At 37.5% G+C, this 57671-nt stretch carries 45 protein-coding genes and 2 pseudogenes (2 of these 47 only partly in view); 36 read left to right on the top strand and 11 right to left on the bottom strand.

Annotated elements, in window-relative coordinates; all coding sequences use genetic code 11:
* Window positions 1–422, top strand: partial view of an endolytic transglycosylase MltG gene (gene mltG / locus R3E32_25225; protein ID MEZ4888054.1) — the final stretch only. It extends 658 nt beyond the left edge of the window; 422 of the gene's 1080 nt are visible here — the last part of the coding sequence; the start codon falls outside the window, past its left edge; it ends in the stop codon at window positions 420–422.
* A gap of 106 nt (window positions 423–528) precedes the next feature.
* Complete coding sequence (locus R3E32_25220) at window positions 529–1074, top strand: DinB family protein (protein ID MEZ4888053.1); 546 nt, start codon at window positions 529–531, stop codon at window positions 1072–1074.
* An 89-nt stretch (window positions 1075–1163) separates the two neighbouring features.
* Here R3E32_25220 and R3E32_25215 read toward each other — a convergent pair whose 3' ends face one another.
* The 4 genes from R3E32_25215 to R3E32_25200 form a co-directional block, all read right to left on the bottom strand.
* Entirely contained in the window at window positions 1164–1655 is a 492-nt protein-coding gene (locus R3E32_25215) for a hypothetical protein (GenBank protein ID MEZ4888052.1), read from the bottom strand.
* A gap of 292 nt (window positions 1656–1947) precedes the next feature.
* Window positions 1948–3555, bottom strand: coding sequence for a bifunctional phosphoribosylaminoimidazolecarboxamide formyltransferase/IMP cyclohydrolase (gene purH / locus R3E32_25210; GenBank protein MEZ4888051.1), 1608 nt, complete (start codon window positions 3553–3555; stop codon window positions 1948–1950).
* A gap of 119 nt (window positions 3556–3674) precedes the next feature.
* A complete protein-coding gene (locus R3E32_25205) occupies window positions 3675–5024 on the bottom strand; it encodes a cytochrome c peroxidase (GenBank protein MEZ4888050.1) in 1350 nt (449 codons plus the stop codon).
* 263 nt (window positions 5025–5287) lie between these two features.
* Window positions 5288–8215, bottom strand: a complete 2928-nt coding sequence (locus R3E32_25200; protein ID MEZ4888049.1) for a PA14 domain-containing protein — start codon at window positions 8213–8215, stop codon at window positions 5288–5290.
* A 247-nt stretch (window positions 8216–8462) separates the two neighbouring features.
* Between R3E32_25200 and R3E32_25195 the strand changes: the two genes are divergently transcribed.
* On the top strand, window positions 8463–9968 hold the full coding sequence (locus R3E32_25195) for a TlpA disulfide reductase family protein (GenBank protein MEZ4888048.1): 1506 nt from the start codon (window positions 8463–8465) through the stop codon (window positions 9966–9968).
* Window positions 9969–10025: 57 nt separating this feature from the next.
* Here the strand turns inward: R3E32_25195 and R3E32_25190 are convergent, their stop codons facing one another.
* Entirely contained in the window at window positions 10026–10472 is a 447-nt protein-coding gene (locus R3E32_25190; GenBank protein ID MEZ4888047.1) for a heme-binding domain-containing protein, read from the bottom strand.
* A 218-nt stretch (window positions 10473–10690) separates the two neighbouring features.
* Between R3E32_25190 and R3E32_25185 the strand changes: the two genes are divergently transcribed.
* Window positions 10691–11827 carry a lactonase family protein gene (locus R3E32_25185; GenBank protein ID MEZ4888046.1) on the top strand — a complete coding sequence of 379 codons (1137 nt, stop codon included), beginning with the start codon at window positions 10691–10693 and terminating at the stop codon, window positions 11825–11827.
* Between the two features lie 42 nt (window positions 11828–11869).
* Here the strand turns inward: R3E32_25185 and dprA are convergent, their stop codons facing one another.
* From dprA to truA, 3 genes are all read right to left on the bottom strand, one after another.
* Complete coding sequence (dprA, locus tag R3E32_25180; GenBank protein MEZ4888045.1) at window positions 11870–12982, bottom strand: DNA-processing protein DprA; 1113 nt, start codon at window positions 12980–12982, stop codon at window positions 11870–11872.
* 115 nt (window positions 12983–13097) lie between these two features.
* Window positions 13098–13889 carry a hypothetical protein gene (locus R3E32_25175; protein MEZ4888044.1) on the bottom strand — a complete coding sequence of 264 codons (792 nt, stop codon included), beginning with the start codon at window positions 13887–13889 and terminating at the stop codon, window positions 13098–13100.
* Between the two features lie 235 nt (window positions 13890–14124).
* Window positions 14125–14868 (bottom strand): tRNA pseudouridine(38-40) synthase TruA, encoded by a 744-nt coding sequence (gene truA / locus R3E32_25170; protein ID MEZ4888043.1) that lies wholly within the window; start codon window positions 14866–14868, stop codon window positions 14125–14127.
* Between the two features lie 167 nt (window positions 14869–15035).
* Between truA and R3E32_25165 the strand changes: the two genes are divergently transcribed.
* From R3E32_25165 to R3E32_25155, 3 genes are all read left to right on the top strand, one after another.
* A complete protein-coding gene (locus tag R3E32_25165; protein MEZ4888042.1) occupies window positions 15036–16454 on the top strand; it encodes a DUF389 domain-containing protein in 1419 nt (472 codons plus the stop codon).
* A 10-nt stretch (window positions 16455–16464) separates the two neighbouring features.
* Complete coding sequence (locus R3E32_25160; protein MEZ4888041.1) at window positions 16465–16707, top strand: HU family DNA-binding protein; 243 nt, start codon at window positions 16465–16467, stop codon at window positions 16705–16707.
* Window positions 16708–16792: 85 nt separating this feature from the next.
* A complete protein-coding gene (locus R3E32_25155; protein MEZ4888040.1) occupies window positions 16793–17623 on the top strand; it encodes a DUF6089 family protein in 831 nt (276 codons plus the stop codon).
* Between the two features lie 131 nt (window positions 17624–17754).
* Here R3E32_25155 and R3E32_25150 read toward each other — a convergent pair whose 3' ends face one another.
* The gene (locus tag R3E32_25150) at window positions 17755–24939 is read right to left on the bottom strand and encodes a zinc-dependent metalloprotease (GenBank protein MEZ4888039.1); all 7185 of its coding nucleotides are present in this window, start codon (window positions 24937–24939) and stop codon (window positions 17755–17757) included.
* 464 nt (window positions 24940–25403) lie between these two features.
* Here R3E32_25150 and R3E32_25145 point away from each other — a divergent pair, with 464 nt between their 5' ends.
* The 14 genes from R3E32_25145 (at window position 25404) to R3E32_25080 (ending at window position 41171) form a co-directional block, all read left to right on the top strand.
* On the top strand, window positions 25404–26903 hold the full coding sequence (locus R3E32_25145) for an SPOR domain-containing protein (GenBank protein ID MEZ4888038.1): 1500 nt from the start codon (window positions 25404–25406) through the stop codon (window positions 26901–26903).
* Window positions 26904–27171: 268 nt separating this feature from the next.
* Window positions 27172–28422: an OmpA family protein gene (locus R3E32_25140; GenBank protein MEZ4888037.1), complete on the top strand. Its 1251-nt coding sequence runs from the start codon at window positions 27172–27174 to the stop codon at window positions 28420–28422.
* A 70-nt stretch (window positions 28423–28492) separates the two neighbouring features.
* Entirely contained in the window at window positions 28493–29794 is a 1302-nt protein-coding gene (locus tag R3E32_25135; GenBank protein MEZ4888036.1) for a hypothetical protein, read from the top strand.
* Window positions 29795–29810: 16 nt separating this feature from the next.
* Window positions 29811–31202 (top strand): hypothetical protein, encoded by a 1392-nt coding sequence (locus R3E32_25130; GenBank protein ID MEZ4888035.1) that lies wholly within the window; start codon window positions 29811–29813, stop codon window positions 31200–31202.
* Between the two features lie 94 nt (window positions 31203–31296).
* Window positions 31297–32097: a C40 family peptidase gene (locus tag R3E32_25125; protein MEZ4888034.1), complete on the top strand. Its 801-nt coding sequence runs from the start codon at window positions 31297–31299 to the stop codon at window positions 32095–32097.
* Window positions 32098–32255: 158 nt separating this feature from the next.
* Entirely contained in the window at window positions 32256–35804 is a 3549-nt protein-coding gene (locus tag R3E32_25120; GenBank protein ID MEZ4888033.1) for a T9SS type A sorting domain-containing protein, read from the top strand.
* 42 nt (window positions 35805–35846) lie between these two features.
* Entirely contained in the window at window positions 35847–37187 is a 1341-nt protein-coding gene (locus tag R3E32_25115; GenBank protein MEZ4888032.1) for an AAA family ATPase, read from the top strand.
* Complete coding sequence (locus R3E32_25110; protein ID MEZ4888031.1) at window positions 37168–38040, top strand: hypothetical protein; 873 nt, start codon at window positions 37168–37170, stop codon at window positions 38038–38040. Before R3E32_25115 ends, R3E32_25110 begins: the two co-directional genes overlap by 20 nt.
* A gap of 21 nt (window positions 38041–38061) precedes the next feature.
* Window positions 38062–38196, top strand: a complete 135-nt coding sequence (locus tag R3E32_25105) for a hypothetical protein (protein ID MEZ4888030.1) — start codon at window positions 38062–38064, stop codon at window positions 38194–38196.
* A gap of 25 nt (window positions 38197–38221) precedes the next feature.
* Window positions 38222–38638, top strand: coding sequence for a hypothetical protein (locus R3E32_25100; protein MEZ4888029.1), 417 nt, complete (start codon window positions 38222–38224; stop codon window positions 38636–38638).
* Between the two features lie 218 nt (window positions 38639–38856).
* A complete protein-coding gene (locus tag R3E32_25095; GenBank protein MEZ4888028.1) occupies window positions 38857–39216 on the top strand; it encodes a hypothetical protein in 360 nt (119 codons plus the stop codon).
* 538 nt (window positions 39217–39754) lie between these two features.
* Window positions 39755–39943, top strand: coding sequence for a hypothetical protein (locus R3E32_25090; GenBank protein ID MEZ4888027.1), 189 nt, complete (start codon window positions 39755–39757; stop codon window positions 39941–39943).
* 269 nt (window positions 39944–40212) lie between these two features.
* Window positions 40213–40353: a cysteine peptidase family C39 domain-containing protein gene (locus R3E32_25085; protein ID MEZ4888026.1), complete on the top strand. Its 141-nt coding sequence runs from the start codon at window positions 40213–40215 to the stop codon at window positions 40351–40353.
* A gap of 404 nt (window positions 40354–40757) precedes the next feature.
* Entirely contained in the window at window positions 40758–41171 is a 414-nt protein-coding gene (locus R3E32_25080) for a hypothetical protein (protein MEZ4888025.1), read from the top strand.
* A gap of 406 nt (window positions 41172–41577) precedes the next feature.
* Here the strand turns inward: R3E32_25080 and R3E32_25075 are convergent.
* A pseudogene (locus R3E32_25075) lies at window positions 41578–42165 on the bottom strand (transposase family protein).
* Window positions 42146–42493, bottom strand: coding sequence for a hypothetical protein (locus R3E32_25070; protein MEZ4888024.1), 348 nt, complete (start codon window positions 42491–42493; stop codon window positions 42146–42148). The pseudogene R3E32_25075 and the gene R3E32_25070 overlap by 20 nt, the downstream one beginning before the upstream one ends.
* A gap of 342 nt (window positions 42494–42835) precedes the next feature.
* Between R3E32_25070 and R3E32_25065 the strand changes: the two genes are divergently transcribed.
* From R3E32_25065 to R3E32_24995, 15 genes and pseudogenes are all read left to right on the top strand, one after another.
* A complete protein-coding gene (locus R3E32_25065; GenBank protein ID MEZ4888023.1) occupies window positions 42836–43183 on the top strand; it encodes a hypothetical protein in 348 nt (115 codons plus the stop codon).
* Window positions 43164–43748, top strand: a pseudogene (locus R3E32_25060) (transposase family protein). The gene R3E32_25065 and the pseudogene R3E32_25060 overlap by 20 nt, the downstream one beginning before the upstream one ends.
* 341 nt (window positions 43749–44089) lie before the next feature.
* Window positions 44090–44371, top strand: a complete 282-nt coding sequence (locus R3E32_25055) for a hypothetical protein (GenBank protein MEZ4888022.1) — start codon at window positions 44090–44092, stop codon at window positions 44369–44371.
* A gap of 2 nt (window positions 44372–44373) precedes the next feature.
* Window positions 44374–45273, top strand: coding sequence for a protein kinase (locus R3E32_25050; protein MEZ4888021.1), 900 nt, complete (start codon window positions 44374–44376; stop codon window positions 45271–45273).
* A gap of 25 nt (window positions 45274–45298) precedes the next feature.
* On the top strand, window positions 45299–47479 hold the full coding sequence (locus tag R3E32_25045) for a peptidase domain-containing ABC transporter (protein ID MEZ4888020.1): 2181 nt from the start codon (window positions 45299–45301) through the stop codon (window positions 47477–47479).
* A 1-nt stretch (window position 47480) separates the two neighbouring features.
* On the top strand, window positions 47481–48761 hold the full coding sequence (locus R3E32_25040) for a hypothetical protein (protein MEZ4888019.1): 1281 nt from the start codon (window positions 47481–47483) through the stop codon (window positions 48759–48761).
* 640 nt (window positions 48762–49401) lie between these two features.
* The gene (locus R3E32_25035) at window positions 49402–49662 is read left to right on the top strand and encodes a hypothetical protein (GenBank protein ID MEZ4888018.1); all 261 of its coding nucleotides are present in this window, start codon (window positions 49402–49404) and stop codon (window positions 49660–49662) included.
* Between the two features lie 86 nt (window positions 49663–49748).
* Window positions 49749–51509, top strand: a complete 1761-nt coding sequence (locus tag R3E32_25030) for a hypothetical protein (protein MEZ4888017.1) — start codon at window positions 49749–49751, stop codon at window positions 51507–51509.
* Window positions 51510–51782: 273 nt separating this feature from the next.
* A complete protein-coding gene (locus tag R3E32_25025) occupies window positions 51783–52211 on the top strand; it encodes a hypothetical protein (protein ID MEZ4888016.1) in 429 nt (142 codons plus the stop codon).
* A gap of 37 nt (window positions 52212–52248) precedes the next feature.
* Window positions 52249–53109, top strand: a complete 861-nt coding sequence (locus tag R3E32_25020) for a hypothetical protein (GenBank protein ID MEZ4888015.1) — start codon at window positions 52249–52251, stop codon at window positions 53107–53109.
* Window positions 53110–53163: 54 nt separating this feature from the next.
* The gene (locus R3E32_25015; protein ID MEZ4888014.1) at window positions 53164–54753 is read left to right on the top strand and encodes a T9SS type A sorting domain-containing protein; all 1590 of its coding nucleotides are present in this window, start codon (window positions 53164–53166) and stop codon (window positions 54751–54753) included.
* A 260-nt stretch (window positions 54754–55013) separates the two neighbouring features.
* On the top strand, window positions 55014–55193 hold the full coding sequence (locus R3E32_25010) for a cysteine peptidase family C39 domain-containing protein (protein MEZ4888013.1): 180 nt from the start codon (window positions 55014–55016) through the stop codon (window positions 55191–55193).
* A gap of 429 nt (window positions 55194–55622) precedes the next feature.
* Window positions 55623–55787 carry a hypothetical protein gene (locus tag R3E32_25005; GenBank protein MEZ4888012.1) on the top strand — a complete coding sequence of 55 codons (165 nt, stop codon included), beginning with the start codon at window positions 55623–55625 and terminating at the stop codon, window positions 55785–55787.
* A gap of 180 nt (window positions 55788–55967) precedes the next feature.
* A complete protein-coding gene (locus tag R3E32_25000; GenBank protein ID MEZ4888011.1) occupies window positions 55968–57170 on the top strand; it encodes a cupin domain-containing protein in 1203 nt (400 codons plus the stop codon).
* Window positions 57163–57671 carry the 5' portion of a hypothetical protein gene (locus R3E32_24995; GenBank protein ID MEZ4888010.1) on the top strand. It continues 361 nt past the right edge of the window, so 509 of the gene's 870 nt are visible here — the first part of the coding sequence; the start codon lies at window positions 57163–57165; the stop codon falls past the right edge of the window. The genes R3E32_25000 and R3E32_24995 overlap by 8 nt, the downstream gene beginning before the upstream one ends.

Raw genomic sequence — 57671 nt, 5'->3', positions numbered from 1 at the left:
CTATTGAAGTGACTACGTTGGCTTCAATTGTGGAAGAAGAAGCTGCAAAAAATGATGAGATGCCCCGCATTGCAGGTGTGTATGTCAATCGTTTGCGAACTCCAGGATGGCGATTGGATGCCGACCCTACTTTGAAGTTTGCTTTGAATGATTTTGAAATCAAGCGAATTTTGGATGTTCACAAGGAAGTAGATTCTCCCTACAATACCTACACACACGATGGTTTGCCACCTGGTCCGATTCGTATTCCTTCAAAGATTGCGCTGGATGCAGTCTTGAATGTGGAAGACCACGACTATATGTTTTTCTGTGCGAAAGAGGATTTTTCGGGCTACCACAATTTCGCAAAGGATTACAGCACGCACGTTCTCAATGCCAAACGCTATCAGAAGGCTTTGAATGAACGGAAGATTTTTAAATAATGATTGGTTGATTGGTGACTGGTTATTAGTAGGGCAGCCTTGAAATATTCTTTTTTGTTTTGACACAGTTCGTTCAAATTTTATTCCTGTTCAAAAAAACAAAAATATGACTGATTCAAATCGTTACATTATTGGTGGACTTGAGGGCTATACGCCGCACATTGCCTGCTTGGTGAGTATGATGAACTATGCCAGAACAACGACCAAAGATGCAGTTGAAGGTTTGACCATGGAAGAGTTGGATTATTGTATGGATGAAAAAAGCAACTCTATTGGAGCTTTGCTTCAGCATATAGCTGCCGTGGATTTTGTGTACTATCTTTTGACTATTGAAGAAAGAGAGGAAAGAAGCATGACCAAAGAAGAGACTGAAAAATGGGGGGCAGCTTTGGATTTGGGAGACAGGGGACGAAAGGAATTGAAGGGGAAAACCTTGGAAGAACTCTTTGAATTGATGGACAATCAGCGAACTAAAACCTTGGCAGCATTGAAGGGAAAGGACGATGAATGGCTGCTCAAAGCGACCAAATACTCTTCTGATGGTGAGGGAAAGTGGAACAATTACTGGAAATGGTTCCATGTTTTTGAAGATGAAATCAATCACCGAGGACAAATTCGTTTGTTGCGAAAGCGATTGCCAATTGAATTGTAAAAAAAAGACTTTTGAAATTGGTTGATACCTAAATTCAAAAGTCTTATGAAAAAACATAGAATTTTTGCAACTCTATAAATTACACGATTTTATCTGCCTATATCAAACAGCAATCCAAAGCTGACCACAGCTTGGTCCACTATTTCATCACCTAGAACCGTTTTGATTTCTCCGTACAAATCCATGTTGCTGGTGATAGGAACGTGCAAACCACCTCCTAAATTGATTCCCAACTCCGAGTCGGTATCAATATCTTCAAAGCCATAAAAAGTGACGTTCAATCCTACCAATGGGTAAATGTGCATCCCTCCTGATGTGTAGAAATTCCAGTGAAAGTCACCGTTTAAAGTATAAAAATTGAACGGCCCATCTACAAAAAAGTAAGTAAAATTGGGTGCAAAACTGGCAACGGGGCCCAGCTTGAAATCTCCTCTAACTTGTAGTCCTATTTCTTCAATGTCCGTTCCATAAGCCAAACCAAATCCGAGTTTTGATTGTCCTTGAGCTTGTGCTTCGATATTGCAGCTTAAAATGGCAAAAATAGCAAGTAATAAAGGGACTAAAATTTTGTTTTTCAGCATGATTATAGGGTTTTTTAGAGTAAAAAAATATTCATCCAATTTGATATTCGATGAACAAAGTTGTTGATTGTAGTAATTAAACGACCGAAAAACCGAAATGTTTATAGGGAAAAATAGAGAATTATTTGCCGTTTGAAAACTTACCTCACAGTATTTATACCCAAATACAAGCATCTATTTGTATTTGTATTTGGGTTTGAAACTTGTTTTTGAATTTTGCTAGTACAGCATAAACCAAAATAGTTTTGAAAACCAAACTAATCACCAGTCACTAAATTTACTAATCACTGTACTAATGTTTGAAATGTCGCAAACCTGTGAAAATCATGGTTACGCCCAATTCATTGCATTTGTCGATTACCTTATTGTCACGAATAGAGCCGCCAGGCTGAACGATGGCTTTGATACCGTATTCATGCGCCAATTCCACATTGTCGGGGAAAGGGAAAAAAGCATCCGAAATCAAGACAGTTTTGCTGAGTTCTTCACGGATGTAGGTCTCCAAACCTTCTGGCGCACCCCTATATTCGTTGGTCAAATTTTCACCACATTTTTCGAGTGCTAATTTGGAAGCTATCAAGCGGTTGGGTTGTCCTGCGCCCATACCCAACAATTGCAGCATCTCCCCTTTTCTGCGGACGACTACAATTGCGTTGGATTTGATGTTGGAAATGGCTTTCAATCCAAATTCTACCAAATCATCCGGGGCTTCTATCGAAGCAGTCGTGACGGTTTCGATTTTGGAGTGCAGTTCCACGTCCAAATCTTGCACCAAAAGAGAGCCGTTCATGTAGCGGAGGTCTTTGCCTGTTCGAGGAGCGTTGATATCATAGCCAATCACCCTCAGGTCTTTGTGCAATTGAAGATATTCCAATGCGTCGTCGCTGAAAGAAGGGCCAACGATGACTTCAACAAATTTGCGCTGACTCGCTTTTTTGTCCAAATCCAAAAACTCTACGGTAGATTTTTCGACTTTTTGATTGAAGGCAATGATAGAGCCAAAGGCAGAAATCGGGTCACCTGCCCAAGTTGCCTCCAAAACGGTGCGCTGATTTTCACCTTCACAAAGTCCACAAGGATTGCTGTGTTTGATAACCGAACAAGCCGTTCTGTTCAGGGTTCTGACAGATTCGATTGCTCCGTGAATATCCAAAATATTATTGAAAGACAAGGCTTTGCCATGCAATATCTCCATGTCGTAGAGCGAATTCGGTGCGCCTACTTCTTTGAAGTAAAGGGCAGATTGGTGTGAATTTTCGCCATATCGAAGGGTTTTTCCGCCTGTGAAAGACAAGCGAATCGAGTGTTCACCAGCAGATTTGTCCATCGCTTCTGCAATCATAGCATCATAATCTGCGGTGTGATTGAAGGCTATTCGCATCAATTCGTGGCGAGTTTCGTATGTCAATGCGCCATCGTTTTCCTCCAATTCTGCAATGATGTTTTCGTAGCTATTGGGGTCGGTGATAGTGGCTACGTATTTGAAGTTTTTGGCGGCAGCACGCACCATTGTTGGGCCGCCGATGTCAATGTTTTCAATCAAAGTTTCAAAATCTGCTCCTGCTTCGAGTACTTTTTTGAAGGGGTACAAATTGCAGACGACCATATCAATCGCTTCAATGTTTAGCCCTGCGGCTTCTTCGGCATCTCGCTCACGGTCAAAGAGTAAGGCAGATTCAATATGGAAGGAAATAGTTTTCATGCGCCCACCAAAGGCTTCTGGATTGCCCGTTACTTTGGAGATGTCGGTGTAGGAAATATCTGCTTCGGCAAGTTTTTTGCCTGTGCCACCTGTGGAAATAATTTCGCAGCCAAAGGATTGAAGTGTTTTGGCTAAAGGAATCAAACCTGTTTTATCGGATACGCTTAGGAGTGCTTTTTTGACTTTTATGGAAGACATAGTTTTGCGACTTATTTTATTGCAAGGTGTGAAAAAATAAGTCGCAAAGATATGGCTTCAAAGGCAAATTGTTGGATTGTTTTTATTGTTTTATTACTGCAATGTATTACTAATTCAAATTACCCACACCCTAAATCACTCTTAGACACCGCATCATTGTTCGGGAAGCAGTTGCCAGAAGGCAAGCTTTCAGGAACATATCGGTGAAGATTTGGGTCATGCAATCCATTTTCGATGAAGTCAGCTATATCACGAATTTCCTGCTCACTCAATCCAAGTGGCACAAATTCATCCGCCAATTGACTTTTCGGAACACTTGTTTTTGAAGGAATCGCTTCGTTTTTATAGCGAACCACTTCCTCCACACTTCGGAAAGTGCCACCATGCCCATAAAAAGGAGAATCTTTGAGGTTGTAGAGTTGCGGGACTTTGAATTTGTACATGTCTTCTGGGCGTTTCGTAAAGCCACCACGACCTTGTTTATCACCCTCTTGAGGTTCTGCACCATATACACCAAAACCTTGAAGATCTTCCATACCTAAGGCATAAAAAGCCATCGAACTAAGTGCTGCACCTGTATGACAAGCGTTGCATTGTGCTTTTCCAAAAAACAGCACTGCGCCTCTTTTTTGGGCATCAGTGAGCGCATTTGTATTCCCTTTCAACCACTCTTGAAAAGGTGCTTCATTTGCCAACAAAGTACGTTCATAGGCTGCAATGGCCAAACCTGCTGTTTCTTTAGAATATCTATCTGCTTCGGGAAAATCTGAAAATGCTGTTTCAAAAAGACCTTGGTAATCATTGCTCATTTCTGCAATGGAGTTTTTGATAGCCATTCGATGTACTGCCAGGCCTGCAATTGCTTGAATTTCGGTACCTTCATAGCCCAAATGGTTAACCGCTTTAGGGGTTTCTTCCGTCCATTGGTCTTCAGTACCTTCATTCAAAGCAGTTCCTCCAAATTGACCATTCCAAAGCACATTGGTTTGGTAAGCAATGTTCAAAGCAGAAGGAGTACGCAAAGGCTGCACATCCAATTCGAGGTTGAGATAATCTGGGTTGTTCACCCTACTTTCGCCACTGATACCAAAACCCATACCTCCTTCTCCAACTCCCTGTATGCGACAAGCTTGGAAACCTGCTTTTGCATGGTGACAACTCGCACAAGAATACGTCTTTGCTCCTTCGGGATGTTTGGGGTTGATGGCGATTCCTGTTTCGTGGAAAAGGAATTTCCCCAAAATCACTTTTTCTTTTGTTATAGGATTTTTGGGGTCTTGCGGAATCGCTGCTAAATCATCATTTGCAGGTAATTGGAAAAAACTTAAGCCTTGACCTTTTGAAGCGGCCGCTAGGGTAGTTTCGAGTTGATTGTCTAATTCGTTGTTCTCTTTCGTACAAGAATTTAGGAGAGATAAGCACAACAGTAGCAAGCCAACTTTGCGGGTATAGTAGTATAATGGGCTCATGAATATTGTTTTTTGAATCGGTGAAAATTAGGCCTTAGCAACATTTGCAAAGGAGACCATTGCTTGGTAGGGCCTCCATTTTACTACATCTATTGCCACTTAAGAGATAGATATGGATAAATTACCAAGCAATGAGTAACCCAAAAAAGACAAATTTTGTGCCAACTCAATCCATGAAGATTGCCGTCACCTACATTCATTACAGCATTCCAAAAGCATTTGCTTGCTATTGAAGCAGTTATCCTTGGTGTTCAAAACTACCATCAAATTCCATCTTGAGGAATCTGATTTAAGGTGTACCAAGCTTCTGTACTCCACAATTCATTGTTATTTGCACTCGTCCAATGTTTTGTGAGGTGAACATAAACCACATGTTTCGCTTTCATTCCTGCCAATTCGAGGAATACCTTTTTGCGGTCATCCGAAACCTTCACCGACACAACCTTCAAGTTTTCCTCATCCAATTTCGGCCCACCGTACTCTGGCGTTGGTTCAAATCTCCATTGTTTGATGTCATAATCAGCCGCATCATTGCCGTCACTCTCTTTAAGCGGTTCGGTAAATTCGATTTCCATACCATTGGGTTTCGCACGAACTGCCAGCATTTCAAAGGTAGGTTTTTCGTTGAATTTCATGCGCTGCAAACCATACCACAAACCACCCGTATGGCTCCAATTCCCAGGATTTCCAATCAATCCCATATACAACGCTCCGTCAGGCCCCCAAACTACTCGGTTCACACCCGCTTCAAGGCCTTGCGTAAATCGAAACACAACCCCTTGATATTGACCATTCACTTTTTCGGCAAACACCCGCTTCAATCCGCCATGTGTCACCTCACCGTGAATCATTTGTCCTTTGTAAACGCCATCATTCAAAACCGTAGGTTGACTTGGAGAATTCCCAATTTCATCTTGTGTCAGCCAAACAACAGGCAGCGCCTCCTCCAAATTTGCCGTACCTTCAAAATCCACTGATCGAGAACCATACCAAGCCCCTTCACGAATATGCACAATTTTGCTGGCGGGCAACCAATCACCTTGATTATCTGCTACATAAATCTCATTGTCCACTCCCAACCCGATGCCGTTTGGTGTACGTAAACCACTGGCAATGAACTCTGAACTACCATCTGCTTTTGAGATTTTGACCACTTTGCCCCTATCTGGGATTTGCGGTTGTGTGCTTGCACCTCCAGGATTGATTGCAGTAGCCAATGTTGCATAGAAATATCCGTCTTTATAGACCAAGCCAAAGGCAAATTCATGGAAATTGGCAGACACACGCCATTGATTGCTAACTGTTTGGTATTCGTCAATGATTTCGTCGCCATCGATATCGACAAGTTTGGTCAATTCCTGTTTTTGCAGCACATAGATTTCATCATCCACCACCTTCAGTCCCAAGGGTTCTGCCAATCCTTGTGCAATGGTTTTGACAGTTATTTTGCTGGCATCACAACCCTGAACGCCATCCAAAATCAAGACTCTTCCTGCTGGATCCCAAGTGCTGATGACCAAACGACCGTCTGACAGAAAATCCATCCCTGCTACTTTCGGCAAGAAATCGTCTGGACGTGCTTGACACAAATCATAACTCGGGTGAACACCTTTCACAGGAATTCCATCTCCAGGAGTTTTATCGCCTGAATCCTCCGATGGCACTACGGGAGCTTCATCGGCTACCAAGTGCATCAACACCTTATCCGACACAGGTTCAAACTTATCTTGACCATGAGGAGCCCATGAAAAATGCAGATTGGTAGGTAATTGCGGACGGTAGTATTCGATGCGAAATGAATGATAGCCAGCCTTCATTTCCAGTTCTATATCTGTAGATTTTTCGTCTTTGCCGCTATTATGATTCGCCAATTCTTTGCCGTCAATGCTTAGGCTCGCCATGTAGTTGTTTTGAAGGCGAAACACATAGTTGTCCGTTTTTTTGATGTCCAAATACCCATCAAATACCAGCCCCGCACCTTGTTTGACCCACTCAAAATCGTTTTCATCGAAGTCTATTTTTCCGACTTTGAAGCGGTGATTCATGGACAAAGATTCAAAAGGAGGTAAAGCATTGTGCGTTTTTTCACCAAAATCATAGACATACACCACAGGCTGAAAATCAATTGTATCTGCTCCTTCTTCCAAGTCTTCTCCATCCAACTTCAAAATGTATTCCGCCATTGTTGCAGCATCGGCAGGCATCAAATCGGGGTGTGGACTCATGACCTGAGTACCCCAAACACCTCCACCGCCTTTGATGATTTTGTTGGCGAGAAATTCTATGCGTTCAGGAGTCGTTTTGTATTTTCGAGCCACCTTCATATAAGCGGGTCCAATGGTTTGTTTGTAGGTATTGTGGCAGGTTTTGCAGTCGTTTTTGGCTATCAATCGTGCGCCTGCGGGCATCTCTTCATCGGACGCTTTTCGAGCCGCTTCGTCTTCGTTTACAATCATTGGCGTACCGATAAAAGTAACATTGAAGTGAGTCGTACCATTGTTTTCCAAGGTCAATTTCCCTGCAATATCTACTCCTTTGACGGCTGAGTTCAAAGCTCTTTCTTTGGTAGAAATCACTTCAAATTTGCCATCAGTGTCTATGTCTTTTTCTGCTGCAATGGAACTCACATCTGTCAGCAGCATTACTTCAACACCATCTGGCACATTGGAAGTAGTGAAAGTTCGCTGAAAAATAGGTTTGTGACCATTCTCGGCGTGTTCTGCCATTTCTGTAACTGCAATGCTTTTGCCGTCCACCATCTTCAATTCATACATCAAGTAAGCCTGACCACCTTCATATCGGTGGCCTTTGTAAGCAGGAGTAGGTTCTGATTCTTGTCCATTTTGCAGAATACGCCACGGATTTTTGGATTCACTCACAATGTAGGAATCTCCCAATGCAGTAGGCTGTGGGCCATGTGCAGTGGTATAAACTGCACCATCGAAATCCACGCCATTTCGCCACACTTTGTACAAGGCACAGCGTTCGGCATCGTAAGCAGCCCAAAGGTGTTTGTCCAATGCCAGCGTGACCATTCTCGCTTTTTTATCTAAAACGGAGCGAAATACCCAGGGATCGTGTGGGCGTTCTTTGGTAGAGGACGTTTGGCTTTGTTGGCTATTGCTACAAGTGTAAGCAATAAAACTAAGTGTGATAATGGAAAGAAGGGTAAGTAATCGTTTGAAGCTCATAGTTGATTGTTTGTATTTTGAAATTGGAGTTCCAAAATACAAAAGATGTAGCAATAGAACAAACTCTATGGTAGTTCTGTTAATGCAATTCACAACCAATACTCCTACTCGATAAATGGGTATCTTTCCATTTCTTATGGTTTTGTTAGCTATTGACAATCAACTGCTTTTTTTTGAATTTGATTTTCTTATTAATTTTCATTTATTGCTACTTTTGCAGTCTGAATTCTGAATAAAACACCAAACAATGAACAGATTATTATTTTTTTGCTTTCTACTTACTTTGGGTATGTCTTCCGTTTTTGCCCAAGATAAAGCTGTGATTTCTGGAAGTATTTCTGATGCGGAGTCCGAAAAAATACAATTGGAAACCAATCCACAATATATTGACGGTTATGAAAAAGTCTTGGATGCTGAGGTGATTAATGGAAAATTTCGTTTTGAAGTAGAAAACGATTTTCCACAAGTCGTTTATCTTGATTACAATGAGCAAAAATTGCCGCTTTTTGTAGAAGCGGGCGATGATTTTCAGGTAAATTTTGAAGATGGAAACTTGGTGACAACTGCAAAATTTGAAGGAAAAGGCAGGACGCACAACCAATTTTTGAAGGAATTCAATGACAAATTTGCAGCCGATATGGACATTCCTTCAATGGAGAAAAATGTGCTGACGGCTCAAATTGACGCTATGGAGATGGAGTTGTTTGACAAGCGATTGGCGCAGCAAAAAATGGTAAAAGAAGCTGATAATAAAGAATGGTCGAAGGATTTTGAAACGTACTTGGACAATGAGATTCAATACAATTACTACAATACTTTATTTGCTTACCCCATTGTGCGTGGCAACAATTCAAAAAATCCAACTGTAGAAAATCTACCCAGTGTGATGTTGGACCATGTGAGTCCAGAAATGGCAAATAATGACAAAGCTTTGGTGAGCGAACATTATCGCCGTTTTTTGGTCTATTACCTCACCTACTACTCTTCTAAAGCCAATGGTTTTAAGAAGTTTGCAGGAATTAATCCTTCATTGGAGGCCAAATACAATTGGGGGAAAGACAATATTCGAGGGCTTTCGTGGGCTTATTTGATGACGGCTTTTGTGAATGACAATGGCAAGGATGCGGATGGTGAAATCATCAAAAAGATTTACGATTCGGTCTATGCTACGGAAGGAGGAAAACCTTATGCTGCAATGATTAAAGAAAAACACAACGATAAAATAAGTGACAAGGCTTTGGCGGCGGCAGCAAAGGAGAAAATGGAGAAGGTAAAAAGTATGAAGAAGGCACACGATGATAAGGGTGATGCGGTCAGTATTGACAAAAAAGCTCCTTTTACGCTGACCAACATGCAGGGTGAGCAGATAACACTAGACAAATTCAAGGGCAAAGTAGTTTATATTGACTTTTGGGCAAGTTGGTGTGGCCCTTGCCGCAAGCAGTTTCCTTTTGCCAAAGAATTGAAAACAAAACTCAGTAAGAAGCAAAAGAAAAAAGTTGAGTTTCTTTACATTTCTATTGATAATGGGGAAGATATTTGGAAAAATGCTATCAAAAAAATGGGTATTGAAGGCTACCATGTTTTATCGCCTGGTGGTTGGCAGTCAAAGGTTTGTCAATACTTCAATATCCGAAGTATTCCCCGATACATGCTGCTTGATAAAAAAGGACGCATTGCAGAGGCGAATGCCAAACGACCTGGACAGGAAGGCATTTTGGAGGATATTGCGAGGTTGATTGGGGAGAAATAGTGAATTATTTATTTATCAGCAACTTGTGATTGGTGACTAAACAATAGTTACCAATCACTAATTAATTACCACCTCTTTTGCCCACTTACAAATCAATTCAACTTGTTCACTGGTTAGTCTTGTACCTTCGTGAACCCACGTATAAGACTTCAAAGGCATTTTCACTTCTTCAATTTCATCACATACTTCTTCCAATTTATGTGCTTGTTTTTTAGCGTTATACGTTCCCCAATCCGAAAAATTGAGGTGTTTTTTACCTTCTTTGATGTGTCCATTGATCCAAAATCCAAGCGGTTGAACATTGGTGTACCACGGATAAACGCTTTGATTAGAGTGACAATCGTAGCACGCCTTCTTTAAAATTTCACCTACTTCAATAGGCACCTCTACACTTGCCATCAAATCGTTTTGATTTGGTTCTTCATACACTTTGTCCATCGGAATAAATTGAATCACCACCAATAAAACAAGGACTGCTAAAGCTATTTTTTGATTTCTTGACATTCTATTCTATGTAAGTTTGATTGTAATTAATGTGAGTAAAAATACAAAAGAAAATGAAATGGTGTAGTTGAAATATTTTTTATACCTTCAAGCTCTTTAAATTGACAAACTTTTTTCATCTGCAAAATTAAATTCTTATGCCGCTTTTTCACCTCAAAACCAGTATCTTCTCTTTCACTTTCTTCCTTTTTTTCCTTCAATGCCAAACCTCTAATAATATGTCTAAAGACTCCGATTCGCAAAAAAATGCAGATTCTGCTGTGAATGAATCAAAGGAAAACGAACCACTAATCCCTTTATATATTGGCACTTATACCCGAAAAGAAGGTCATGTAGATGGGAAAGCAAAAGGTATTTACGTCTATCAAATGAATACCAAAACGGGAGAGCTTTCTTACCTCAACGAAATAGGTGGCATTACCAACCCTTCTTACCTCACCATTCACCCCAACCGAAAATACCTTTATGCAGTCAGCGAAACTGGTGATGGCGAAAGTGCTGCGGTTCACGCCTATTCGATTGATGCCAATACCAAAAAACTGACCGAAATCAACCAAGTAGCCGCAGAAGGCTATGCACCTTGTTACATCAGTGTGGAACAAACAGGTAAATACGCTTTGGTCGCCAATTACGTGACAGGCAACGTGACGATGTTGCCCATTGCAGCCAATGGCGGATTGGAAAAAGCGACTTCCATTGACTACCACAAAGACAATGCCTCCAAAAATATTCGCCCTCGTACTGCCCATGCCCATTTTATTGCACCTGACTTGAACAATCGCTATGCTTTGTCGGCGGATTTGGGTGTAAACAAACTATATGTCTATGAAATGGATTTGGAGCAAGGAAAATTGGTACTGAAAAGTGCGGAGGGAACCGAAACAGCTGCAGGCCCTCGACACATTGATTTTCACCCTACACTTCCCTACGTTTACAGTATCAATGAGTTGAATGGTACGATTGATATTTGGAACTACGATGCAGAAGTCGGAAAACTAACTTTGCAGAATATGGTGGTTACCTATCCAAAAGATTACAGCGGTTCTATTTCGAGCGCAGACATTCATGTTCATCCATCGGGCAAATTTTTGTATGCTTCTAATCGGGGCAACCTCAACGATATTGCAGCTTTTCAAATTGACTCCAAAACAGGTGGCTTGACTTTCTTGGAGCGCACTTCTACACAAGGCAAAACACCTCGCAACTTTGTGATTTCTCCTGATGGACGCTTCTTGTTGGTCGCCAATCAAGATTCGAGTACGGTGGTCGTTTTTTCGATTGATGAGCGAACGGGCAAATTGACAGCTACGGGCGAAGTGGAGGAAGTTCCGAGTGCGGTTTGCTTGAAGTTTTAAAAAAGGGGCTTCGACTGTCAAATGAAAAAAATAGATTCCCTCTTACACCAAGCGATACCTTTTCCCTGGCATCGTTTCCACCAAATTTTTCATCTCCAATTGCAGCAAACAAGAGGCAACTGCATTTTGGGTCATGCTGGATTCGCTGCAAATTTTGTCTATAGACAAACCTTTGGGCGTTTGCTTCAACAAGTCCACCAAGACGGTTTCGGACTCACTCAATTCGATAAACAATTCTCTTTGAAGGGGTTTCGTACTGACCACATCTGTTTCGTCCCAACCCAAATGATAGGCAATGTCTTCGGAAGATTCTATCAATTTTGCCACATTTTTTTTAATCAACTGATTGCAACCCATACTGTACGGTTCGTGTATGCGTCCGGGAAAGGCAAAAACTTCTCGGTTGTAGGATTGGGCTAAGTAAGCGGTAATGATGCTGCCTCCTTTGTTGCCCGTTTCTACAACAATAGTAGCATCGGTCATACCTGCAATGATGCGGTTGCGTTTGGGGAAATTTTTGCTGTCTGGTTTGGCGGTACTCGTAAATTCGGTCAACAAGCCTCCATTTGCAAGCATTTTTTTGGCTAGATTGCGGTGTTCAGGTGGGTATATTCTATCCAATCCATGACCCAATACCCCAATAGTTGGCACTTGGTTTTTGACACAAGCAGCATGGGCAGCGTGGTCTATTCCATAAGCCAATCCACTAACAATCAAAACATTGTAAGGCTGCAATTCCTTGACCAATTGTTCACAGATTTGTTTGCCGTAGGGCGTAGCATTTCGAGTGCCTACAATGCTGACAATGTGCGTATTGTTGAGAGCTGCGTTGCCTTTGTAGTAGAGTAGAATGGGTGCATCAGAGCAGTTTTTGAGTCTTTGGGGATAGGCATCGTCGAAGTAAAAAATGGTTTGTATGTTGTGTTTTTGGATAAAATCCATTTCTTGCTGCGCTTTTTCGAGGGCTTCTTTGTTTTGCAGAATACTATTGGCCGTTATTTCACCCACTCCTGGTATTTTAATCAATTGCCGTTTGGGTGTGTGAAAAATCGCTTCCACACCTCCACAGTAGCTTATCAAACTTTTGGCGGTGACTCCTCCAATGCCTGAAAGGTGGGTGAGGGCGATTTGATGCAGTTGTTCTCGATGGTTCAAAGTCCTGTTTTAGTGATGTTATAGAATACAATCCACAAAAAAAGGCATTATTCTCCAAATATGGAAGAACAGCGCCTCTTGTTTCTTGAATTCTATATTTAAGCTCAAAATAGAATTATAAAATAGGGAGCCAGTTGAGTCGATTAATTGAAATGCCATTTACTAAAACTTCTTTGCTATCTGCATTTATTACGGTTTGTATAGTTCTACCAATATAAATGCTAGCAATACCTCCGACAGGAAAATCAGAAAGTTCTTGTGTTGTAAAAGTAGCCTGTCCAATGTGGTCATCTATATACTTTACAACTGATATTAAATCTTCTGGTAGAGTTGGATTTTCTTTATGCGATTCAGCAGCATTGTAAAGTATTAAAATTCCTATTTTAGAACCTGTATTTATTCCATTCCACTGAATAGTTAAATTAGAATTAGTATTCACTTCATCTATCGTGTTGGTAAATTCGATAATCGTTGGTAAATTCACATTTTCTGTAAAATTAGGAAATTCATTACTACTTACATTTATCGTTGCAGTATTTCCAAAAGAAGGTGTTAATAAATTATATTTTGCTATGTCACCATTTCCTCGTCCAATGCTTTCATCATATTGATAGTTATTTACATCTACTTGTGGGATATTTACACCATTAACCTTAAAAGTATTAATAAGAGCCAAATCACCGTTATCTTTGAAAAAGTGACCATCAATGCTAATACTTGCTGGAGCAGCATTAATAGATTTGTGTCCATAAGCCAGAAGATTTATATTCCCATCCATATCTTCAGCAGTTTTAGATAATTCTAAAAAAGACATTGGATTTTGAGGGGAACTTGAAACGTGCTCTTTTTGACAAGATGTCAGTAAAAATGCGATTATAAGAAAGAGGGAAATTTGTATTTTTTTCATTTGTATTTTTTTAAAAAATTTAAAATTTATAAGCATAGTCCTGAAAGGTCTAAAGACATCCACAATGAGTACATTCATCCAATTGTATAATTACAAGCAAAATATTGAACAAATCAAGTGAAAATCTCGATGGTTCAAAGTCCTGTTTTAGTGATGTTATAGAATACAATCCACAAAAAAAGGCATTATTCTCCAAATATGGAAGAACTACAGGATTAAAAAAATATTGACAAAATCACACATACGCATAACGAACTTCGGATAAATACAAACCTTGCGGTGGAGCAGATGGGTGAAAAGGAAAATCAGCTTCTTTGTCCATTACCTTTTTGAAAACTTCAATACTAATTTTTTCCTTACCCACTGCAATCAACATCCCCACAATTCTACGCACCATTCCCCGCAAAAAACGATTGGCGGCAATGTGAAAACGCAGTCCATTCCCATCTTCGTCCAAAACCAATTCGGTTTTGAAGATTCTGCAAAGTGTGGTTTTGTTGCTTCCCCCCGTTTTACAGAACATTTCAAAGTCCTCATATTGAAGGAGTAAATCAGCAGCTTGCCGCATGAATTCAAAGTTGAGAGGCAGCCTATTGAAGTACCAACTGTATTCGTCTTTGAAGGGATTTTTATGGAAATGAATGTAGTAGTCGTATGCTCGGTAAGTCGCATCAAAACGAGTATGTGCTTGTTCTGGTAAATCTGAAAACAGGTGTTTTACTGCAATGTCTTTGGGCAAAAATCGGTTCAAGCGCATTTCAAATGGCTTTGGCAGGGTATTTTCGGCATCAAAATGCAGGAAAAATTGACTTGCATGAACACCCGCATCTGTGCGTCCACAACCGACACAGTGAATCGGCTCATTCACAATCGTACTCAATGCTTGATTGACGGTTGCTTGCACACTGATTCCATTGGGCTGTACTTGCCATCCACAATAGGCAGTTCCTTTGTAAGCGATTTCGAGAAAATAACGCATGGTAAAGTTCAAATTCAATGCTCAATTTCAAGTTCAAATAGAACCTGTTTGATTTGTTGTCTATTCCTTCTATGGATATTGCAGCGAAAATAGAAAGAAAATATTATTTGTTTAACAGAGATTTTTAACTTTGAGAACTGTTTAACCTCAAATTGCAGCGAAAACCAATGGAACAAGAAACAAGACAAGTCCAGCGAAGTTTTAGCTTATTCCTCCGAAGCGTCTGGAAATACATCAAAGAATTGGTGGACTTGAAGGAAGATGTAGATAGGCAAGGGACAATTGATAGTGTCCGTAAATATATCCCTATCAAGGGCTACAATGTGTGGATTTTGATTGCAGCAGCAGGGATTGCTTCCATTGGTTTGGACACCAATTCTTCGGCAGTTATTATTGGAGCTATGTTGATTTCTCCTTTGATGTCACCCATTTTGGGAATAGGAATGTCGATTGGTATCAATGACCGAAGTATGTTGTCCTTGTCGCTTCAAAACTTTTTTATTGCCATATCGGTCAGTATTTTAGCGAGTTATTTGTATTTTGAATTCATCACCCCATTGGGTTTTTTGACGAGTGAATTGGAGGCTCGAACCAAACCTACGATTTTGGACGTGGGAGTAGCTCTTTTTGGAGGCATTGCAGGGATTGTGGCAGGCTCTCACAAAGACAAAACGAATGCACTGCCAGGCGTTGCGATTGCGACAGCCTTGATGCCGCCTTTGTGTACAACGGGTTATGGCTTGGCAAAATCGAATTGGGCAGTTTTTGGAGGGGCGATTTATTTGTTTTTTATCAATGCTTTTATCATTGCTGCAACGACTTATTTCATCGTCCGTTTTCTCAATTTTCCTCTAACCGAATATGTTGATTCTCGTGAAAAACGCAAAACCAACCTTTTCATCTCCGCTTTTATCATTCTCATCAGTATTCCAAGTATTTACATTTTACTGAATACGCTCAACAAAATTTCGGTCAATAATAAAATCAATCAGTTTATAGAAAAAGAAATCAATGGGGATCAACATGAAGCGTTCGATAGGGAACTGGAGGAAGCATCGGTTGATAGCACTATTTTGAAGATTTATTTGGGGGGGGAAAGTATTGTAGAATCGGAGATTCCAATATTGGAACATAAACTGCGAACTTATTTGGGAAAAGACAGTACGCATGTTCACTTAAAACTCATACAGACAGGATTTTCTAAAGATAAACTCGACCGCATGAAAAACGAAATCAATGCGGAAGTGAAACAAAATATGGAAACTTTCATGCAGCTACACGAGGAAAAGGATGCTCAAATCGTGGCACTTCAAGATAAAGTGAAAATATTAGAGAATGACTCGATTCCCATTGAAGCCATTAGAAAAGAACTCCATGCACTTTACCCAGAAATATTGAGTCTTAGCTGCGCCAACCGAACAACTGTCACCTTTGATAGTCTTCAACATAAACGGCGATTGCCTGTCATTGACTTGGCTTGGGCAGATTCGTTGAAGCTAAATACCCAACAAGTTGCTGATTTTGAAAAACGCATTTACAGCTATTTGCAAGTGCGATTTGGATATGACACATTGGTCTTGGAATAATCAAAAAAACATGACACACAAAGAATTTACAGCTGCTTATGCTAAAAAGCTAAAGGTCAAAGAATCAACTGCAGAGCGATACATCGAAACTATGGTAGAAATCATGTGCGAAGAATTTGACAAAGCAGAAAGCGTCACCATCAAAAATATGGGACGCTTTTATTGTAGAACTCCACGATATGGTTCTTCAGATACCAAAATTTTTAAATTTACGCCTGCTCGACGGATTAAAGATGTTTTGGGCTGGGTGTGATTTATTTACTTGAAAACCATCAGGGACTTTCCAAAAATGCCTATCGAAAATTTCAAAACAGAACCTTATTTAGACCAAAAAGACAATGTTCAAACACCTTACATTTCTATTCCTACTACTTTCCCTTCAATCCTCCCACGCCCAAAACCACCAAGCAGGTGTTTTCTTAGGTGCATCCAACTATGTAGGAGATTTGGTACCAGGTATTGTGGTACTCAACGAAACCCACACAGCCGCTGGAGTGTATGGACAAGTGGGTTTACACCCTAACCTTTCTTTCAGAATCTCAGCTATGTATGGAAAAATTTCGGGTAGTGATACACACAACGATAACCTACAATTGAGGACAAGAAACTTGAGTTTTCACTCCTCCATTCTTGAAGGCAGTTTTCAATTCATGGGGCATTTGTTGGGCGGAAAACGGGCATTTGACCCCTATCTATTTGCAGGAGTAGCGGGTTTTCACTTCAATCCCAAAGCACTGTATCAAGATGAATGGATTGATCTTCAGCCACTTGGCACAGAAGGACAAGGAACGGTATTTGGCGGTGAACGCAAGTACAATCGTTTACAATTGTCCATTCCAATGGGTGGAGGTATTCAATTTCACACCAAAAATTCGCTGGTTTGGGGCATCGAAATGGGCTACCGCAAAACTTTTACCGATTATTTGGACGATGTAAGCACCGTTTATCCGAATCGTTCTCAGCTTTTGGCTGCAAATGGTGAGTTGGCAGTGGCATTGTCTGACCGTTCGGGTGAACTCACAGGTAATGATAGCTTTATGGAAGAAGGAACAGAAAGAGGTGGCTCAGACTACAAGGATGGTTATTTATTTTTGGGCATTACCGTTGGGCTGCAATTGGGGGATGGAAGTTTTGGAGGCAGTAAGGGGACGGGGTGTTATAAGTTTTGATCAAAAACCAAAAAACGCCGTAGATTCTTAAAGAACCTACGGCGTTTCCATATCAATTAATCCTTCAAACCTTCCACCAACCATCCAATTCACTCATTGAATTTGGACTTGTAATTTTGAGTTTGAATTTTCTATTCTTTCACCACCTTTCGGTTCACCACCATCCCGTCATAATTCAAGGACAAGAAATACATACCCGTAGGCAAAGATTGAAGGTTCAGTTCCATCGTATTTGCCCCCAATTTACCTTGTTGAGATTGCTGCAACAGCACCTTTCCGTCCACACTATACAAGCGAATTGTAGCAGTTGCCGCACTTGTAGTATTGAAGTCCAACTGAATGAAATCCTTTGCAGGAACAGGTTTCACCACAAAAGAAGCCAACAAGATGTTTTCCTCCTCAATGTCGGTATATTCAAACATATTGGAACAGTCACTTGCATCCGTCACCTCCAAAGTAATCAACTCACCATCTTGCAGTCCTGTAATCGTAAACGATTCGCCATGAGCCACATTACCTGCTACATCACCCGTTGATAACACCACCATCGAATAGTCAGAACCATCCACTTCTGAGCTTCCACCAGTGATGGTAAAAATAGCATCCACACGATTTGGAGTTGCACTCGCATCGTAAGCAACACTTGAAGCAATTGGATTCAAAAAGCGAACTGGAGCACCCACTGCAAAGGTTGTACAAGGGTCTTCCAAATCGGGTGTGCCATTGTTGTCTGCATCAGGCCCCACGATAGCCGATACATAATATCGAGTCACCGTAGAAGGAACATCGTTGGCATCAAAACGTCCCATCACATCCACTGCAAATACCTGTCCAAGCGTAGTACTTGGGCTGTCGTGCAAAACATAAGTCAATACATCACCCATACTCAAGTTTTCACCCGAAGTTTGAATATTCGTTTGGCTGCCATCACAAATCCATTGTTCCTCCGAAGGCATTGTTCCTGCATTTGCTGCACAAGCCGCACAGTTGAAATTGGTCGTCACTGCCATTGTTCCACAATCTACGCCCGCATTGACCGCCGTTGTACTCACCACATTGAAGGTAACAGCCGATTGATTGCCAGGCTCTGCGGTCATCGTTACCACCGTACCTGCCGAATTTCCGTTGATGGCAAAATCGCTACACGTTGGAGTCGCTTGCAGCAAACATCCACCATCCAATAAGACTACATCGGCATCAGGCAACGGATAAACCGTCACATTCACCGTTTCCGTTGTAGAACTACCATCCAAACAGTAAGCGGTGACGGTATAAATAAATATTTGAGAATCACAGCCTGTAAGGGTTTCCGAAATCATGATTTGTGTGCCAAGTACAGGATTCGGTAAAGAAGCCGAAGTCCATTCTACTCTATCCAATTGATTGTTTGGGTCGTTGATGCTAACCTGCAATTGAAGTTCATCTTCACTGCAAATACTGAAATCCACTGCTGATTTGCCAAATTCTACAATGCTGCTAATCGTTGGACATTCAGGCAATACACAACTGTAATTTTCGGTAACAACTACTGAATTACAAGCCATTGGAGCGTTGGGATTGGAGACATTGAAGAAAACGGCTGAATTGTCGCCATCAATATCCGTACTCACTACTGCCGTTTGACCTGCTGCTAAACCTTCAATCACAAATTGAGAACAAGCAGGGACTACACTGATCGTACAACCGTCTGCGCTCACATTTGCAGTAGCCGAAACCTGCGGATAGTAGGTCACCATCACTTCTTCGCTGACCGTAAACCCATCGTCACAAATTGCATTTGCCGTATAAGTCACTACTTTGTTGGAGCAGTTAGTCACGGTTTCTGACACCGAAATATTTGTGCCTGTGCCGATTACCGAACCATTTACCGACCATTCCACCTTGTCCAATTGCATAGCAGGGTCGCTAACCGTCACACTCAACGAAACATTATCGCCACTACAAGCATCCATGTCATTTGAAATGTTGCTGATAGTCGGGCAAGCCGCACAATTGACGTTTCCAGTCAAAGAAGTCGTACATCCAAAACCATCCGTTACGATAACAGTGTAGTTGTGAGGGAAAACAATGATGTTGTCGCCGTTTTTGCTCGGAGAATTTGCAGCCACTTGATAGCCGCTACCAGAACCGCCCGAAGCGTTGTTGAGGTCAATTTGAAGCGTACCAGAAGCTCCTCCAACTGCACAATCCACGTCTATCGCCACATTTTCAATCGCACCATACGCATTTACACAGTAAGAGTTGTCGGTCAAATCAAAACACACACTTGCATTGCCGAGAGCCGTATTCAAACTGCTCAAACTGCTGCCTACAAAAGTGTTGGGATTCACACTTCCGCCATCGTTATACTTCAATCCATAAACACAATACTCTCCCCCTGTTGTTGCCGTAAATGCACCATTGTTGCTTATTGCTGCAATGGTATTACTGCTGGTTACCACAACATAAACGTAGGCATCTGCACCAAATCCAGAAGGAATAACTGAGAAAGAAGGAGCTGCAAAAACGAAATTACTGCCTGACAAACAACCTTCTGTCACCGTTGGCGCAGTCAAAACACCCGCATTGGGCGTACAAGCCACATCGCAGTTCACAGTACCCGTAAGCGTCAATTCACAACCCGCTTCGTCGGTCAATAAAACGGTGTAAGCATAAGGAAAGCTATTGATGGCATCTCCGTTTTTATCGGGCGAATTGGCTGCAATGCTCACTGTGCCACTGCCTCCTGAAACGCCACTCAAATCTACTGAGAGCGTTCCCGTTTCGCCACTTGGCGAACAAACAATACTCACCAAAGCTCCTTCAATCGGTGCAATAGCTTCCAAACAATACGCTGCATCATCGGTAAGCGCATAGCACAAATCTGCACCTGTCAAATCGTTGCTCATCGAAAAAGTGGATTCTCCAACGAAATCCTCCAAACTCATACCCGCCAATTGAAGGGCAGCCGCATTGTAGGCGATTCCATACACACAAACCGTTCCTACTTCGGTATTGGTATAACTTCCGTCCGTGCTGATGGACTTGATGATGGAAACTGCTCCAGAACTGGTAATCAAATATGCATAATCAGGCGTTCCAACTGTTCCATCCGAAGGGTTTTCGTCAAAACCAACCGATGCTGCAAAACTCCACATTCCTGTTCCATCGCTGCAAAGTTCAGTAACAGAGGGAGCTTGTGGCAATCCTGCAAGAGGCGCACAACAATCTGGTGCAGTGAAACCATTGAAGGTAACGCTGCAATTATCGCTTTGTCCTGCGATACTGTTTCCGATAGAAATGGTGTAGGTGTTGAAGTTGGTGATGCTCACATTTTGTATGGTGTAAGTATTATTTGCTGCATTGTAAGTAGCGGTCAATGTACCGCTTGCATCTTCAAAAACATACTCCGCTCCCTCCAATACTGGATTGCCACCATTGTTGGCACCGCCTTGCAAGCCAGTTACTACGATGTTGTAAGTATTTTCACCCAAAGCACATACAATGTCCACATTGTCTGCTTCAATTGGGTCGGTCAGCCCTATTTGAAGTCCATCGCCAATGATGCTACATTCGTCTATCAACATTGGACTGTTTTCGTATTTATTCGCCAAAAATGGGATGAAATAGTACGTTCCTGCATCCAAACCGTCTGTACAACTGTGGGTAAAACTGTACGAATCCAACTCGTTGGCAAACAAAACGTCTGCCGAATTGATGGCTGCCTGTACACCTGCAACATCATCAGTTGTAGCGATTGCCCATGCCAATCGGAAGCTTGTACAATCGTATTTTGCGCCACTAATAACGACATCAATGGTTTCATTGCAGCACAACAAATGGCTTCCAACTGTATTGGGAGTACCTGCTGAGGCATTTACCAACAGAGCAAAGGATAGGTCCACCGCTGCATCGTTTCCTACATTTCCATTCACAGTTGTCCAATCTGTAAAGCCTTGATCCAATAGGTTGTCTGTATCTCTGAATACTGCTGGGCTGAGGGTTTGCACGTTCGTTGCATTCCAAAACCACTGTCCTGCGTTGGTGAAAGACATAGATGGCACAATGCTAATCCAATATTTCCCAGGATTGAGTTGGAGAGAGGTAGGTAATGGGAGATAGAAGTTCGGATTGGAAGGGTCAGTGGGGGTAATAGTAGCACTGTATGTTGGAACAGGACTTGGCTCACCAAAGAAATCTACGCTGATTGTTACCTTTACATTGTTGGCAACTCCATCTGCTCGATTGAAAGAACCTGTAACCTGAATAGCATCAATGGTCATACCACCATTCGGAACTGCAAAATCGTCTGCTGCTTCGAGAGTTTGGTTGCTGAAATCGGGAAATGACTGAGATGGAGGACCATTGATATTATCTATTTGATTTACCAAATCGGCATCACAGTCTGGCAAAATGGTAAAACCTTGTATAACTTGACAACCTGCACCGTCTTCAATCACAATGGTATAGTTGCCCAATGTCAAACCCATCAAATCCACTGAAGCATTTTCCCACAACATGATTTGTTGTCCAGCAGGTACTAATTCTGTATTGGGGGTTGCATCGTTGAATATGCTCACCGTATAAGCTTCTGTATGGTTGGGTTCATTGCTGAGGTAGTCGTCAAATGGCAAACCTCCATTAAAGGTGATGGTCGTTGTTGAAACATCATCCGAACAGCTTTCGGTAAGAACATCTGCACTCAATGCAATGTACTGTTTGACGTAGGTACCTTGTGTACTTACTCCTGCACATTCTTCAGTGTAGCTATTGTCAAAGTTGATAATCATTGGGGCGAGATAGTAGGTTGCACCATCTCCTTCGACAGGCAAACTGACGGTACCTTGTCCTGTTGCGCCCATAACTTCTGTGCCATAAAAGCCCAAAAAGTTGGTATCATCTGTCAAGTCATCATCGTTTGGTGGACTACCAGGAAGCACTGCTGCATCTATTGTCGTTTGTCCAAATGGATCTTCAATGACCCATAGACCCCATGCAATGGTTTGGTTATTGGTATCATAGGAATAAGGGCCAATGGAACTGATGTTGAATACCTCTTCATTTCCACATACTTCAAACGGATTGTCGGCTGTACCGATTGTAGAAGAAAGACCACTTGACACATTCGGCAAGACATTGATGGCTACTTCATCCGTACAGATAAAACCTTCACAATCTGCTACTGCTGTATAAAAGACAGTGCCTCCTGTACTGGGCGTTACTTCAAGTGTTGGGGAAGTTCCTACTGAAACACCTGAGACTTCCCATCTCAAAAACTGACAGTCAAAACCACCGTCTCCATCGTTGATAACCAATGAAGCACTGTTGATGGTTGGAGGAGTAGTACCTCCATATAAGCATCCAAAATCCATGACATACAACACAAAAGCACTTGAATTTTCACCCAAAAAACTACCTCCTCCAGAGCCTCCATCGAAAATACCATCAAAAGCACCGCTTGGTTGCCCTGCGGTAAAACATACATTGATGGTATTGCCGCCATTTCCATTGAATCCACCAATAATACCAGTTCCTATCCACAAATCTTCATAGGCTCCATTGTTATGGTCTATACTTAGGTAAGTTCCATTGTTATTGGCAACCGAGATATTGACACAAACTTGTTTGATAGAACCTGCGCCAGTTTGATTGATGGTTGTATTGGCTGGAGGCACACTGAAAGTAAATGCGGTGACATCTACTGAAGGTTGGGATGTCAAAGAAATACATCCTTGTATCGCTCCAGTTAAATTGGTTGTTCCAATTGTAGCAGTAGTCGTTTCATCACTTGCGCCAATATTTCCTAAACTTGCATTCAAGGTAATGGTTTCGTTCGGACAAGTGGTAATATCTACTCCTGCAAAAATTCCTCCTTCGCAGGATGGACAAGCATCTTCTGATAAGGTGACGGAAATGGTTTGTGTAAAAGTATCGCTACCCAAAGAATTGTTTACTTGCAAAGACACTTGAATCGTGCCACTTGTACCTGTAAGGACTTGTATTTCTGGATTCCTATTGCTCGAAGAAACGATGTCTAAGCCAATATTTCCATTTAGTACCGTAAAACTCCAAGTCCATTGTGTAGGATTGTCTTGACTTGTGTCTGTAAATTTGATTTTTCCGTTGGTAGGGCAAAGCACTAAGGGGTCAGGATTGTAGATAAAACTGGCAATTGGCGGGTCTGTAATCGGCGTACATTTCACCTGTCCCAAGTCATTGTTTCCAAAATTGGATCGAAAACCAGATGTAAGTAGGGTTTCCATTGCTGCTTGTTGCCCTTGTGAAAATAGAATCAAACAAGCATCGGCGGAGTAATCCATGTAGTTCATATACATAATACCTCCCTGTCCAACGGGAGTACACTGATCACCAAGAGGAGGAAAACCTGACACATTGCAGAAAAATTCACTGGAACTTTGGAACTGGTTGGGGGTATCAAAAATGCCATCACCATTTGCTTCTCCACACCCATTTTGAGTTCCCCAAGTATGGTACAAACTCAGCCAGTGACCTACTTCGTGTGTGGCTGTTCTGCCCCAATTAAAATTTGGTTGAAGAGCGCAACCAGCACATGGACCACAGTCGGGACTGGAGGAACCAAAATTTTCATATTGAATGACAATACCATCTGTGGCAGCTGGGCCATTGGGCAACTGGGCAAAACCCAATATTCCACCGCCTCCAATGGACGGAACAATCCAAAAATTGAGGTATTGGTTTCTATCCCAAATAGGAGAGATTTCCCATATATCGTTGCTTCCTGCTGTATTTTGAAAGGATGGGGGAAAGTCGGTGGGTAAACCTACTAAGGAACGGCGAATAATTGCCTTTTCTCCGTCCACCAAACCATCAGGATTGAGACTTGCACTTTGTGGATGGTCAAAAGTGGCCAAACAAAACTGAATACAGGTTCCGTCACTTGCAGCATTGGCGATTGCGGCTACCAAATCTTTGTTGCCATCACCATCTAAGGCTTCAATAAGGTCTTGGTTGGTTCCTCCATAATCTGTATTCAATTGGCAGATTTGTGATTCTATCTGTGCTTCTGATATATTGGTTACAGGCTGATTGGGGTTGTACAGTACATGCACAACTACGGGAATGGTGATAGTTCCTCCTGTTGGACAAGCTACTTCTTTTTTTTGAAGCACTTTTTCATTTGCAGTGTTGTGTATCTTTGATAAATTTTGCTCTATTGTTTTTTGTAAACTTGGATTTTGTTCATACATTATCTCCATTGCCTCCATAGTAGCACATCTGTGCTGAGCATAGAGTCCATTGCTCCATATTGTGACAAATAATAAACAAAATGCCCAGAAGGGTAATACTAATCGCATAGTTAATTATGTTTTAAAATAGATTGAATACTAAAAATTGATTTTAAAAGCCATTAGTGCATTAAGTAACTACATTATTGTTAAGCTATTAACAAAGTATAAATTGATTCATTTCTAAAAAAAATCCATTCTCAATGTAATGAGTATCACAGATATTTTTTAGCATTGGGCTGACAGATATTATAAAATCTGCTATTTGTTAAATTTTGAGGCTGCAATTTAGCTAAAATAGGTAGGTTTTGAAGGTAAAAAATGGTAGAAATAAAATATCTAAATTTACGCAATATAGACTTCTCTCCAATTCTACGATTCATTTTATTCCCAAATCTATTTCATTTCTTTTCGACTAAAAAAGAATATTTATTACCTTTAAGGTAGTTCCAAATAAAAAAATGAATTATTCTGAATTGTAAGATCAATCCTACAAAATTTCATTACCTAAGCCAAAAATATCAAATAAACCTATGAGTAGCACTACCATTGAAGTAGCCAAATATATCCATGATTTACTATACGAATACAGTTCTGTTATTGTTCCAGACTTGGGCGCATTCAGTACCCGCAACAAACCAGCAACAATCAATGAGGAAAACCAGACGATTAGCCCTCCTGCTAAAACTGTGGTTTTCAATGAAAGATTGAAGGTAAATGACGGTATTTTGGTAGGACATATTTCCAAAATGGAATCCATTCCGCCCTCATTGGTGGAAGATGCCTTGAAAAAATTTGCAGCAGAAACAAAAGCCACGCTACAAACAGGGGAAGCCGTTTCTCTCGGCAATTTGGGGACACTTCAATATCAAACAGAAAAAGGGATTGAGTTTTATCCCACATCTGACCTTAACCTATCGCTCAATTCTTTTGGTTTTCAAACCTTAGAATTGCCTACCATTGCAGCAACTACTCCACCTAGTAGCAATGACAACATTGGAGCGGCAGGTATTGGTGGGACTTCTGACATGGATTTTTCTTTTGATGAAGAAAAAGAACTACCCAATGAAGAAGAAATTCCCAATACCCCCATTGAAAAACGCACTGTATCTTCTGTATTGGCTGAAAATGCTGAAAACCTCCCTCCTGTTATTCCTCCTGAACAGCGTCGTAGAAGTGGCGGTGGATGGTTTTGGCTCTTACCATTGCTTATTCTCGGTTTGTGTTTTTTGTTGGTGATGCAACTTAGCAAAGGGGATAAAGAAGATGGTATGACAACCAATGATACACAAACAGAAGAAAATTCTGGACTGTGGAGTATTCCCCCATTCAGTTGGTTTGCAGGTGGTGATGATAAAGACGAACAATTGGTGGATAACACCAACATCGATTCAGGAAACACTACTGAAGAGCAAGAGGAAAATACAACTACCGATGAAAGCAATACCACAGAAAGTGGTAATGCTTCTACTCTCGATGGAGATATTGAAACTGTTGACACAGATGAAAATACTGCAAGCAACGATAAAGTAGAAGATACTTCATCGAAAAATACAACAGAAACGAATACCAAAACTACTGAAAACAGTAATGATACAAAGGGCGATAATTCCGCAACAGACAATGGTTCCGACTCTAATACAAATACTTCAACAACAGACAATAACTCAGATTCAACAACCGAGGAAGACAATTCAATTGATTCTGCATCAGGTTCTGAAAATGTCACACTTACCAATACCTCAGCCCTCAACAGCGTAAATGTAACTGAAGCCAAAAACAATGAGTATGTAGCCTCTAATGCTCCTAAAGGATATTATATCATCGTAGGGGCTTTCAAAAGCCAATCAAACGCCAACAAAGCAATTAGCAATTTAAAAACAAAAGGCTATGAAGCTCATGCACTTCAATCAACGTCAGGTTACTATAGAGTTGGAATATATGGATCTGCGGATGGTAAAACGGCCAAAGAGCGATATGATTCTGCTCGTGCAAACGAAAATGCAAAAGCTTGGATGTTGAGCCTTCAATAAAAAAACAATTACTTTTTTGTCCAATGAACAGCACTAATAAATTCATTGTGAAAAACTTACCTCTTCAAAAGTAGTTAAATCCAATAGCGTTTTAACTACTTTTTTTTATTATACTTGTTCCATATCAGAAAAAATCCTACCTTAATACGGCATTTTTCAGTGACCTGAACCCTATCTTTCTCGTCCACACTAATACCCACCTACAATGAAAAAATACTTTGTAAATACTATAAAATGCAACCTTATAAATCATAAATAGACTTAACCTATGAGCAGACTATTTTACATAATTGGGCTGATTGCTTCGGGATTGGCTTTTCTGTATTGGTTTGACTGCGAAAATCTCGATGCTTGTGAAGGCTTCGGATTATTCGCACAACACGCTGGAGAAGCCAAAACAGATACACCTCCTATACCAAGCATCACCTACCCAGGTTTTACGGTAAAAGATGGCGATAAACAAGTCGTATCTCTAAAAGACCATTTCCGTTTTCCTAAATCCAATGCACGTCCTATGTCTCCCGCCGAACTTCAAAAAGCGATGGGCGATATGAAAACGTATGTTCAACAAAACCCCAATAGACAGTTGGAGGTAGTAGGATACTACAACGACCAAGAAGGAAAACCTAGTGATCCTAAATTTACGAATTGGGGATTGGCAAGAGCCGATCAGCTCAAACAACAGTTGGTCAATACGGGTTTCCCTGCTTACCTGATCATTCCTACTGCAAAGAAAGACAATTCTTTACCATTCAAAAATGACACTTTGTATGGTGGAATAGAAGCATCTTATATACCCCGTGCTACTCAAGCACTCATCATCAAAGATGCCGACAATCCCGTAGCACAATCGAGTAAAAATCTATGGTTCTTGAACCCCAATTCAGACAATAACAATGTCAATGACTTCGATAAAGAATTTCAACAAATAGCGGATTACCTCAAAAAGAATCCCAACCGAGAAATTACACTATCAGGAAGTTACCACGATGATGCTACCCAAAAACTCGGAGAAGACCGAGCAAACATCATCCGAAAAAAGATGGAAACAATGGGCATTAGCCCAAATAGAATTGAAGTAGTCGCTAAAAAAGATCCTTATCTACACGTTTCCAACGACACCATTTACAGTCCTATCGAATTTTTATTCAAAGTATCGGAAGCCACTGCAAAAGATATTTTGGCAGAAAAACGCCCACTTCGCTTCAATAGCAATAGTGCGGACTTGCTCCTTTCCAAAGAATTGCAGCAATACCTCAACGATGTCAAAACCTTTTTGCTGCAAGATGCGAGCAAAAACGTATTGCTCACAGGACATACCGATAGCGACGGTAAAGACGATGTGAATGTAATATTGGGCAAAAAACGAGCAGAAGATGTGAAAGTACGCTTGGTCAATATGGGAATTGCAGCAGACCGCATTACCACTGCTTCTAAAGGAGAAGCAGAACCCATTGCACCCAACAACACCTCAGCGGGCAAAGCTCAAAACCGCCGTGTGGAAATCATTGTCCAATAACCAAAAACCATTACAATAAAATTTATAACTCTTTAAAGCAATAAATATGTTGATATTACTAACTCGAATAATGCACTGGATACCAGGATTGCTCATTGGCTTAGTGCTACTCTGGATCTTTAGTTGGCTATACTGCAAATTGTTTTGCCAACCCAACACCGAAAAACGTCTAATCAGTAAACACAAATCGGAAGTAGATGAAATCAAATCCCGTTTGATGTTTTTGCAGTCACAATACGACAAACTCCTCAAAGACAAAGAAACCGTAGATGCTGACCTACAAACATGTAGAGACCATAGCAAACAATTAACGGCAGAATTGGCACAAGCAAACCAAGAAAGTGAACGTCGCAAAGACAGAATTGTAGCGTTGGAACTTTACCAAGCCAAATATGAAGAAACCCACAAAAAATACCAAGATACTGAGGCCAACTTCAACAATATGCAACTAAGTTTTGGACAATTGCAAACCGACCATCAGGGATTGAGAAGCGACTTGTCAGAAAGAGATAAAGAAATTGCAGGCTACCGTTCAAGCATCACCGACCTCACTGTTTACAAAGACAAGTACAATATACTACTGCCTCGTAGTGAAAAAATGGAAGCTGAACTAAAAGAATTACGAGCTGCTCTAGAAGCAAAAGAAACAACCATTGGAGAACAGAAAAATAGCATTTTTGACTTAGAAAAATACAAAACCGAAGTGCTAGCACTCGGCAGCGCATTGGCTTTAGCGAATACTGCAAAAGAAAGTCATGAAGCTACAAATGCTAAACTTCAAGGTGAATACGATTTGTTGTTAATCCAATCGAATAAATCAAAGGCAGAAACCTCAAAATACCTTCAACTTCTGCATACAACTGAGCAAGAACTACAAGACAAAAACCACAATTACGGTATTTTAATGGCGCAAGCCACACAACTGCAAGAAGATTGTGCTTACTACATGAATCGTTTGGATGCAGGGGAAGAATCTTACCAAGAATTAGCCGAGCAGTTACGAGACAAAGAACACGAATACAGTATTTTGATGGCACAAGCACACCAATTGCAGGAAGATTGCGCCTTCTACCTCAATCGTTTGGATGCTGCGGATACAATGCATGAAAAACTGACAGACCGAAATAACGAATACAGTATTTTGATGGCACAAGCACACCAATTGCAGGAAGATTGCGCCTTCTACCTCAATCGTTTGGATGCTGCGGATACAATGCATGAAAAACTGACAGACCGAAATAACGAATACAGTATTTTGATGGCACAAGCACACCAATTGCAGGAAGACAGTGCCTTCTATCTTAATCGTTTGGATGCTGCGGATGAAGCGTACCAAACATTAACAGGAGAGTTAAAAGTCAGACCGAAATAACGAATACAGTATTTTGATGGCACAAGCACACCAATTGCAGGAAGACAGTGCCTTCTATCTTAATCGTTTGGATGCTGCGGATGAAGCGTACCAAACATTAACAGGAGAGTTAAAAGTCATAAATAGTGAATATGATGTTTTGATGGCACAAGCGCACCAATTGCAGGAAGACAGTGCCTTCTATCTCAACCGTTTGGATGCTGCGGATGAATCATACCAAACATTAACAGGAGAGCTAAAAGCCAGAAACAGCGAATACGATATTTTGATGACACAAGCACACCAATTGCAGGAAGATTGCGCCTTCTACCTCAATCGTTTGGATGCTGCGGATGAAGAACACAATGAATCAAAAGAAGCCTATGCCATTTTATTAGAGCAGGCTACCCAATTACAAGAGGATTCAGCCTTTTATATCAATCGTTTAGATGCTGCCGAAAACACATACAATGAATTGAAGGCAGAAAACGAAGATACCCAAGAAGACTACGATATATTGAAAGCGCAAGCCAACCAATTACAAGAAGATTGTGCATTCTACCTCAATCGTTTGGATGTTGCGGATGAAGAACACAACGAATCCAAAGAAGCCTATGCCATTTTGTTGGCACAAGCTACCCAACTACAAGAAGACTGTGCCTTCTATCTCAATCGCTTAGATGCTGCTGAGGCAGAACACAATGAATCAAAAGAGGCTTATGATATCTTGTTGGCACAAGCTACACAGCTGCAAAAAGACTGTGCAGAATGTTTTGACAAATTGACCACTGCAACAAAAACGGAGGAGAAAGAAACAGCTCCAACTGCTTATGGGATAGGTAATATGGATGATGAAGAAGCCCTATTGCTGCAAATCAGCGACAAATCTGCCCACATCAATTTCGATCGGATTGGACATGCTGAAGAAGGCGATAGAGATGATTTGCCCCGCATCAAGGGAATTGGGCCTTTCATCGAAAGGAAATTGAATGCACTGGGTATCTTTACCTTCCGTCAAATTGCAAACTTCAATGACGACGATATTCAAGATGTCACCAAAGCCATTGAGTTCTTTCCTGGACGCATCGAAAGAGATGGTTGGGTCCCACAAGCCAAAGCCATTTTGGAAGAGTTTGGAGATGACAAACAACTGTCCGAAATTATGAAACTATCCCGCCAATTCGATTTTGAGCGAATCGGAAGGTCTTCATTAGGTGAAAAAGACGAATTGCAGCGAATCAAAGGTATTGGGCCTTTTATCGAAAAGAAACTAAATGCAATGGGCATTTACACTTTCCGCCAAATCTCCAACTTCACATCAGAAGACATTGACACGGTTACTGAAATTATCCAATTTTTCCCTGGGCGCATCGAAAGAGATGACTGGGTGTCACAAGCAGCCGAATTTGCGAAAGAAAGCAAAGCCTAAATAATATTCAAAATCAAACAACAAACTCAAATTCAAAAATGGATTTGGGTTTGTTGTTTTTCATTTTGACTTGTACTTTAATCTTCATTCATTTATGGCAAGTACATCAACTCAATTTGGCATCGTTCACCTCGCCCTCATTCCCATGCGAGCCGAAGCCTCCGAAAAAAGCGAAATGGTCAGCCAACTCCTATTTGGTGAAACCTTTGAAGTATTGACACAAGACCGCCAATGGGTAAAAATCCAAACAACTTTTGACCAATATCAAGGCTGGATTGACGAAAAACAGTTCTTACCCCTCGCCAAAAGCAACCACCAAAACATTGAAGCACAAAATGCAGTTCATGCATTAGAAACTATTCACTCTGTATTGCATATCTCCGAATATTTCCCCATTATCATAGGGAGTCGCCTGCCAAACTTCGATGGTAGGAAAACACACTTCAACGACCTACATTATACCTATTTAGGAGAAACCACTGCTGCATCTGCAAAAGAAAAAGCCAATCCACAACAAGTTATCTCCTTTGCTTTCAACTATTTACACGCACCCTACCTTTGGGGCGGACGCTCACCTTTTGGAATTGACTGCTCAGGATTGACCCAAATGGCATTCAAACTTGGCAACATTGCCTTGCCTCGTGATGCCTATCAACAATCCGAAATTGGCGAAACCATTGAAGAATTTTCGCAGGTCAAAGCAGGAGATTTGGCTTTTTTCGACAATGATTCAGGTAAAATTATCCACGTAGGTATTGTGCTGAAAAACAACAACATCCTCCACGCAAGCGGAAAGGTGAGAGTCGATAAACTGCACGAATCGGGTATCTTCAATGTGGATTCCAAAAAATATTCGCACAAATTGGCTTCTATCAAACGACCTGCGGACTTTTGACTCAACGGTAACAAACTCCCAATTTCTGTCATTAAGTCTTGAAATATCACAACTTCAATGCAAGTTACTTTTGAAGAAAAGCAGACATTCTTACTCCAACAAAAGATTGCTTCAAAGGCAGAAACCAATTAACTTTGTCAGCTAAAACATTTCCATCTATGAAACACAAACTACCCATTATTCAAAGCCTATTTACATTCCTTCTACTTCTTTCCCTTCAAAATTCCATTGCACAAGACATTATGATGCAAGGTTGGTATTGGGACTATCCCAAAACAACCGATGGAAACAATTGGGCAGATACCATTGCAGCCAAAGCCACCGAACTTGCCAATGCAGGCATTACCCATGTTTGGTTGCCTCCGCTTTCTCGTGCAAGTTTTGGGAATGGCAGCAATGGCTACGACCCCAAAGATTTGTTCGATTTAGGTGAATTTGGAGGAGGCGCAACGGGTTTCGGAACTCGTTCACAATTGGACGATGTGATAGAATTGTTTGGAAATGTGGGCATTGAAGCCGTTGCAGATGTAGTTTACAACCATCGAGATGGCGGAATTCCCGAAACCAACCCTGCCGTTGAAGGTTGGATAGAAAACTACAACAGTACCAAGGTCAATGCAGGTGATGCACCTTTTCCATCCGATAGATTTCGCTGCATCTTGCCTTTGGGCGGTGCTTCTGGAAATAGTGCAGGAGATTATTACTTCAAAATTCGCTCGGCTTCCCAACACGCCAACTTCTACAACAAACCCTACAAGGTGTATATGCAAACCAATACGGTTGGCTTTCAAAACCAAACAGCCTTGACCGAAAGTGAACCCAATGGCGGCGGTGATTGTGGACAGGGCTTCAATGCCTTGACTTTGGGCGTGGATATGAACGCTACAACAGATGGAAGTGGCTGTTTGACAGATGAATTCAAACTGACCCTTTCAGCAAGTGATTTTGATGCTGCGGGAGATACACTCTACATTTTCCTTACCAACGCCAATGGAAATTATTCCGACCACTTCATTTATGGAATTTACTCCATTCCCTTAGCACAAGACATTCAAAGTCAAGTCGTTTACCAAACCTATACCGACTTCACCTCCCTGCCAAGTGGACGTGGAGGCATGAACTACAACTACTTCAGACCCAATGGAAACCCTACTTCTTTGAGTGGCGATACAGATGGAATGTGGTTTTTTTACGACTACGACCAAACCAAACAAGAAACAATAGACACCCTGCAGGAATGGAGCAAATGGCTTTGGGAAGATGTCGGAATTCGAGGCTATCGAATGGATGCGGTCAAACATTTCCCCTACGCTTTTACAGGCAATTTTATGGATTACCTCTACGACCAAGGCATTTATCCCAATATCGTAGTCGGCGAATATTTTGATACCAATGCGGGAACATTGAAGGGATGGGTGGACAATGTATTGAACGAAATGGATGCCGATACAAAAGATTCGATTAGCGTTCGAGCATTTGATTTTTCCTTGCGAAAAGCATTGAAGGATGCCTGTGATGCCTTTGGATATGATGCTCGTGACATCTTCAATGCAGGTATTGTAGATGGTGCAGGAGGTTCGGGTTTTCAGGCGATTACCTTCCTCAACAACCATGATTACCGAGAATCTTTTGACCCACCTGTTCAAAACGACCCAATTTTGGGCTACGCTTATTTATTGACCAACAATCAAGTCGGTTTGCCCTGTATTTTTTATCCCGATTACTACGGAACAGAAATTCCCAATTCGCCCAATGTGGCATTGAAGGAACAGATTGACGATTTGCTGCAAATCCACAAAGTCTATATCAACGGCTCGACAGGTCGTGATTATTTGAGCAGACACAGTACGCCCTATTTCCAAAATATCACCAACAATTTGCACAGTACCACCGTGATGTATCAACTCATGGGAACACCCACAGGCAATGATATCATCGTGGTCATCAACTTTGCAGGGGAAACGCTCGACATGACACATGGCGTAAACGTCAATGTCAACTTGCCGAACGGAACAATTCTGACCGATTTGACAGGCACAAGCAACACGCCTACAACGACCGTAACAGGCGGCAATATCACTGTTTCGATTCCTGCCCGTTCCTATGCCGTTTTTGGGGTAGATGTTTGCGGAGATTTAGACGCAACGATGGACGAAACCGAAGCAAGTTGTCATGGTGGCGAGGACGGAACGGCAACGGTTACGGCAACAGGTGGCACTGGAACCTATACTTACGAATGGTCAAATGGCGCAACTACAGATATGGCAACAGGTTTGACAGCAGGCGATTATACCGTCATTGTGGAAGACGAAAACAACTGCAAAATCACCAAATCGGCAACGATTACCGAAACCCAAAGTGCGGTCGAGAATCCTTCAACCTACGACCTTCAATTTGCGAATGAGCAAAAAGGATGCGGAATTGGCGAGCAATTTTGTGTCGACATCCAAATCAAAGCGGCAAGTGCTGCGCCCGATTTGGCAGTGGGTTCACACACGATTTGGGTCAATTACAACAAATCCGCCATCAACAATCCAACTTATACGGCTGCCAATTTCTTCAATTTGACCGCTTCGGGTGGAGGCGCAACCGAGTGTGAAATTTCGCCAGAAAACACCTACCAACCTTACTTCAAAACGGCAATGGATTCGGACGAAAGCGGTGCATTGGGCGATTGGAATGTCACCACAATAATGAACAGCAGCGGTTTTGTCTGCAATGCCGAATGTCCGATTGTGAACAACACCGATTGGGTCAGTTTCGGAACGATTTGTTTTGATGTTGTGGACGGTGCACAAACGAGCGATTTATCTTTTGATGCAACATTAACGGTCATTAACCAAAGTAACGACGAACCGCAACATACGGCTAATACACTTGGTACGCTGGACATTCTGCCTTCTGCAACTTCTCCAATGGCAGATGCTGGTCAAGATGTGACGATTTGTGAAGGCAACAGCACACAGTTGGGCGCAACAGGTGGCGATTCCTACACTTGGACTCCTGATGATGGCAGCTTAGACGATGCGAGCATTGCCAACCCAACAGCAAGCCCCACTTCTACAACGGTTTACACAGTCGTAGTGACCGACTCCAATGGCTGCACAGACAGCGCACAAGTGACGGTGAATGTGGACAATTCTGCCAATTGCTGCCCCGATGGCGTGTCGGTCGAATACGAAAATACCAACAACTTACCCACTTTGACCCAAACTTCGGACTTTATTCGTGCGGGAAATCTGAACAGCAATGGAAATGTGGTGGTACAGAATGGTCAGACGATAACCTTTCAAGCTACCAACTCTGTACAATTGGAGGCAGGTTTTGAAGTGGAAAATGGAGGTGTTTTTGCTGCAATTTTAGAAGCTTGTAATGCTGCACCTTTGGTGGAAGTAGCTGCAATGGAGGAGAATACGGAAACAACTTCCTCCAAAACTACTCTGCAAGAAATTTCTGCAACGGTTTATCCCAATCCCTTCAATGAGTCCACGACCATCGAATATTTTTTGCCGCAAAACGATAGCCCTGTTACTTTGAGCATTTACGACTTGTCGGGCAAAGTGGTGCAGCATTTGATTAACAACCAATTGCAGCAAGCAGGTCGGTATCGGGTGACTTTTACACCTTGTGATTTGGCGGATGGGGTGTATGTTTGTGTGTTGCAGGTTGGAGGGGATAGACGGGTAGTGAAATTATTGAAGGGGTAATTTTATCTGAATTTTGCTTATTTTGCAGGTAAAAATTCAAAAATGTATATCGAAAAGGTAAACATCAAAAACATACGGTCTATTCGGGATTTTGAAATGGTATTTTCTGAGCCTGCGGGTTGGCATGTGTTAATTGGCGACAATGGTTCGGGAAAATCGAGCGTAGTTCGAAGCATTGCAGCAACTTTGATAGGTCCTGAACAGATAACGGCTGTTTTACCTGTATGGGAAGATTGGTTGAGTAAAGGACAAGAGGATGGTGAGATTCACTTAGAGTTATTACCTGATTGGGAGGTAGATTCAATAGGGAGAGGGCAACCTCCTAAAAATAAACTCATTGTGAATCGGTTTACGCTAAAAAAAACAGAAAATGGAAAAGTAAAACTTTCTACCAATATTTACCAAAAAACGCTATCGCCTCGAAACTACAATTGGGGAGACAATTCGGGTTGGTTTTCGGTGGCTTATGGGCCTTTTCGGAGATTTACAGGAGGGGATGAACGAAAAAACAAGGTTTTTCATGCTTCGCCAAAAGCAGGGGCACATTTGAGTGTATTTGGAGAAGATGTAGCCTTATCAGAAGCTTTGGATTGGCTAAAAGAACTGGATAACAAACGTTTGCGAGAAAAGGAGGAGTATTTAAAAGAATCAGGTAATTTTACCATTGAAGAACCACAGCAAACCTATATTTCTGCAAATGCGCTTATTTTGGATAAACTTAAACGTTTTATTAATGAAAGTGGATTGCTCCCTCACAATGCTCAATTCAGCGATTTTGATGTGAATGGGAATGTCATTTTTGTAGATGGTAGAGGAAACTTGATTCCTATTGTAGAAATGAGTGATGGCTATCGTTCTGTATTGAGTATGATTTTGGAATTGATACGCCAATTAATCGCAACTTACGGCGCTTCCAAAGTATTCAATAGCGATTTTGAAGAAGGGAAAATCAGTTTGTCTGGCGTTGTTTTAATAGATGAAATAGATGCTCACCTTCACCCTACTTGGCAGACTCGAATTGGTGAATGGTTTACCAAATATTTCCCCAATATTCAGTTTATTGTGACCACACATAGTCCTTTGATTTGTCGGGCTTGCGAAAACGGAAGTATCTGGCGATTGACTGCTCCAGGAAGTGACGAAAATCATGGAGAAATAACGGGGATTGAAAAAGACAAGTTGATAAGTGGCAACATTTTAGATGCTTATGGTACGGAATTGTTTGGTCAATCACCTGTACGTTCTGTAAAATCAGATGAAATGTTGGAAAAATTGGGCAAGTTAAACATTGAATATGCACTAGGTAAAATTACCGAAGAAGAAGACAAGGAACGACGTAAACTTCAAAAAATCCTATCTACCGATGATCCAATTGGCTTCTAATGACATCTCCCAAACAACCAAAGATAGGTTGAGTGCGCTGCAAAATCAAATAGACAGAGAAGCTACTTTTGCGGAAAAAGCAGAAAAAGCAAAAAGTCTTTGGAGCGGCAAAAGCGGCTCTAATGCTGGGAAAGCTGCTTTTGATGATGTTAAATCCGTTTTGGAAAGTATGTGCGTGTCTGTTGAGGTCTGCAATTATTGTGAACAGAATGAAGCCAATGATATAGAGCATATTGCTCCCAAATCTTTTTTTCCTGAATGGGCATTTGTATGGGATAATTATCTTTTGGCTTGTAAGCAGTGCAATTCTGGCTATAAACTGGACAAATGCCATGTTTTGGATGATAGTGGTATATTGTACACTACTGAAAGAGGCAATGAACCGATTCACAAAACGCATTGCTTCATCAATCCAAGAACGGAAAACCCCAATGATTTTCTGATTCTCAACATGATGACCTATACTTTTCAATGTGTGCCTGGACTTACAACAAAGGACAAAAATAAAGCTGAAAAGACGTTGGAGATACTTCAACTCAATGAAAGAGATAAGTTAATTGAAGCAAGAAGAAAAGCTGCTATTTATTACTACGACCGCTTGGAGCGATTGACCAATGTTTTGGAAGCTACAACTCTTCAAGAAGTAACTCAAATACTGACACCTGCCGACAACCCTGTTGATTTAAAAATGGATTTGACTGCCAACCAAGAAATCATAAAACAGAATATCAAAAATGACATCCTTACACACCAACATCCGTCTGTGTGGTACGCTATTAAAACAGTGGGAAGAATTGTTAATGTGCAATGGAGTAATTTATTCAATCAAATTCCCGAAGCTCAAAACTGGTAAAGCTTTTTCGTTATTTTCAACTTGATTAACAACCAATTGCAGCAAGCAGGTCGGTATCGGGTGACTTTTACACCTTGTGATTTGGCGGATGGGGTGTATGTTTGTGTGTTGCAGGTTGGAGGGGATAGACGGGTAGTGAAATTATTGAAGGGGTAATTTCCAAATCAAAATACAATGCATAATGATTAAAAATATTATTAAATCAATAATTAAATCTTTTCGTTTAAGAAATATTTCAAAAAAACTAGCACAACCACGTAATAAAAATGAAAAAAATGACTTTTTAGATGAATTAATAAATATTGGAGAATCTGATGAATATGTAAAGTTGGTATGCAGTGAATTTGGTGCAAATAGAAGTACTTTAAAAGAAATTTATAGTCTGCTACTGAGAGCAGGTGCAGGACAGTATGCTGGGGGGCATTATGTAGCTGCGTCAAGTTTAGTTTATCCTTTAACTCTAAAGTTTCTCTTAGAAAACTATGATGGCAAACAATTCTCTATTGATAATTGGAGTAGCTACAATTCTTTGTTATTTATTGCTAATAGATTGATTGAGTATTTTGAAAATAGAGAAATGAGTGAAGTAAAATATTAATTTTTCTTCTATTTACAGAAATTAGTTCATCAAGGCTGTTGTTGGTAGATGGATAGAGTCTGTATTTTCCAGTAACTCCATATTGACAATTTTTTCTTACCTGCAAATACGAGTCTAAAATGAAATATCTATTCCTCATAATCATCACTTTTCTCCTAAATCATCAAACACTCCCTGCCCAACAAACAGAAATTATTGAAGGCCAACTCTATTGGAATATGCATCACTTTGAAGGTTTTTATGGATTAGAGGACTCCATCGTTCAAATGATTGAAGACAGTATACAGAGTTTTGCAGTAAAGTATAAGGGAAATGAAGAGTTAAAAGAATTTCTTGAAGATTACCGTTTCTTGAAAGCAAAAAATCTGCTGCACAAACCTTGCAAATACCTACTTACTGAAAACAAGCAGCCTATTCGGGTTTATTTTACCGAAGCTGACTTTTTGAAAATAGAAGAAACCAGGTGGTTCTCAAAAATGAAAGTGGAAAGGAAGCAAACTTACCTAAAAATGAAGATGAACAGAATCAAAGAAAAAACTTTTTTTTGTGAAGAAATTTTGGAAACTGTACAGGAGTAGTTGGTTATGGCAAATAGTTGGTTATGGCAAATAGGTGCTTACAAAGTGACTTTCACGCCTTGTGATTTAGCAGAGGGAGTGTATGCTTGCAGATTGGAGAGAACAGACGGGTAGTGAAATTGTTGAAGGGATAGAGAAACACAATTGTATATTGGGAATAATTTTTTTATATTGCAGTTTTACTCCTACACAAAACTATTTTCCCCATGAGGTTTTTGATTGTTACTTTTCTTTGTTTTTTGGTAGAAAATATAGGTGAGTGAAAAGTTATTTGCATTCAAACAACAAATCAAATGAAAAAATTTATCCCATTATTACCCTTATTCATCGTTTCTTTCTTTACCACTAACTGCAATACTCTAAAAGGTCACTGAGGAATCAGTTAAAATATCGAAGATGCGAAAAAGCGAAAAGTTTTTGTTTGCAAGTATAATCTGGAAAATACATCCCGAATTAATCCTCAATCTCCACTATCAATTGAAGAAATAGAAGCAGAATATCAGAAGAATCATTCAAAGATTATGGAAATACTTGGATGATGATGGTTGGTGAAAAAGAAATATTACCTTCTTATCGGGGAACAACTCATTTTTCACAAAATAAAATGTTTTCAGATAGCATAAAAATAGATATTTATGCACTGGAAAAACCTTTCCAATTTATGAATCCAAAAGAAATAGTGAATGAGGAAAAAATATTGGGAAGTTTTGTTTTGAAAAAAATATAAGATAAAAACTCCCTATTTCTAAACTATATGATACAAAAGTGCCTTCCACAATAGATTATCGAAAAACCAGACTTCAAAGAGAACACTCAAGTATGTCATGGTTGTGCGTTTCGATTCGACTACAGTAAATTTAGACATCAGAAGTTTTGAAAACTTCTGATGTCTTTCCATTCTATCTCTCCCCAATATATCCCAAAATTTCCCTACCTTTATCCTACTCCCAAAAACTTTGGTATCAAAATTGAACAGTAAGGCTTGAACACAGCAATCTGAAAAATACCCCAAAAATTCCCATTCTACAAACAAACGATGCAATGGACTGCGGGCCCACCTGCCTGCGAATGATTGCCAAATACTACGGCAAACACTATTCGCTGCAAACCTTAGCCCTTCGATTGACCTTCAAATAAGCCCTTCAATACATTCTCCCCAAGGCTAAACCATACATTTCCCAACAAAATCCTTCCTTTTCTCAAAAAAACACATACCTTTTAGCTAAAATTCATTTTTTAAGCAAAAAACCAAATAATTTAATAACAATACTATTTAGTGTTACGGCATTGAATTTTGGGTTGTTACTGCAATTGTAGTTTATTGTTTGTTGAAGTTTTTTCGATGTAATTGATATGATTTTTGGGTATATTTGTAATGATTTTGTCATTTTTTGATAAAAACACAGTTTTTTTAAGTAGTTGATACACAGTTTTTTTTTTTTGATGAATTTCTGTTATATTTGAAGCGAGTTCAATAGAATGATTGTCGACAAATTTTTTGAAGGGCTTGTATTATTTTTTTTAACAAAAAATTTATTATTATGTTATTAGAAGCAGTAATTTCTAAAAAAGAAATGTTTATGAAGGAAGCAACACAAGAACTCGAAAAATTCTTTCAAGTTGCAGTAGTATATCAAAAGAAAACCAATAAACCAGCAAGAATGATGTCATGTATTGTGGATGAAGCATGGCATCAAATTTTAAAAGATGAGTTGGGTTATCAAAACTTTTGTAACAATGTGGTAGGACAAGTACTTCCTCATAACCAAGTTAAAGGTTTTGGAGTTATTGGTTGGACTTCAATTTATGAGGATATGTTTGGTCAATTGCCAGAAATTTGGTTTAGAAATAGTGATGGTGATTTAGATAGTAATACCTACCAAAAGTATCTTAAAACTGGTATTATTGAAGCTGCTTGGGATTGCACCCCTTATAATCCAGATTTTCCAAAGTAACTAAAAATAATAAAAATTAACTCCATTAAAAAATACCCTGCTTTCATAAGAGTAGGGTATTTTGTATATTAAAAATTAAATACTCATTAATTTTAATTAGATTGTTTTCGACTTTCAATATTTCAAAGTTTGATGGTTTTTCTTAATAATAGATTTTGGTTAAATTAAGTCAATGAAAACAGAAATGATATTTTTAATAAAAACTTAACACTGTGCAAATGAATATTATATTTAGAGCAAATAATATTGATGATGAAAAAAAAATAGCTGAATATCCTAGTAGACTTGCACGACTATGACAGCCAATCATTTAGTTGTTTTTAAATTTGTTACGTGCAATAAATAGATTATTTATTACAAATGAATAATTTGTTCCTTTATAAAAATAACACTAACATTAATTCTATCAGCTTGATAGTTCTAAATGATAATTCCATAATCCTGCACATATTCCAATTATTCTATTCTTTAACTTTTCGCATTTAATGCGACATCTATTTTTCAAAATCCGAAATTTCTTCATCTTACCTATAGCATGCTCTACAAAAATACGTTCTCTACTTACTGCCTTATTTGACTCTTTTTGTTCTGCTGTAAATTCTGGATTTGGGTTCTTTTTGCTTTTTCTTGGTTTTTTCTCTCCCACCACTAATTCTTTTATTTTGTACAACTTATCTATACCTATAAAACCTAAATCCACCAATACTTTGCATTTTTTAAACCAACCCTTTATAGGGGAAATTCTTTTTTAAATTCCAAAATCTACATTACGCCCAGGATATAATTTACTTACATAATAAATTTTCGTTTTTTTATCTGACAATAATAAACAGACATCCGTATGTGTCCCTTTTTTACCACTATACTTATCCCTCTGGTTATCATATCCTTTAGGACGCTCTGTCAATGTTTCAGTGCCATCAAAAATAATTTCTTTTGCATCCGATACATGAAACTCAAATTCTTCTACGCTTTCAAAACTTCGCTTGGGCATGACTTTTTTTTTCCAATGTTAATTCCAATAATCTCGAAAAACGATCAAAATTATCATGTGCTGTTGAGCCTGCCATATTAAAAACACAGCCTAATGAACCCCATATTAAATCATTTTTTATTTGAAACAAAACAAAAAAAAGACTGTCGTCTAATCCTTTAAATTTTGGAGGTTCAGTAACATTTTCTTCAACATAATCTTCATATGATTGATTATACTTTGAATAAAATTCAGCTTCATAATCTGACAATAGTTGATAGAACTCTTCCTTACTTTTGCCTGTTGCATCTTTAAATTGACGTTCTGTGGTTATTTGTCGGTAATTCATCATTCCTTTTTTTTGCAATTTACATAAATTCCTATAATTTATAGTCGAACAGGTCTATTATTTACACCTTCTTCGTATTTAAAAATTATGTTTTCGCAGAATAGGATTTTTTCTTTCTTTGAAATACTATTAAATCTTTTTTTCTAAATATCTCTACATGAATAAGGCATATAAAAAGAGTATAGCTAAAAGAATTTAAAGGATTGTTAATATTATAAGTAGAAAAAAACAAAGAGTTACTTTTTTTGGAAGGACTAATATAAGGACAATATCTCTCTAAATTACTAGACCTGTTCGACTATAAATTATAGGAATTTATGTAAATTGCAAAAAAAAGGAATGATGAATTACCGACAAATAACCACAGAACGTCAATTTAAAGATGCAACAGGCAAAAGTAAGGAAGAGTTCTATCAACTATTGTCAGATTATGAAGCTGAATTTTATTCAAAGTATAATCAATCATATGAAGATTATGTTGAAGAAAATGTTACTGAACCTCCAAAATTTAAAGGATTAGACGACAGTCTTTTTTTTGTTTTGTTTCAAATAAAAAATGATTTAATATGGGGTTCATTAGGCTGTGTTTTTAATATGGCAGGCTCAACAGCACATGATAATTTTGATCGTTTTTCGAGATTATTGGAATTAACATTGGAAAAAAAAAGTCATGCCCAAGCGAAGTTTTGAAAGCGTAGAAGAATTTGAGTTTCATGTATCGGATGCAAAAGAAATTATTTTTGATGGCACTGAAACATTGACAGAGCGTCCTAAAGGATATGATAACCAGAGGGATAAGTATAGTGGTAAAAAAGGGACACATACGGATGTCTGTTTATTATTGTCAGATAAAAAAACGAAAATTTATTATGTAAGTAAATTATATCCTTGGGCGTAATGTAGATTTTGGAATTCTAAAAAAGAATTTCCCCATAAAGGGTTGGTTTAAAAATGCAAAGTATTGGTGGATTTAGGTTTTATAGGTATAGATAAGTTACAAAATAAAAGAATTAGTGGTGGGAGAGAAAAAACAAGAAAAAGCAAAAAGAACCCAAATCCAGAATTTACAGCAGAACAAAAAGAGTCAAATAAGGCAGTAAGTAGAGAACGTATTTTTGTAGAGCATGCTATAGGTAAGATGAAGAAATTTCGGATTTTGAAAAATAGATGTCGCATTAAATGCGAAAAGTTAAAGAATAGAATAATTGGAATATGTGCAGGATTATGGAATTATCATTTAGAACTATCAAGCTGATAGAATTAATGTTAGTGTTATTTTTATAAAGGAACAAATTATTCATTTGTAATAAATAATCTATTTATTGCACGTAACAAATTTAAAAACAACTAAATGATTGGCTGTCATAGTCGTGCAAGTCTAATAAAGAAATCTTTGATTGGGTTCATTGGATTCTAAAAATATTATATACAGATTTAGGAATAGCTTTTGGTAAATTTTGGAAAGGGGAACACAAAAAATCTCTAAGGTCTGATAACTACATTCCTCAACCACCATATAATCTTTTTTCTATTAGAAGCTCTATAAAACCAGTTGATAAAAAATTTTATAAAATACCTCAATTAGAGAATATTTATTTGTCCTCTAATGATAATGGTGAAGATATTTTTTCAAAAATATTCAAAGACGAAAAAACATTAGCAATAGTTAAGGATATTACTATAGTCACGCATTTACCTAATCCTTCAAAGGAGGATATTACTATGCTTATAACTAAAATTGATGAGACAAGTTTAATAAATGAAATTGTGTGTTATACAGAGCATTACAGTAGTGAGATGTTTCGTGAAAATGAAGGTAAAAAAGAAAACTTTAGAAAGCTTTACCATAAATTTAAAGAAAAATATTTAAAAATATAAAAATGAATATCCATATAAATAATATATTAAAATCTATTGAATATCAATTGGGAACAAAAATAGATTCGCACCAAACATTGTCTGATAGGCGTGGATCTGTAGTTTTAAAGATTGAGAGTAATCATATGCAATCTCTTGTGAAAATTACTGATTTAAATTTTGAACACCCTGTTTTTTCCAAAGATGAAAAAAGAATTATAGCAGAAAGAGAAGTTACAATTTTGAAATATCTAAAAGAACAACGAACTTCTTTTGATTACTATATTACAGATGGCAGTTTAAATAACTATCACTGGTTATTAATGCGTTACATTCAAGGAGAATCAATCTTAGAAGTATTAAAGAAAACTTTTGCTGAGACTCCAAAAACCGAAGAATTTCAACAAAAAATAATCGTTTTATTTGTAAGCATACTTAAAAAAATCAATGAATTACATAAAGTAAACATACTTCATGGAGATATTCAACCTGCTCATTTTAAAATAGATACTAAAGGAGATGTTCATATTTTAGATTTTGAACTAAGTCGGTTAGTTAATGAAAAAACTCCCTTGTATGCTGGGGCACTTATGCATTTTGTAGCCCCCGAAATAGCAAAAGGAATGTTAGAAAAATCAAAATACATTGAATATGATATTTACTCAGAAACATATGCTATAATAGCCACCTTATTCTTTCTATACACAAAAAAAGTACCGATTAATTATGGTACAGAAAATATTAGAAAAATGTCTTTTTCAGACGCATTAAAAGCTGTATTAAGTAATCAAATACTATCATTTCCAGACTTGGAATTGAAGCCATTTCCCATTTTAGAACAGTTATTTGAACAAGGACTAAAAAGAGAAAAAAAAGATAGGTACAATTCAATAGATACAATATTGTCTGCTATTTTAACATAAATTTTTAATCAAATAATTCTTTACTTTGAAAAAGTTCCCATTATATAGACAGCTTGATTCCAGTGATGGAGGAATAACTTGTTTAAGAATGGTTGCTAAATATTATGGAAAAAAATACTCCCTCCGTTTTTTTAAAGAAAAATACTCTACTTCAAAAGCAATCACTTCGTTAAAAGACATAAGTATTTTAGCTGAAGATATTGGACTGAATACTATCATAACAGCCTGTACTTTTGAAAAACTAAAGAAAAGCATCATTTTACCTTGTATCGTAAAATGGAATAGGCATAGAACGGTAGTTGTTTATAAAATCACTAAAAAGAAAGTATATGTTGCTGATCCTTACTCTGGATATATCACTTATGATTTGAATGAGTTTGCGAAGAACTGGTTATCAACAATAACCAAAGGAGACCCTAAAGGTCTAATACTTCAATTAGAGACAACTCCTAAATTCGAAAATACAGCCCAGAGTCAAGAAGAACAAAAAAAAGTTCAATTTTTTCAACCCTATTTTTCAAAATATAAAAAATATTTTGTTCAATTACTTTTTGGTATACTAGGCGCAAGTCTTTTACAGTTAGTGAGTCCATTTCTTACACAATCTATTGTAGATATAGGGATTAAAACAAGCGACATAAACTTTATATATTTAATTGTGGTAGCGCAATTTATGATTATTTTAGGGAAAACAACTATTGATTTTATAAGAAATTGGATTGTTTTGCATATAAGTACAAGAATAAAAATATTCATTATATCTGATTTTTTGAAAAAACTAATAAAACTTCCTATTAGTTTCTTTGAAACAAAAAAAATGGGAGATTTGATGCAACGCATTAGTGATCAGAGGAGAATTGAAGCTTTTTATACTACATCAACACTAGATACTCTCTTCTCCCTAATAAATATATTTATTTTTGGAATAATATTATTAATTTACAATTCATATATTTTTTTTGTTTTTTTAATAGGAAGTATTTTGCATATCCTTTGGATTGTTTTATTTTTCAATAAACGAAAAGAATTAGACTTTAAAATATTCAGGCAATCAGCATCAAATCAAAATACACTTATCCAGATTTTCACAGGTATTCAAGAAATTAAACTTAACAACTATGGTCTTCAAAAACGTTGGGAATGGGAAAGCATTCAAGCAGAATTATTCAAAATTCACACAAAGATTTTGGCATTAGAACAATACCAGCAAATAGGTGTCGTAGTATTTAGTGAGTTAAAAAATATAATCATTATTTTGATTGCAGCTCAGAGTGTTGTTTTAGGTGAAATGACCTTAGGAATGATGATGGCTGTAATGTATATAACTGGACAATTAAATAGTCCAATTAGTCAAATTTCCAGTTTTCTAAAAAAAGCCCAAGATGCTCATCTAAGTATTGAAAGATTGATAGAAGTACATAGAAATGATGACGAAAATAAGGGTACATCTAGTTCTCATTTAGTTTCATTTAATGAAAATATTGAAATTAAAAATCTTTATTTTTCCTATGACATTAAAGAAAATTTTGTTTTAAAAAATGTTTCAATTACCATCCCAAATGAAAAAGTTACTGCTATAGTAGGGGCTAGCGGTAGCGGTAAAACAACACTTTTAAAATTACTTCTAAAGCTTTATCAACCTACAAAAGGCAGTATTAATATAGGGAACGTACACCTAACAAAAATAAATCATGATATATGGAGGCAAACATGTGGTGTCGTAATGCAGGATGGCTTCATTTTCTCCGATAGTATTGCTAAAAACATTGTTCTTGATGAAGAAGATATAAACAAGGAAATACTTATAAAAGCAGTGGAAATGGCAAACATTAGAGATTTTATTGAAACACTTCCCGAAAATTATAATACAAAAATTGGTAGAGATGGACGTTCCTTAAGCGGAGGGCAAAAACAAAGGATACTCATAGCAAGAGCTATTTACAAAAACCCTAATTTTTTATTCTTTGATGAAGCCACAAGTGCACTAGATGCAAGAAATGAACGAATTATCGTAGATAACCTAAATACCTTTTACAAAGGTAAAACTGTTCTTATTGTTGCACATAGATTAAGTACAGTTCAAAATGCAGATCAAATTATAGTTTTAGATAATGGTCAAATTGTAGAAACAGGTACTCATAATGAATTGATTTCCTTAAAAGGAGAGTATTATAGATTGGTCAGAAATCAATTAGCATTGGGATAACATGGAAAATAAAGAAATAGAACTATATAGTGAGGATATTAGAGAAATTCTAGGTTTAATTCCTAAATGGATTACACGATGGGGACTATCCCTTATATTTATAATTATTTTACTATTTATAGCTTTTAGTTATTTGATTGAATACCCCGATATTATTGAAGGAAATATAAAAATACATTTGTCCGAAGTTCCCCTCCCCCTTTCAGCTAATATAGATGGTTATATTGAAGATATCTATAAAGAGAACAATTCTTCAATAAGGCAAGGAGAGATTATAGCTGTTATTAATAGTGATACTAAATTAAAGCATTATTCATTGATAAAAGATGTATTGTCAAACTTATCATCTTCCAAAGATTATACTAAATGTATTTGTCCAAGCATAGATTCAATAGGTAAGTTACAAGTATTTTATGATAGATTTAGACAAAACATTTTAGAATATAAACAGTACCTTAAATTATCTGTCAATCAAAGTAAGGTAAATGATTTAAAAGAACAGATAAACACCATCGAAAGCGTAATAGAAAAGCTAAATGAACAAAAAAATATTCAAAAAGATAAACTACAACTTGCACAACAAAATAAAACACGGTTTTCGGAACTTCATCAAATAGGAAATATTTCCACACAAAAGTTAGAAGCAATCCAGAATGAATACCTAACTGTTTTATACAATATTAAACAAACTGAATCAAAAATAAATGAATACTTGTTAGAAGTAGAAAAACTGAAAGGCAATGTGAATCAGTCATCATTAAATGATGACATTCAATCATTTAACCTATTGAAAGGTATTAACCATAGTCTTACTATATTGAAAAGTGAAATACACTCATGGGAAAACAAGTATTTAATAAAATCCCCCATAAACGGAATATTATCTATACCTTCACATATAAACATATACACATACATAAAATCTGGAGAAGAAATTGCAACAGTGATTAACAATCAAAATCCGACATTAGTTGGTCAAATAACAGTACCTACCTATGGCATTGGAAAAGTAAAATTGGGACAAACAGTGGAAATTGTTATCGATGAATACCCCGTTCAAGATTTCGGAAAAGTTCAAGAACAAATTGAAGATATTGATTTGATTGCTCGAAAAAAACAATACTCAATACTTACTTCTATTCAATATCCAATTGTAACTTCTTATCATGATACTATACCTTTTACACCTAATATGCATGGTAAGGCTTCTATTATGACAGAAGATAAACGTTTAATAGAACGGATATTCAACCATCTTCAATTTTTAGTGAATAATAATTAATCAATTTAAACACATTTTCCTACCTTTATCCTACCACCAAATCCTCCAAAATTTTGCTATCAAAATTGAACTGTTAGTCTTGAACTCAGCAATCTGAAAAATGCCCCAAAAATTCCCATTCTACAAACAAACGATGCAATAAACTGCAGTCCTGCCTGCGAATGATTGCCAAATACTACGGCAAATACTATTCGCTGCAAACCTTAGCCCTTCAATTGAGCTTCAAATAAGCCCTTCAATACATTCTCCCCAAGGCTAAACCATACATTTCCCAACAGACTCCTTCTTTCTCCCAAAACACACATCTGTTTTAGCTAAAATTCATTTTTTAAGCAAAAAACTAAATAATTTAATAACAATACTGTTTAGTGTTACAACATTGAATTTTGGGTTGTTACTGCAATTGTAGGTTTTTGTTTGTTGAAGTTTTTTGGGGTAATTGATATGGTTTTTGAGTATATTTGTAATGATTTTGTCATTTTTTGATAAAAACGTTGTTTTTTAAGTAGTTGATACACAGTTTTTTTTTTTTGATAAATTTCTGTTATGTTTGAAGTGAGTTCAATAGAATGATTGTCGACAAGATTTTTTGAAGGACTTATTTTTTAATTAATTATTTGTAATAAAAAATAAGTTAATAATGAGAAAATATATTATAATATTTTTATTCCTACTTTATTTCCCTATTTCTTTGATTGCACAAATGGGAAGTAATGAAAATCCAACACATCTTTATATTTGTAAAGGAGAATGTGTTGAGTTATCAGTTAGTGAAGAATTATTAGAAGAACATGGTTGCGAAATATGCTACTCATGGAGACCAGCTGAGACTCTTGATGATGCCACGAATCCTAAGCCTATGCATGTCCAGAAGAAACTACAACTTATAACGTTATTGTAAGCTGTGGCGGAAATTCTATTAGCCATGAGGTAATAGTGCATGTAGATGAAGTATTTTTAGATTTAGAGGTCTATAAACCAGAAGTCATGACAGGGAACACTACTACCATGATAGAAGATTCTAAAGAAGAATCACAAGGAGCAATGACTTTTGAAAATTTAGACAATGATGATAAAGATAACTTATATGATGGTTTTAATGGCTGGACACTTGGTTGGCCCACAGATGAAGTAAATGGAGGAGATGATGAATTGGTGAAAATAATTGCAAAGGTGAAGCCTTTAAATATAGACCAAAGTAAAATAACATTAGAAGCCATTAAAGGGCATCTTAATATATCAATTTGGAAATCAAATGATAAGAGTGCAGGGCAATATAATTTAGGAGACCCTCTAACTTTCACTTCTACTGGAGAATGGCTAGCTGTAGAGTTATGGGTAGAAGGAACAAAACCCCACACAAAACAACAAGGAACTATTTTGAGCCTAAAGTATGAGAATGGTGGAGAAGGTGCTTGTGCGGAAGATAAGGTTGCTATTACAATTGTAGGCGTTGATGAGTTGAGGTGGAAAGGAAAGAAAAATGGTTTTTCAGCATTTACTCCTGGTGGACTCGTGAATATTAGCAATACTTTGGATGCAGATCCTGTTAACTATGTAGGAACAGGGGTTAATAATAATAGAGTTTTCGTAGGAGCAAGAAAAGACAACCCTACAATTCCAAGAAATAAAGTAGAATTGGAAGTAGAGTTAAGCGTTATCCCTATACATAGTCTAAGTATTTACTTGAGAAGTTTTGATATTGATGACCCATCAAGTGATCTTGGTTTTATTGATCCTAATGATGGAGGAATAACTACAACAGGTTACTATTCTGGCACAAATAATACGATTTCCTATACACCACACGAAGACAATAGAGGAGAAGTAAAGGGGCTAAAGGCGGGTTATATAGATAAACAAAATACACAAGGAATTGCGACTATGGTATTTGGAACAAGCAGCAAAATAGAAAAAATTGACTTTACCACCACACTTCATGCAGGGGATAGTTTTAGGGTTGTTGCCAATGGAGACAAGGATTTTCTAAACTCTTTGGAAAATTTGGATCAACTAGACCATTTTAAAATTGCAGACCCTAAAGTTTCTTATCCTTTAGCTCGTGCAGAAGTGCTATTGTCTGATAAATATACCTCTCCTATATTATGCGTTTGGCGGATTTTGCATATAGAACACGATGCGATGCAGGATTATTCTTGGGGAGGAACTATTGGACATAACTTTCAACGACAAGGCGTGTTTACAGATATAGAGGATTTAAACCCATCATCTTCATTTGTATTATCTTCTTCTGTGAAGCGTCTGTCTAAGCCAAAAGGTAAGTATAGTTCTTTGGTTAATGAAAATTTGGGTGGATCTTATTATGTGCCTTTTTTCTTGGATGAGTCTTTAAACCTAGCTTCAACATCTAATGGAAGATTTGAAAAAGGGGATTTAGAATTGGGATATCCTACTTCAATATCCTTTGGAGGAACAGATATTAGAGGTAACGGAGGAGACGGAAATAGCATTGGCAATATTTTTACTAATCAATTTATTGAGTTTTCTAGCTCAAAAAACATTGTGGGAAGTGGAATGAATTGTAATCTCACTACCGGTACGAAATATAAAGGAACAGTTAATAGCTTTTATAAAGATAAATTAACAGGGAAATTTCATTGGGATATTACTGTACCAAATGTTTCTGATTTAACAATATTTAATGGGGGGCAATTTAGTACAGGAGGAAGTATAAATATTGCAACTGCATCTACTAAGTCAATAGTGACAGATAAGTTATTGATATAGTTTACCTTAAAAGATGATGATAGTGGGCCAGGAACATTATTATTAAACCCAAGCCTTGATATTAGCGCATTACAAGATGTTTTTGAAGAAGCGTACATTTTTCCAATAGTTGATTTTATAAATACTTATAACCCTAACAATCAAATTGATTTTTTATCTAATTTTCCTGTTTCTACACATGGACTACCAGGTACAGGTTCTCCATACACTAATATTCACAATCAATTAGCTAAACATGTAAATAATTTTAATTCTATTATTGATTCTGCTCCTATGGAAAATGAAAATTTTTGGGCAGTCCACTGTTTTTCTACATGGCAAGATAGTTTTACGGCAGATGCTGACGCAGTTTCAGAAAGTGCTATATTAGGAATTGGAAATCCATTTGATAATGGAGGTATATTTCATCTACTAGTAGATAATACTACCATAACAAAAGGATTTAATACATCTTATCTATATGAAGAAACTACTAGAGATCGAAATGCCGCATCTACTATTACAAATGTTATTGCTTATAGAAATGCCCACGAAATTGGACATCAATTTGGATTGTCACATGGATTTTTTTTAGGCTCATATATACCTGAATATTATGGAGACATGGGAATAATGAATGAAGATCCTCTTTTTTGGACAAATCATTTTATTAATCGGCATATCAATTTAATTCGTTCTAGGCGCGAGAGTCCTGGACATTAGCAATGGGGTTTTTAATCATTTTTAAATAAAAAACAAAATGAAACATATAGGGATATTATTTTTTTTAATATATTCTTTTGCAAGAATAAATGCTCAAGAAAGTAAATGGTTGCAACTTGATTTAAACCTTGAAGGGAAGAATAAATATCGACCATCACTAGGTCAATCTTTTGGTTATTATGATCCAATTGGAATACAATTATCTGTTACCAATATATCTGTAGATAATTTAGATATTCAAAAACTTTTGGAGTCAAATTATTTAACCTTTGAAATACGAGATGCCGAATCAAATGAATGGGAAAAAATTTTCAATTATGATTATTCTTTGATAATGCGTAATAGGAGTAAACCTGAGAAGAATCTAAATAGGCCCAGTGTCTTTTACTCTAATGAAGTTCCTATACAGATATATGACTATTCAAAACCTGAAGATAAGTTAGCAATAGATTGGTTCAAAAAAGAAAGAACCTTACTGCCAAATTCAACATACGACCCTCAAAGTCGGTCTTTTAAAAAAATAGACTTTGAGGAAATTGCAAATGACGAAAATTATTTTAAGAATTTGAACGAAGATTTATTTAAGAAGAAAGAAAAATTCATTCAAGAAGTTCCCAATTCATATTACAGTGATTATTTTAAATGGGAAGTAGCTAAATACTACATATCTCTTTTTAGTGAAGCAACAGAAGATATTAAAGACGATGTCGATAGTGAGATATATCAGTATTTGGTAAAAGCAAAGAAAATAGCAGAAGATTTGTTAGAAAATACCAATGAAGATATTTATAGAGAAAAGGCAAAAAGCCTTCTCGGAGAAGTAGTATATTTCAAAGAATTACACAATAATCCTCTTTATCAAAAGAATAAAAAATCAGATGATGGGCACAAAGATTAACCTAAGATTTACTATAACCTCACTGTTACTTCTGAAAATGAAGATATTAGTGGTTTGTGCAAGCCTGGGCATTATTGTGTAGTTGTTACCAACAATGTAGGGTGTGAAACGACATTGTGTGCTGATATCTGTTATTGTTATCCTGATTTCCACGAACCCAATGAAGACCCTACTTTACAAGAAGGAATTTGTACTCAAAATAATGATGGCATACCACAAAGTTTTTCTATCAGTTATGATGCAAGTGATGCAACATCAGAAGATAGTAATGATGGTGCGATAGATTTGGACGTACAAGGAGGTTTGCCTGATTTGTATTATGAGTGGACAGGGCCCAATGATTTTATTGCTGCTGTAGAAGATATAGACAATCTGCCTCCTGGCGAATACTGTGTAAAGGTAACAGACGGATGTTTTACTAAGAATCAATGTATTACTATAGAAACTTGTGAAGGAAGTGACCTTACTATATCAGGAAGTGCTACAAAAACATGTGATGGTTATAGTTATGGCTCAATTCAAATTTCTATAAATGGGGGAACACCTCCATATAATATTAATTGGGACAATGGGACTACAAGCTCCACTCTTGATAATCTCTCAAAAGGAACTTATTGTGTGATTGTAAGAGATAATGGAAATTGTAATGTTGGAGAAAGGTGCTTCAAAGTAGAATTAATGGATTTTGAAACCTCACGAGAAGGTTGTACTACTAGTAAGTATTGTGGGAATAATTTTATATCTTCTACAACACTAGCGACTTACCAACAATATAATGCACAGGATTGTAGGTTTTTGGATACTTATTGTAGTGATGGTGTGCCAGCAGGTCTCCCTGTTTGGATTGGATCTGTTTTTGAAACCAATGGTGGGGCTTCTTGTATTGTAACAGAGCGATGTTATAATGGACAGTATTTTGATACTCATTATGGAACTACTTTTTCAGCAATTACTAGTGATTGTTTTTATGTAGAAGGGTGTAGTTTTGGAGAGTTAGGATCTTATCTTTATTATATAGAAGATAGACTTACTCTCTCTGGTGTAGAAGTTGGAATTTTTCCTGACTTATTCTGTAAAGTAGAAGTTATATGTAATGGTCAAGTAATAAATGATTTTTTGCTTGATGGTGCTTGTCCACCTTTAAGTTCATTAGGCAGACCTATTAAGTCTTTAAATAATATTCTCGCTAATGAAATTATAGAAAGAGAGTCAAGTGTTGAACTCAATAAGTTTTATACAACAGAAAACATTGACCCCATTATCAATATTAAAGACACTGAAGCAATACAAACGATTGTAGGAAATGAATTAAATGAATACTCCAATAGAGTTGCAGAAAAAATAAAGGATATGAATAAGTCTACAGAGGAAGTCTCAAATACTGAATATTTCGTTTATCCAAATCCTTTTAAAGATATTATTACCATTGACTTGTCAAAAACTCAAAAAGCTAAGAATAGTAATATTAAAGTTGTGTTAAGAAATATTCTTGGTGAAGAAGTATTTAAACAAAACTATTTGGATATAAGCACTCATATAAAACTAGTAGGAATGGCAAACTTACCAGATGGAGTTTACTTATTAGAAATTCAAAGTGAAGATAATTATAAAGAAATAATTAAGTTATTAAAGACAAATTTCTGAAACATAGCTAGATAATGAAAAGACACCCTAATAAACATTTCAATGCTTATTAGGGTGTTCCTTTTTATACGATAAGCTTTATTTGATATGAAATACAATTATCCCTAAAATCATATCTCCAAAAATTTCCCTACCTTTATCCTACTACCAAAACTCTCCCAAAAACTTTGGTATCAAAATTGAACAGTAAGGCTTGAACACTTGAACAGCGCAATCTAAAAAATGCCCCAAAAATTCCCATTCCATAAACAAGCGATGCAATGGACTGCGGTCCAACCTGTTTGCGGATGATTGCCAAACACTACGGCAAACACTATTCCCTGCAAACCCTTCGAGAAAAAAGCCACATAGACAGGGAAGGTGTATCGTTAATGGGCATCAGCGATGCAGCCGAAAACATTGGATTGCAGACCTTAGCCGTTCGATTGGACTTCAAATAAGACCTTCAACACATTCTCCCCAAGGCTAAACCATAGATTCCCAAACAAACTTCTTCCTTTTCTCAAAAAACACATACCTTTTAGCTGAAATTCATTTTTTAAGCAAAAAACTAAATAATTTAATAACAATACTATTTAGTGTTACAACATTGAATAATCGGTTGTTACTGCAATTGTAGGTTTTTGTTAATTGGAGGTTTTTGGGGTAATTGATATATTTTTCGAGTATATTTGTAATGATTTTGTCATTTTTTGATAAAAACGCTTCTTTTTTAAGTGACTGATATACAGTTTTTTTTTTTTGATGAATTTCTGTTATATTTGAAGCGAGTTCAATAGAATGATTGTCGACACCTATTTTGAAGAACTTATTTTTAACATTTATTAATTAACCTACCCTTTTTTGGAGGGTACAAAATTTTTTGAAAGATGAAGAAATTAGAAAGAAATGAAGATAACAGCAAACTTTTCAAACTTAAAGATGATGATATTAAAATTGAAAGTTTGTTGGATGAATCCAGTATGCTCAAAATAAAAGGAGGATTTGCAGGGCTTGCAGATCCAAATGTAACAGAAGTAGATCCAGAGGAATAATTTTTATTTTTTTGGAAAAACATGGTTTTTACTTTTTTTTAGTAAAAATCATGTTTTTTTTATTTTAAAACATCTTTTATTCGATTATAATCGAGCATTTTTTATACAAAAAAATATTCAACGTATTTTTCTTTATTAAAAATATGAAAATATTGTAATTATATATAAAACATACAAATAATGAATATAGAATATTTACTTGGCTCAATAGATAAAAAATCTTTTTTTAATGAATTTTATCAAAAAAAACATCTTTACATAAAGCGTAATGATAAAAGCTATTATGATAATATTTTAACATTAAAAGATATAGATGAATACCTATCAAAGAAAGATATTAGATATCCTAGTATAAGGGTTGTAAAAAATGGTTTAAAAATAGATAAATATAAGTATTTGAAAGATATTCCTTATGGGGATTCATGTTTTACAGAATTATTAGATAATGATAAGTTATATAAATTATATAAGGATGGTTCAACTATAGTTCTACAGTCTTTTCAAAGACATATAGAATCACTTAGACGTTTATCCTTAGAATTACATTCACAAATATTATGTGAATTTCAAGCAAACTTATACTTGACCCCAAAGTTATCCCAAGGTTTTGCAGCACATTATGACGCTCATGACGTACTAATATTACAAATACACGGAAAAAAAGAATGGTATTTATATGAAAGTCCAGAATTTTTACCTACAAAAAATCAGACATTTTTTTCAACTCCACATTGCCAGATAGATTGGGATAATATGAAGCCAACATTTCATAAAACTATAGAAGAGGGGGATTTATTGTATATACCAAGAGGGCTAGTCCATAAAGCAGTAACGACAGACACTACATCGTTACACATTACATTTGGAATGTTTCCTCAAAAGTGGCATAATTTATTAGCTTATATTGCTAATAGTATCACAGAATTTACTGACTTTCGAGAAGCTTTACCTATTTATAATAAAACATATCAAAGTGATTATATACTAAATGAACTCAAAAATAAGTTTGATAAAGTTATAGATAGTTCAAAAATGAAAGAATTTGTAGTCGATTATATTGATAAGTATACCATACAAAAAAGAATGACAAGTGATTTAAATCGGTTGTTAGATTTTGAAAAACTTGAACAAGTTTGTGAAAATTCAGTTATACAACGAAGAAAGGAAATAATTTTTAGAATAGAAAAAGATAGTCAATCACATTTGATTTTTTATGATAAAAAAGTTACTTTACCTATTTTCATGAATGAAGCAATTGCATATGTTGCAAAAAATGAAAAATTCAAAATAAGAGACTTGCCAAACAACATAGATATAGAAAGTAAAATATTATTTACAAAAAAACTTATAGAAGAAGGTTTTTTAACAATTTCTTATGAATAAAGACCAAAATTACTGGCGAATTGAACTTGCTAAATATTTATTTAAAAGAATAGATACATTAGACTGTATTAGTACTGTTTTTATAGGAGGTTCTGTTTGTAGGGGCTATGCCGATGAATACTCTGATTTAGAAATCTGTTTTGTATGGAAAAAACAAATTGAAGAACAGGATATAATTCTTATAAATAAAACATTCAATGTTGTTAGCTTTGATAGACGCTACAAAAAAAATAGCTTCATACAAATTGAGGACAGTGTTTATCTCAATGATTTTCAAATAGACATATACCATATATACATAGGCGAAATAAATAAAATAATTGATGATGTTTTGTACAGTTATGATATAAATCTTGAGAAAATGAATTACTTGAATGTACTTAAAAATTCAATTCCTTTATATGGGTATGAAATTAATAGTGAATGGAAGCAAAAAATAAATCAATATCCAGCTAAACTTGCCGAATTAATAATAAGCACGCACATAAAAAACTTTTTTCG

The sequence above is a fragment of the Chitinophagales bacterium genome, assembly GCA_041392475.1.
Classification (GTDB): Bacteria; Bacteroidota; Bacteroidia; order Chitinophagales; family UBA2359; genus JAUHXA01.
This window is presented reverse-complemented; position numbering and strand designations above follow the sequence as displayed.

Bases quoted from the DNA above. Each gene is read 5' to 3' on its own strand.
- R3E32_25220 (MEZ4888053.1), top strand. From the start codon at position 529: ATGACTGATTCAAATCGTTACATTATTGGTGGACTTGAGGGCTATACG.
- R3E32_25215 (MEZ4888052.1), bottom strand. From the start codon at position 1,655: ATGCTGAAAAACAAAATTTTAGTCCCTTTATTACTTGCTATTTTTGCC.
- purH (MEZ4888051.1), bottom strand. From the start codon at position 3,555: ATGTCTTCCATAAAAGTCAAAAAAGCACTCCTAAGCGTATCCGATAAA.
- R3E32_25205 (MEZ4888050.1), bottom strand. From the start codon at position 5,024: ATGAGCCCATTATACTACTATACCCGCAAAGTTGGCTTGCTACTGTTG.
- R3E32_25200 (MEZ4888049.1), bottom strand. From the start codon at position 8,215: ATGAGCTTCAAACGATTACTTACCCTTCTTTCCATTATCACACTTAGT.
- R3E32_25195 (MEZ4888048.1), top strand. From the start codon at position 8,463: ATGAACAGATTATTATTTTTTTGCTTTCTACTTACTTTGGGTATGTCT.
- R3E32_25190 (MEZ4888047.1), bottom strand. From the start codon at position 10,472: ATGTCAAGAAATCAAAAAATAGCTTTAGCAGTCCTTGTTTTATTGGTG.
- R3E32_25185 (MEZ4888046.1), top strand. From the start codon at position 10,691: ATGTCTAAAGACTCCGATTCGCAAAAAAATGCAGATTCTGCTGTGAAT.
- R3E32_25175 (MEZ4888044.1), bottom strand. From the start codon at position 13,889: ATGAAAAAAATACAAATTTCCCTCTTTCTTATAATCGCATTTTTACTG.
- truA (MEZ4888043.1), bottom strand. From the start codon at position 14,868: ATGCGTTATTTTCTCGAAATCGCTTACAAAGGAACTGCCTATTGTGGA.
- R3E32_25165 (MEZ4888042.1), top strand. From the start codon at position 15,036: ATGGAACAAGAAACAAGACAAGTCCAGCGAAGTTTTAGCTTATTCCTC.
- R3E32_25160 (MEZ4888041.1), top strand. From the start codon at position 16,465: ATGACACACAAAGAATTTACAGCTGCTTATGCTAAAAAGCTAAAGGTC.
- R3E32_25155 (MEZ4888040.1), top strand. From the start codon at position 16,793: ATGTTCAAACACCTTACATTTCTATTCCTACTACTTTCCCTTCAATCC.
- R3E32_25150 (MEZ4888039.1), bottom strand. From the start codon at position 24,939: ATGCGATTAGTATTACCCTTCTGGGCATTTTGTTTATTATTTGTCACA.
- R3E32_25145 (MEZ4888038.1), top strand. From the start codon at position 25,404: ATGAGTAGCACTACCATTGAAGTAGCCAAATATATCCATGATTTACTA.
- R3E32_25140 (MEZ4888037.1), top strand. From the start codon at position 27,172: ATGAGCAGACTATTTTACATAATTGGGCTGATTGCTTCGGGATTGGCT.
- R3E32_25135 (MEZ4888036.1), top strand. From the start codon at position 28,493: ATGCACTGGATACCAGGATTGCTCATTGGCTTAGTGCTACTCTGGATC.
- R3E32_25130 (MEZ4888035.1), top strand. From the start codon at position 29,811: ATGGCACAAGCACACCAATTGCAGGAAGACAGTGCCTTCTATCTTAAT.
- R3E32_25125 (MEZ4888034.1), top strand. From the start codon at position 31,297: ATGGCAAGTACATCAACTCAATTTGGCATCGTTCACCTCGCCCTCATT.
- R3E32_25120 (MEZ4888033.1), top strand. From the start codon at position 32,256: ATGAAACACAAACTACCCATTATTCAAAGCCTATTTACATTCCTTCTA.
- R3E32_25115 (MEZ4888032.1), top strand. From the start codon at position 35,847: ATGTATATCGAAAAGGTAAACATCAAAAACATACGGTCTATTCGGGAT.
- R3E32_25110 (MEZ4888031.1), top strand. From the start codon at position 37,168: ATGATCCAATTGGCTTCTAATGACATCTCCCAAACAACCAAAGATAGG.
- R3E32_25100 (MEZ4888029.1), top strand. From the start codon at position 38,222: ATGATTAAAAATATTATTAAATCAATAATTAAATCTTTTCGTTTAAGA.
- R3E32_25095 (MEZ4888028.1), top strand. From the start codon at position 38,857: ATGCATCACTTTGAAGGTTTTTATGGATTAGAGGACTCCATCGTTCAA.
- R3E32_25090 (MEZ4888027.1), top strand. From the start codon at position 39,755: ATGATGGTTGGTGAAAAAGAAATATTACCTTCTTATCGGGGAACAACT.
- R3E32_25080 (MEZ4888025.1), top strand. From the start codon at position 40,758: ATGTTATTAGAAGCAGTAATTTCTAAAAAAGAAATGTTTATGAAGGAA.
- R3E32_25070 (MEZ4888024.1), bottom strand. From the start codon at position 42,493: ATGAATTACCGACAAATAACCACAGAACGTCAATTTAAAGATGCAACA.
- R3E32_25065 (MEZ4888023.1), top strand. From the start codon at position 42,836: ATGAATTACCGACAAATAACCACAGAACGTCAATTTAAAGATGCAACA.
- R3E32_25050 (MEZ4888021.1), top strand. From the start codon at position 44,374: ATGAATATCCATATAAATAATATATTAAAATCTATTGAATATCAATTG.
- R3E32_25040 (MEZ4888019.1), top strand. From the start codon at position 47,481: ATGGAAAATAAAGAAATAGAACTATATAGTGAGGATATTAGAGAAATT.
- R3E32_25035 (MEZ4888018.1), top strand. From the start codon at position 49,402: ATGAGAAAATATATTATAATATTTTTATTCCTACTTTATTTCCCTATT.
- R3E32_25030 (MEZ4888017.1), top strand. From the start codon at position 49,749: ATGACAGGGAACACTACTACCATGATAGAAGATTCTAAAGAAGAATCA.
- R3E32_25025 (MEZ4888016.1), top strand. From the start codon at position 51,783: ATGGAAAATGAAAATTTTTGGGCAGTCCACTGTTTTTCTACATGGCAA.
- R3E32_25020 (MEZ4888015.1), top strand. From the start codon at position 52,249: ATGAAACATATAGGGATATTATTTTTTTTAATATATTCTTTTGCAAGA.
- R3E32_25010 (MEZ4888013.1), top strand. From the start codon at position 55,014: ATGGACTGCGGTCCAACCTGTTTGCGGATGATTGCCAAACACTACGGC.
- R3E32_25005 (MEZ4888012.1), top strand. From the start codon at position 55,623: ATGAAGAAATTAGAAAGAAATGAAGATAACAGCAAACTTTTCAAACTT.
- R3E32_25000 (MEZ4888011.1), top strand. From the start codon at position 55,968: ATGAATATAGAATATTTACTTGGCTCAATAGATAAAAAATCTTTTTTT.